Genomic DNA, 56,573 nt, shown 5'->3' with positions numbered 1-56,573 from the left:
TCAGTCTATGTTAATCAATGCGGAGTAAGTAGATAAGATTGACACTAAAAAGTATGGTGATGGTTCCAATAATGTGTTTGTTATCTGGACTTTATCATTAAAATCCTCTACAAAACATGAGTGTTTTAAATTTCTAGGCTTCGTACATCTACAATCTGTACTTCTTGAAATTTCTTCATCTCCAGAGAAGTACTACAAGTTACGTAGCCATCAAGAACGTGTTATGGAAGGTATGATGCCTGAAGAACCAAAATCCATAGTTATAGACGATACTGAGTGGGGATGTATTCACTCGCAGTATCACTACCAAGATAAAGATCCTGCGATAATAACATGTATCGTAAACGTAAATAATACTGACTTGATAGCTACAGAGCTTGTGAACTCAGTGTTGAATACATCTTGGATTTCTTCTCTCGATGCTGGTACACAGCGATCATATAAAGTTACTGCGAAAGAAACGACTGATGCATTGGTTGAAATATTCAATAAAGTTCTTGATGGTGATCCCTTAGGAGCTGAATTTGGTGAAGTTATGGTTTCCATTGGATCCTCTCGAGCATTAAGTCAGATATTACACCACATTTCCCTACCTATTGCTGAGTTATGGAAACCTCAATTAAAACAAAACGAGGGTTTTGATTTTCATACAACATGTACTGGAAATCTTATAAACTTCGGAGAAGCCAAATTCTCAGCCTCCATTAACCCACACGGAAATGCGATCCGCCAAGCACATGACTTTATCACACAAGATAAACATTTCCGTGATCGCGTTCATTTAGTAAACCTTTGTCATAAAGACGCGATCAAAAATCTCGATGAAGAAAAATATGGTATCATCGCAGCTTTCTCTATCAACTCAGATCATCCTGAAATAATAATGGATAATGCGATTAAAACCGTTATTGAAATAGAATTATTAGATCGCGTTAGTTTTATATACTTGGTTGGTGTAAAATGTTAAGCATTCAAGAAATTATCAATGACGAAGATCCAAATAAATCCATTGGACAGATATTAGATGATTTGCATAGCAAAGGACCAGTTGATAACAAGTTGGTCGAGAAGTTAACATATTATAAAGAGTTTCATGCTGAGGAATTTGCAGTTCATGAGGAAAACATAATATCTACCCTGGGATTGTTCTATAAAAATAAATCCCCTTCAAATCTCTACTCTTTCATTTTAGGGACAATAGGAAACCAGTACAAAAAGCAGTACGGTGAATATCTTACTCCTGTACAGGCAAGCATTCGTGATGCTGTTGAAGAAAAACAATTCATTTCTATATCAGCGCCTACAAGTGCAGGGAAATCATTTTCAATAAAGGAATACATCAGCACACAAGATGGCGATGCTGTTATTATCGTACCATCTAGGGCATTAATAGCAGAGTACGTTGAAAACTTAAAAGGATACTTTGAACATGACAAAGATGTGATGATTAGTACTTTTGTGGATTATGTCTATACTAACAGGAATTTAAGAAGAATATTTGTTCTCACGCCAGAACGGACAAAAGATCTAACAACTTTTAGTAAAAAGCTAAATATTAATTTATTCTTTTTTGATGAAGCTCAAGTTTCTGAAGAACAAGAGCGAGGTGTAATATTCGATGTCACCGTTAGGCGCGTACAGAAACTTTTTCCAACAGCAAAACTAATCTTTGCACATCCTTTCGTAGATAATCCCGAAGCTCAGTTCAAAAAACACAATATCGACACTCCCGAAAAATACTCTCGGAGTTATGCTCATAACACTGTAGGAAAAATTTTCATTTATGCGCATAAGAATGGCAATGACTATTATTTTTCACCATATATGAATAAGGGACATTTGTTAAAGAAAGCTGCACCTTTTTCGGGTAGCTTTGAACAATTTGCATTTTCAGGTAATAAGTCAGTCCTTATTTATGTATCAAAAGCATCTGTCTATGATGGGAAATTTATCAACAAATTCAAGAAACATACCGCTAAATTCAAAAAAATAGTAGATAAAGAAGCACTGAAAATAATTAATAGCGTCGGAGATATATTAGGCGCTAATAACCACGGCCATAGATCTGTATTGGTAGAACTATTGAATATCGGTGTAGTAATTCACCATGGTTCTGTACCTTTAGAAGTTAGATACTTAGTCGAGAAATTTATTAAAGCCGGATTTGCTAGGATTTGCTTTGCTACCAGTACGTTAGCCCAAGGCATCAACATGCCATTTGATATAGTCTGGCTTGCAAATATGAAGATGTATGGCGAGTCTGAACAGAAAAGATGTCTGGCATTTAAAAACTTAATAGGTCGTAGTGGACGTTTATCAAAGAATAAAGAATTTGATTATGGATATGTATATACACATAATGCAGAGTTGTTATCACGCCGAGTCAAAACACCATTCAAATTAGAAGAGGAGTCAGTATTAGAGAATCCAGTTGACTCAGATAATGATAACCATGAACTCATAAAATCCATTGTTAATGGAACTTTCAATGAGGATATAAATCTTCCCGAATCCAAGATTGAAAGGTTACAGAATGATAACATATATAAAAAGATTACATTTATTTTAGATACCGTTTTCAACGAACAGTTTGGTAGTAAACTAATTGGCCCTGAGAATAGAGAAGGAAGGGATAAAGTCAAGTCTTGTTTCTTATCGTTGTATGAAACATCTTTAGGCCGAGAGTTATATGACGGTGAAAGAAATGTATTCAAATCAGCAATTGACATTATGTTTCATGTAATGGCCGGTCGAAGTTTTAAAGAAATTGTTGGAATAAGATACAGCTACATATCAGATAGAGATGGTAATAATAATGGTATTTCAAGATTTTCCCAACCAGCTAATAAATTACCTGATAGCAATCTGATTAGGTCCTACTCTCTATTTAACTCTGTAAACTCAAGGAATGTAAGCTATGATACCGTTGTGTTTGATACTTACGACTACCTTGATACTGTAATCTCATTCTCTCTTACTGATGTTTTCGTGGGGGCATTCAAATTATATTTAGATGATACCGGCGATCAAAGAGCTGCTGTTTTCATTGATTTTCTAAGATACGGTACCATCAATAAGGCTCACATAATGTTGATGCGATATGGAATTCAGCCTGAAGATGTTCCTTTAGTTGCTCCATACTTAAAATTCATCTCCGAAGAAAGGATCGAAATTGATCCAACGTTAGAATTTGGTGATAACGAGCTTTGGAAAAAAATCAGCTGGTATCTTCCATAACAGTCCTGGAGAGTATGATAATTTATTTCATACTCTTCAAACTGCAACATAATCCCCCTCCAGAAGCGAATTTTTTACTCTCTCCGCTACTATCATGGTATTATATCTTATAATGAACTGCCTTTCGCTATTTCTCGCGAATTTAATTTTCTCATTAGCGATATCATTCTGTAAGCATCCCACTTAACTAAACCATTCGCTTTCAGAGAATATCCAGAAAAAGGTATCCTGTAAGGCCAATGTCCGCCCCTCGCTCACAGCAGACATTCAGTTGCATTCGTTCGTTCGCTCCGTGCCAGGAGCGGACATTTAAAAAAAACGCGACCAGGTGCTTAGTTCGCAGTTTCAAAGGTCTTTTTTATTGAGCCATACGTACATGAGTTGGGCCAATTCATACGGTTTCTCCAGAGGAATAAGATGCCCACAGCCGTCAATATAAACAGCACAGGTGCCGGTTAGCTTGGCCAGTTCTTCTGCCTCCTCTTTTGAACGCAGCCGGTCATGTTCAGCTGCAATGACATAGGTCGGGCATGAAACTGGTTTTAACGTTATTCGCTCACGGTTTAGCCCTGACTGGACACGGAATGCATGTGCTCCCAGCCTTTTTCCCATGTCACGGATTTTATCAATAAGGGGCGTATTATCGGCAAGATCAGCGTGAAGCGACTTTCTAATTGCCATGGTGCTCAGTCCACTGAATGCTCTGGAGGAATGAGTAACCGCAGTCGCTATGCGTGTTTTTTTCTGCTCTGGTGAATCTTCTCTGAGAGAGGTAGCAATGAGAATCATAGCCGCTGTCCGTTCCGGAAAAGCTTCATAAATAGCTCTGGCTACGTAGCCACCCAACGAAAAACCTGCCAGAACAAAACGCTCAGGTAGTTTCTGGGCTATGTTGGCGGCAATATCCTGGATTGTTGTTCCCCCATTCAGGCTCACAGGAATAAAGCGTCTACTATCGGGAAATGCAGCGATAAAATCGTCCCATAATGTTTCATCAAGCATAAATCCTGGAATGAGTACAACAGGGAGGCTCTCTAGGTTATCCGGCAAGCTCATTTCTTGACTGCGGCTCCATTGCTATGGTTTCAGAATTGATAAACATAGCCTATTGCGGAGCATGAATACATTGCCACCTCGTTGAAGTCCGCTTCTCGCATAAGGGACCCATACTCAAATCTCTCTCATTGCAGGAGATTTGAGTATGAACACGTCACCGTGGAACAAAGACCGTATCATCGGTCAAAAAAGACCACTCCAGATATCTCATATCTGGGGGATCCGAATCCGACTTGAACTGGAAGGTAAAACGCGTGATTTAGCTCTGTTCAATATGGCCCTGGACAGTAAGCTACGAGGCTGCGATCTGGTCAAACTCAAAGTATCTGATGTTGCATATGGTAACTCTGTTTCAAGCAGAGCAACGGTGTTGTAACAGAAAACTGGTAGTCCCGTGCAATTTGAGATAACCAAAGGGACAAGAGAAGCTGTTGCTGCACTGATAAAGCTTAGCAATTTGCATAGTAAAGACTTCTTGTTTCGGTCTCGGGTCGGAACTAACCAGCACATATCAACCCGGCAGTACAACCGAATTTTTCATGGGTGGGTAGAAAAGCTTGGTCTCGAAGATTCGCTTTACAGCACACACTCCTTGAGAAGAACGAAACCTTACCTAATCTACAAGAAAACCAAGAATCTCCGGGTGATCCAACTTCTGTTGGGCCATAAGAAACTGGAAAGCACAGTCCGTTATCTGGGCATTGAAGTGGATGATGCGTTAGAGATCTCTGAATCGATTGAAGTCTAAGGTTGTCAGGGCTGCAACAGCAGCCCTGTGCCAGAAGCGGACATCATCACTTTAGCATTCAGACCGCTTTCTCATGAACTGTCATGATGAAAATCAATGGGTCTTCCTCTGTATTTTCATAAAAATGTGGGACGTCCGTTCTGGCTGTTGCCGAACAACCGGTCTTCACCTGAAACAGATGATCCTGTACACCAAGCGTAAGCGTTCCCTTTTGAACATAAAACAATTCAAGCGTCCCTTCAGTGTGACCAGGTGAAGCAAATTTTTCTCCCGGCTGCATTTCCCACATCCAGAGTTCCGTCATATCTGGGCCACCAGATCCAGCGAGCAGCCTTGCACGCCCGCCTTTATCGCCCTCCCACAATTCAGGTATTTCATCTTCAGCAATAAGATGTACTGTCGGTTTTGAACTGACATCCACAAAATCTGCTACTGAAACGCCCATTGCAACAGCCAGGCGGCATAACAGGGCAATGCTAGGGTTCGCCCGGCACCCTTCAATCTCAACCAGTGCCCCTTTGCTGACGCCCGCCCGACGAGACAGTTCATCAAGTGAAATTTTCTTTTGCTTACGATACTGCTTAATCCGCTGAGATACGGCTTCATTCACGGTGCTGACAATCACATTAGCATCGGTCATTAAATTGACTTTTTTGGTCATTGGTCATTATCATGAAATAAATTGGTCATTACAGGATTGTCTCGTGTTAACAGTATCTCCGTCAATTGCCCCTGAAATTTTTCGCATTGCTCCCGGCTTCCGGGCACTTAGTATTTACGTAGAAGCAGCACCAGTGCTTCATCCAGATATTGGACACAAGGCGCTGCAGGAAGCATGTGAAGTAATTCTTGCTGGTGAGCCTGAATGGGCAGAATCTCATCTGGCCGCATGGGACGAAGTTTTCCAAAAATTTGGAGCCAAACCAAAACGCACTCCTTGTTCAGCTGCTGCGTTACGTAAGCGCGTACTACGTGACGGAATGATGCCTACACTCGACCCCATTGTTGATCTATACAATGCTGTTAGTCTCCGCTACGCCATCCCTGTTGGAGGCGAGAATATCTCTGCGTATCAGGGTGCGCCGTGTCTATCTGTGGCAAAAGGAACCGAGACCTTTGATACCATCAAAGAAGGTGAGACTGTCGTTGAATACCCTTCCCAGGGTGAAGTTATTTGGTGTGATGATATCGGCGTTACTTGTCGCCGCTGGAACTGGCGGCAGGGGATCAGAACCCGATTAAGTGTAGAGGCTCAGCAAATGTGGTTCATTCTCGAGAGTCTGCCACAGATGCCACTGGAGAAGCTCCATGAAGCAGGAAGGATGCTGACTAACGGTCTGGAAAAAATGATGCCAGGTTTGTGGCTTGAAGTTGCTCTCATAGAAGAGCAACACCAGTAATATCATTCAGGAGAAACACTATGTTTACCGGTTTGTCTGCATTCCCGTTAACCCCGATCACTGCCGGTAGCATCGACGAGCAGGGGTTCATTAAGATTCTGGCTCGCCTTACGGCTGCACGTGTTGATTCTATGGGCATTCTGGGATCAACCGGAAGCTACGCCTATCTGACCCGTGAGCAGCGTAAGCATGTAGCTACTCTGGCTAAACAACATGCCGGGGATATCCCAATGATGGTATGTGTGGGGGCGGTCAGTACCGATGCCATTTTGCATCTGGCAGATGATGCACAGGCAGTTGGTGCGGATGCCCTGCTACTCCCGGCAGTCAGCTACCAATCACTTCGTGACGAAGAAGTCTTCACGCTATTTGAGACCGTGACTCAGAATGTCTCTGTACCGGTGTGCATCTATGACAATCCAGGTACTACACATTTTACCTTTACGGATGAACTGCACGGGCGTCTCTCATCACTTGAAGGTGTTCGCTCGGTTAAGATCCCTGGAGTTCCGAATACCCAGGCTGCAGCGACTGAGCGGGTGCATGCGTTACGTCAACATCTGCGCCCTGGCGTGACAATAGGTATAAGTGGCGACGCATATGCCGGGCTGGGATTAAACGCTGGCTGTGAAGTCTGGTATTCCGTGTGCGGCGGTCTGTTCCCTCAGATGGCGAAACAAATCACTGAAGCAGCTGCGGCAAACGATCATGAACGTGTTACTGCTCTGACAACACGCCTTGAGCCGTTGTGGTCGCTGTTCCATAAACATGGTGGGAGTATTCGAGTCATTGCCGCAGCCGCTGGTTTGCTTGGGCTTACCGATATGGATTGCCTACCTCGTCCTCTGCAACCATTGTCAGCAGGTAATATCGCGGATATTGCCCATGTAATAAGTACGTTAGAGCTGAAGTAATCTACCCCAGGACTGGCAGTCTGCCGATGCTTTTGAAATCAAGCTGAATATCAACCATCATCGCATGTTTGAAGTAACATCTGTAGGTCCGCTTTTCGCTCACAGGGGACACCCTAATCACCTCACCTGATCCTATGGAGAGAGAAAATGTCAGTATCCCCTGGTGCATTTACTTATTTAAAAATGACTCAACCGCTTTGGAGAACTCTTCTGGCTGATCGAGCATGACGAAGTGAAAACTGTTGTCGATCCGCGTGAAATGAATATCAGGTGCAGAGGCATAGGCCTGACGGTACATTGTATCCACACTGGCTGCAGGTATCCCGAACAGGGGGTCATACGCGTAAACGATCTCAATCGGCGCTTTAATACGGCCAAGCTCGGGACGCAAATCGGTAATCATCAACTCATACACCGCATCCGCAACAGTTTTGCTATCGGAATGAATAGCCGCATCCACCAGAGCAGGCCTCACCGCCTCGGTCTTCGCTAAACGGGCTATAGAGTTATTCTGGGACTCTGCGATTTGCTCAGGCGACTGGCTTAGTAGCCAGTCCCGCATGGAAGTGGCATGCCGGGCCGCTGTTTCGCTGGTCGCCGCCGGGTCAAACATTAACGAATAGAATGGCAAAGCATCGACGATTAACAGGCGACCGACCTGATGGGGATAACGGGCTCCCAGCATCAGTGCCATCTCACCTCCGAGGGAATGGCCAATGATCACCGGTGTTTTGAGGTGCCGGGACTGGATGTATTCAGCGATAGCGTCAACTGCCGGTGCGATGATCGCTCCCTCCCGGTTAGCAATAGCAGGGGTACTCGCAAAGCCTGCAAGTTCTACAAGATGAACGCGGTGCCGCATACGTAAACCTGACACTAAATCAGCCCAGACTTCGCGAGACGACGCCAGCCCCGGAATCAATATAACATCCGTTCCCGAACCGTGCGTCTGCACAGAGATACGCTGCGAGTCTGAAAGTTCTGAAGCGATGGACGGGGGCTGGTCTGCGGACGCGGGGACGAAGACGGACATAAGTAAAAGTATTCCTCCATATAGGGCGCGGATATTTGCGATATGCATTAGTTATCCCTGTTTAAGCTAAGCGGTATGAGATTAACAGGCTCCGCGCCCGGCCGCGAGTCACCAGTGCATTTGCTCAACAGGCACTTACTGATATTAAAGCCCGTTTTTCAGTCACAGCGGACCTTCAGCCAGCAAACTCGCCCGCTCTGTGCCAGGAGCGGACGTTGGATGCTGAGTTGTGGGAGCATTGATGCTTGAATCAAACTGATGATCACGACGTTTCTGAGAAATTTTGTGACCTTTTTAAACCTGTCTGCTAAGGATTTCTGTAAATTCTCTGCGCTTCCTTGTTGCCCATTCAGGTTTGATGGAGAGCATTAAACTATATTGTTTACGAAAATAAACATACCTGAATTCCATTTCAGGTGAGCTATTCATGGCTGCATACTCTGTAGCCAGACCAGCCACACCACACTCAACAAACCAATAAAGAATCTCATCATCACTAAGGGTCACTTTACGAGCTATTTCGGCACCTCTTTCATTGACAATGAAATGATATTCTTTGCCATGAATTTCCAGGTATGGAGTCGCCATACCGTCAGGTATATCAGGGATGGTGAAGTAATAATTGGGTCTTATTCCACCTCCAATTCCTTCACCGATTTTGACAAGTTCTGCACGTAACTCTTCGATATTTTTCATGATTTATGATTTATGATTTATGATTTATGAGGGTTAACCATTCGTTCCAGACCGCATTTCGCTCAAAGCAGCCCTATCATCTTCCTAACAGCTCGCCCCCAATTAGCAACAGACTTCGCAAACATATGCTACCTTATAGCCGAACCGTTCTCCCCAATCTTCAGCCCAAAGAATAATCACCCCCACAACCCTCACGGAGAGACCGCATATAAACGTCATCATCACCCCCGCACATACTGAGCACTTTGCCACTCTTCGCGCCATGGAACTGGCCGCCTTTGAAACGCTACGCTACGCAGGTGCAATGACCGGTCCCGCCATTGCCAGCAGCATCGAAGAACTCAGCGATTTCAGTCGTAACGGGCTACTGCTTGCGGCCTGTACGTCAGACTCCGTTCCCGTAGGATTCATCGCCGGTAAAATCGCAAGTGAATGGCTACACATCGCAGAAATGGATGTGCATCCGAATTGGCAGCGCCGTGGGATTGGCAGACAGCTTATGCAGGCGATGCTTCGTAATGGACAGCAACGCGGCCTGACGGGCGCCACGCTAACCACCGACAAAATGGCGGCATTTAATGCCAGGTTTTACGCCACGTTAGGTTTTGAGATTGTGGAAGGGAAGGCGCGCCCGCCGCATTTGGCGGCGATAATAGAGGATGAGATCGCGAAAGGGTTCGATTCAGCGCGCCGGGTAGCGATGAGGATTATCTTTTAGGTTGCTGATTTATAGAGATATCTATATACAGAAGAGAACAAAAAAGCCCGCAAGACTTACGCCTTGCGGGCTTTCGACTTCTGCGGTCGACTCTGGAATCGCCGCTAAAGATTTTGGTGGAGCTGGCGGGAGTTGAACCCGCGTCCGAAATTCCTACATCCTCGGCACTACATGCTTAGTCAGTCTTTACATTCGCTTGCCAGCTGCGGACAGACACGCCACTAACAAACTAGCCTGATTAGTTTTAACGCTTCAACCCCAGGCAGGGCTTCCACGCGATCTCTTTTGGGTTTGACCTCTCTTTGATCCCCGTCTTAAGAGCGGAAGCTAGGGAGAGAGGGCTCAGAGCAGGTTATTAAGCTGCTAAAGCGTAGTTTTCGTCGTTTGCGACTATTTTTTTGCGGCTTTTTACGAGGCAAACCGCCCCTCGGCATGCACCTTGGGTTTCGCAAATCCCGTCGAATCCAGAATCAGCCCCAATAGTGTTGCAGCAAGTATAACAGAGTTGCTATGCGCTCTGCCACCCCCCAGCATAAATACTCTGTGCCTGCATTCTGGGCAAAAATCCAGTGCCAACAGGCAGATAGTCGTTCATTTATCGCTCACGCAGCGCCTCTTTCGCCCGGTTAAACGGTTTGATCAGATAGTCGACGATGGTTTTTTCGCCGGTTTTGATGTCCACGGTGGCGATCATCCCCGGCACGATGGAGAAATGGTGCCCGGCTTTGTTCACCAGATAATCCTGGTGGGTGCGGATGAATACGCGGTAGTAGAAAACTTCCGGCTTGGCTTTGTCCTGGATGGTGTCCGGGGAGATGGTTTCTACTTCGCCCTCCAGCCCGCCGTAGATGGCGTAATCATAGGCGGTGATTTTCACCAGCGCGCGCTGGCCGGGGTGGATAAAGGCGATGTCGCGCGGGGAGAGTCGCGCTTCTATCAACAAGCGATCGTCAACCGGGACAATCTCCATCAGGTCGCCGTTGGGCGGGATGACGCCGTTCAGGGTAGTGACCTGGATGTTTTTCACGATGCCGCGCACCGGTGAGCGGATGGTCAGACGGGTGACGGAGTCTTCGCGTCCTTTGATGATAGCCAGCAGCATATCGACTTCGGCGTTCGCCTTGGAGAGCGCTTCCCGCGCCTGCACGTAATATTGCGAGCGTAAATCCGTGAGTTTCAGGCTGAGGTCACTGCGCTGGCGTTGCAGGCGCAGCACTTCCACGTGGCTTGCCGCACCGCTTTTTTCCAGCCGCTGGGTGATCGCCAGCTCTTTGTTAACCGAGACCATCGCGTCTTTAATCTCTGCTTCGGAATCCGCCAGCTGCGCGCGGCGTGAGCGGTAGAGGCGGGTTTCGCTGGCGAGGAGATCGGGCCAGGCTTTCAGTGAGTCAGGGAAAACGAGGGGCTGGTCGTTCACCTCCGCATAAAGCCGGACGCTGGAGGCCAGCGATGCGCGATAGCGCGCGGCGCTTTCGCCCACGTTGGACTCTGAACGCGTCGGGTCCATGCGGGCGACGATTTGCCCGGCCTGCACTTTGTCGCCTTCACGTACCATCAGTTCTGCCAGAATGCCGCCGTCGAGCGATTGTAAAACCTGCTCGCGCGAGCTGGGCACGACTTTCCCTGTGCCGGTCGAAACTTCATCGAGCGTGCCAAACCATGCCCAGATGCCGAGCAGTACGAATAACACGGTGCTGATAATAATAATGCGGCTGGCCCCGGAGAACTCACGTTCGCGGCTGATGTCCGGGTCATCCATCACCACATCATGCTGATTGGTTTTCATTTTTCCACTCCCGTCCGGTTGCCGGTGTGCTTATACGGTTACCGCCCAGCGCCTGCGTTTTGGGGGCATCCATCACAACTTGCCCATCTTTCAGCACCACCACGCGTTCCACCAGTTCGAGCACCGGTACGCGGTGAGTGGCAACAATCAGCGTGCGGTTGCCGAGCCACTGATTCAGCCTTTGAATGAACTCGCGTTCGGTGTGGTCGTCGAGAGATGCGGTGGGTTCGTCGAGCAGGACGATGTTGGGCGAGCGCAGCAGCATGCGCGCCAGCAGAATCGACTGCCGCTGGCCGCCGGACAGGCCTGCGCCGCCTTCCATAATCGGATGATCGAGACCTTTCGCCAACTGGCGCACAAAGCCTGCCGCGCCGCACACTTCAAGGGTGGCAAAGATGTCGTCATCGCTGGCGCGCGGTGCGCCCAGCATCAGGTTTTCGCGCAGGGTGCCGAAGAACAGGCGCGCGTTCTGGCTGAGCATGCCGACGTTACGGCGTAAATCGGCCATATCAATTTGGGCGATGCTCAGGGAGTCGAGCCGCGCTTCACCGCTTACCAGTTCAACGCCGCCCGCCATTGCCTGAAGCAGGGTTGATTTGCCTGCACCGTTACGCCCAAGCAGAGCGATCCGTTCGCCCTGTTGAATCTCAAGGCGGCTAATTTTGAGGGGCACGTTCTGATCGTCGTTGTGATAGCGAAACTGCGCGTTTTCAAAAAGATAGTGGCCGTGGAAAATATCGCGATGTACCACGCTGTCGTCGCGTTGGGTTTCCGTAGGGAGCTGCATAATGCTGTCGAGGCCCGATTTAGCGGCTTTCACCTGCTGCCAGCGCGCCAGCACGCCACAGAGATTCGCCATTGGGGCGATCATACGCGATGCCAGCATCGACGCGGCAACGACCGCACCGGTCGTCATTTCGCCTTCGATCACCTTCGGTGCGCCAAACAGGATCACCGCGCTATAGACCAGGCTTTGCACGGTGATCCCCCAACTGATCAACCCCTGGGAGATTTGGCGAGTGCGCAGGCCGGATTCGGCGGTAATGCGAATATAGCTGTTCCACTGTTGCAGGAAGCGGTTCTCCGCCTGCATCAGTTTGATATCTTCCAGCCCCTGAACGCTCTCCACCAGCACCGCGTTGCGCAGCGTTGATTCGTGCGCGGCCTGGTTGGCGAGCACCGCCAGCTTTTTCTGCAACAGAATACCCGGCAGCACCATCATCACGGCGGCGACGGGCGCGATCCACGCCAGTTGCGGCGAGATGATCGCCAGTACGATTACGAACAGGAAAAAGAAGGGCAGATCGACGATCGTCGAGATCGTCGAGGAGGTGATCATCTCACGGATCTGCTCCAGCTCGCGCAACTGCGAAATAAAGCTGCCGGTCGATCGCGGGATGGCGCTGTTGCGCAGGCGCAGCGCGTGGCTGAACACGCGGTCAGAGACGCGCATGTCGGCGCGTTTGCCGAGCACATCCATGATATGTCCGCGCGCCACGCGCAGCAGAAAGCCGAAAATTACCGACAGCAGTACGCCGAATGCCAGCACATAAAGTGTCGGGTAAGACTGCGCGGGGATCACCCGGTCATAGACCTGCATTGAGAACACAATGCCGCCGAGCGACAGCACGTTCACCAGAAAGGCGGCGAACATCACCGGGCCATAGGGGCGGATGTCCTGCAATACCAGCGATTTCAGCCAGTCGGGGCGGAAGCGGGAAATATAGTTGTCGACCCGGCTATCGCGCATTGCGGAAAGCGGACGCAGGGCGGCGAGATAGTCGATTTTTCCAAGCAGTTCCTCCATCGACAGGCGGTTGATGTGTGAGGTGTCATCGACAAAACGCACCTCGACGGTGCTGTCGCCATCAAAGCGTTCGACGATCACCAGCTCGCCGTCATTCAGCGCGGCGACAACCGGAAGACGCCAGCTGTTAAGGGTTTGCGTGTTGGCTTCCAGCAGGCGAAACGACAATCCCCCCTGACGAGAGAGCTGGGTCAGCGCGGGCAGCAAGCTTTTATCGTGAAACCACGGGGCATTAGCCTGAATGGTGCCCGGCGAGCAGGCGATGCGGTAGTGGTTGGCGATATGGCTTATCGCCAGCGCCCAGCGTTGCAGCGTCTGTTCGGTTAAAAAGGTGTCGGCGGTATCGGCGTTGTTCATGGCTGGATCTCCACTGACTGAATGCTGCGATTTTCCAGGCGGAACGCGTTGCGCAGGCGTCCGGTGTTGTAGAGGCAATTCAGCTCAAGCTGATGCAGCTGGTTCAGGGTTTGCAGCTCGGAAAAGCGCGCCTGATACACTTCCTGCTCGGCGTTCAGAACGTCCAGCAGCGGGCGCGAGCCCAGCTCAAGATACTGCTGTTGATAGAGTTCGCGGGTGCGCGCACTGTACTCCTGCTGACGGCGCTGTACTTGTAAAGAGCTCATCAGGCTCATTACCTGACTTTGTGACTCCAGCAGTTTTTGCCGCACTTCAAGACGCACGCGCTGGATGGTCGCTTGCGCCGCACTTAACGCATAGTTGGCGGCATTGCGTCGGGCGGTCATTGCGCCGCCCTGGTAGATGGGCATCTCCACTTTCACCCACGCCGAATACTGCGTGCGATCCAGCACTTCATGGCTGGGATATTTGTCGTTGAGATAGTGTTGAACCTGCGGTTCCAGGGAGATAGTCGGCGTCATTTGCGCGTTGGCGTAATCGACATTGGCCTGCGCAACGTTCGTCTGCGCCCACGCCGCCAGCACCGATGGCACCAGGCGGTCGTCCGGTTGCGCGATATTGCAGCTTTGCGCCAGTTTGTCGGGGAAGTCGTTGCTGATGCCGTTGAGAGTATTCCAGCCGAGCCAGCTCATCAGCGTCGCCTCGGCGCTATCGCGCGTTGCCTGATACTGAATCAGTTGCGAGCGTGCGGACTCAATACGCGCGTCCGTTTGCACCGCATCAGACTGCGATGCAGCGCCTTCGTCGCTGCGCTGGCGAATCAGCCCGCCGATGTGGTTCAGCGCGGTGAGTTGCTCCTCGGCGACGTCCACCATTTGTTGCCAGGTTTGCACCTGCACCATGGCGACGGCGGTGCTGTAGCCCACGTTATCAATACTCACCAGCACGTTTGCTTGCTCCTGCGCAACGCCCGCGCTTTCGGCGCGCACCTGGCTTGCCACTTTGCCGAAGTCATAAAGCATCTGCGACAGCGACACTACCAGCGACGGGCTGAAACCGTGGTCGACATAGTTATTGGCGTAGCCGTTGTTCATGCCCGCGCTAATCTGCGGATAGTATTTTGATTTAGCGACGTCGACCTGCTCATTCTGCGCGAGCAGTTTGCCAACGGCTTCCTGAATAGAGGGATGCCAGCTCACCGCGCGATCGACGGCGTTGTTCAACGTTAAGGTACCCGGCGCGGCAGGGTCGAGCGGCAGATCCACTTTGCCGGATAACGACGGTAGCTCCTGCTGTTCGTGTAATGTCTGCGAAGAGATAAAACGTGGCGTCTCTTCGGCGTGAAGGGCGGCTGAACAAAGACAGATCGCCAGCCCCCATGCGATAGGTGTTAACTTTCCCATTGTCGATCCCTTTCAAAATAGCGCAGGTGTATTTGTTATTACCCCGGGCGTCTTCGCGCCCGGGGTTTTGTTAACTATCAGGTCACAATGTGGTTCTGTTCGATCAGCTCATTCAGTGTGGTTTGTACGTTCTCCAGAGTGATTAACGTGGCTGAACTATGGGCGGTGCCGGTGCCATCACGGTCGATGGAAATCACCGTGTTGCCGCCGCTGGTGGTCACGCTCAGGTAATTGCCGAGCGACGACTCCTGACCGTTCCAGCCGACCAGTAGGTCGCCAATATCAATTTTGTCGCCCTGAGCGAGCGAGAAGTTATCCCAGCGATCGGCCCCGTTGCCTCCTCTGTTATCGGCATTATTCAGCAGGTCATAAATTAAAGTGTCACCGTAGGCCGAGCCGTGGATCACATCTGACTGCGACGTGCTGGTGAACTGCGGGTTCATGTTGATGGTTAAGGTCGCGCTATCCGTATGGCCTTTTTGATCGTTAAGGGTGTAGGTGAAGGTCTCCTTCGTGGTGATGTCGCCGGGGTGCAGACCCGCTTTCAGGGTATAGGTGTACGAACCGTCGATGGCGATGCGCAGCGAGCCGTAGGTGCCCTGAACCGTTGCCGCACCGTTGCTGTCAACCGTCGGGTTGAGGGTCTGCGTGCTGTTGTTCCCGCTGACCGTCAGCACGGTTTGCGCGGAAGCAATCTGATCGACGGCGCCTGCGGAGTCGCTACCGTTGTAGATGTTGCCGGTCACCGTATGCGCGTTGCTGTTGATAAGGAAATTATCCAGATCGTATGAGGTCGCATTCACTACTGGTGTAACGCTGACGTTGCCCAGTTGAGTACTGGTCAAATTGGTCGTGATGGCAAGGGTATACGTGCCGGCATCCAGTTCAAATCCACTGAGCGTCACCGTTCTGGAACCATTCAGTAAGCCGAACGTTCCGGAAGGCAGCGTTGTACCGGTATAGACGGTTTGACCGTTTTCCAGAATCGACCACGCCACACTCAACCCACCCACCCCGGCTAATCCGGACGCGGAGGTATTAAAGGTTACGGAGATGGCCTTCAACGCCGTCCCATCAGCCACATCAAAGGTGCCACTCCCCGTTGCACTCCGGCTACCTTGCGCAATGGTGGCAGAACCAACGCTCGTGTCCGTATAGCTGCTTGTAACCTGGTTGGTTGCCAGCGCCATCGTGCTGCTGGTGTCATTCACGGCATCGACCGGTTTCGCGGTCGGCTGCACGTTTAGCGACGCTGTGCTGGTATCGCCATTCGCCGCGGTTACCGTATATACGAAGGTGTCCGGTGTTTTGATGCTGTCGGCGCCAAGGCCGGATTTCAGGGTGTAGGTGTAATGCCCCTGCGCATCAATGGTCAGCGTGCCGTACAGGCCATTAATCGTGGTGGTGCCATTTGCCGCCACCGCCACGCCGTTCACCTCGGTGACATGACCGTTTGCCGCACCGGCATCATTATCCAGCACGTCGCCAGTTGTGCTGGCTCCCGCGCTCTTCACGCTGTAGGTGTGGTCGGCGTTGACGCTCAGCGTAAAACCGGTTGCCACGGTCAGGCCGGAAACCGTATTCAGTGCAAACAGATACTTACCATCCGGCAGGGTTATAACCAGATCCTCAGCCGTCGAGCCACCCAACAGCGCCGCCTGGAGCCAGCTCGGAACATGGCGGTATTGCTCATAATTACCGGTTGCCGGGTTGTAGCGATAAACATACAGGTCAAAGACCGCGCCAACCGCTACGCCGCCGACGCTTGCGCCCAGTGAGAGCGTACGCGTGGTACCCGCATCCACGTTGTAGATAATCGGGTTCTGCATGTTATTCAGCAGGCCGACGTCAATCACGTTCCCCAGATTCAACCCGACGAGGGTAAAGCCGGTGGTGGAGCTTGGGCCGTTGTTTATCGCCGCGACCGAGGTGTCAAATTGCAGGCTGGCAGTGTCATCCGCGGCGGTAACTGAACTTGGCGGTACAGTAGAGCCCAGCGTGATAACCAGGTTGGCCGAGGAGCTATTCGCCCCCTGGGTAATGGTATAGACGAAGCTTTCTGAACGCCCGACGACGGACACGCTGTTGTTGGTCAGCGTGTAGGTATAGCTACCGTCCTGGTTGATATGCAGGGTGCCGTATTTACCTGCAATATCTGCGCCGCCCGCACCCACCACCGTCGTCACGTTATTGGCGTTAGTGATGGAGGTGACCTGTGTGCCCGCCGGGGCGACATCGCCGCCGTTGTTTGGGTCGACATCGGTGATGACGTTGCCATTTTCAGTGGCTCCGGCAGTTACCGTACCCGCACTGGTTTTCACCAGCGACACATCCAGGCTGGTGTAAGACCCCACCGCCAGCAGGCTGGTGTTATAGCTGATAACGCGATATTGGCCGCCATCAAGATTGTCCAGCGCCAGACGTACACCAGAGGCACCCAGCGTCAGCAGATTGGCGAACTGCGGCAAAGAGGTATCAATGATGGTAACCCAGGCCTGCAGGTCGGTATCATATTTCTGAACGGCGATTTCAAGCGAGTTCAGCAGCGACAGTACAGCCCCGGTCGCCGCCGCTTCAATCACGGCGCTACCGCTTCCGCCAGCGTCGATATTGAATGTCACCTGCGCGGTATCATCACCCAGAACTGACGCCACGTTACCCAGCGCCCCCACCAGCAGGAGGCCGTAATCGCTGTGTTCTTCGCTGGTTACCGTCGCGGTGGTGTTCAGTTCCAGATTCACCACGTTATCGCTGGCGGCCACAGGCAGCGTTGGCGCCGTCGCCAGACCCTGCGTTGAGCTGTTGCCTGCGGCATCGGTGGCAATAGCCGTCACCTGCTCGCCATTGATTAAGCGCGTTGGCAGGCCAAGCGTCCAGTTACCGTTCGCATCCGTTGTGACGGTTAGCGGCGTCGCCTGGCCCGGTACGGTGACGCTCACGGTGCTGTTGGCTTCCGCCGTGCCGCTGACCGTAAAGCCATCAGCGCTGATGGTCGCCGTTGGTGCGGTCGGCGCGACAGTATCCACCGTAATATTGATGGCGGTTGACGGGCTGCTGGTGCCATTCGGGTTGGTTGCCGTGGCGGTGATGGCGTGCAGCCCCTCCGTCAGCGGCGTGGTTGGCGTGTAACTCCATACGCCGGCGTCATTAGCGACCACGGTCGCCAGCAGTACGCCGTTGTTGTAGATGTTAACGGTCGAACGCGCCTGCGCGGTGCCGCTGATATCCGGACGGCTATCGTTCGTACTCTGGTTGTTCCCTACGTTCCCCTGAATCGTGCCGACGTCATCAAAAATGGTGGTGATGACTGGTGTGGCGGGCAGGCCGGTGAACGGTGCGGTGACGTTTGCCGGCAGACCCTGGTTACCCGCGACGTCGGTTGCATAAGCCTGCAACGTCTGACCGTTGGTCTGGCTTGGGGTAAGGGTGGCGGTAAAGTTGCCAAGCCCGTCGGCAACGCCAGTGCCCAGCACGGTGCCGGTGGAGCTCAGTATCGTCACGGTGCTGCCCGCTTCCGCATGGCCGGATACTTGCGTACCGGTACCGTTAACAACCAGATCGGTAGGCGCCGCAGGCGGCGTGAGGTCGACATTCACGGTCGTGACCGTCGAGGCGGCGCTGGTATTGCCTACCGCATCGGTCGCTCTGGCGGTGAAGGTATGCGTGCCCTCCGTTAATGTCGGTGTGGTAAAGCTCCAGTTGCCCGCACCATCGGCCTGAGCGGTGCCAATCACTACGCCATTATCGAAGATGCTAATGGTCGAGTTAGCTTCTGCGGTGCCGCTGAGCGTCGGCGTGGTGTCATCGGTGGCTTGCCCAATTCCAACGCTTCCTGTGACAGCGCCCTGATTATCCGTGACGGTTGAGATAACAGGCGCGTTCGGCGCGGTGGTATCGATCTTCACATTCCACGCGCCAGAGGCGGCTCCGGTATTTCCTGCCGGATCGGTTGCAGTGGCCGTGAGATCGTGTGAACCGGTGGTTAAATCGCGTGGCGGCGTGAACGTCCAGGTGCCACCGCTTCCGACGGTTGTCGTGCCGAGCAGCGTGCCGTTGTCATAGACGGTGATTGTCGCACCCGCTTCACCGGTTCCGCTTAATGTCGGACGCGCGTCGTCGGTGACCTGGCCGTTGGTTAATGGCCCGGTTACCGTGCCGACATCATCCGCCGCAGCGGTAATGGCTGGTGCAGCAGGGGGCGTAAGGTCGACGTTCAGCACAAAGTTGCCCGACGCCGGGCCGGTGTTGCCTGCGGCGTCTGTCGCCGTAGCGGTAAAGATATGGTTGCCTTCCGTCAACGCCGGATCCGGCGTGAAGGTCCAGCTGTTGTTGCTGCCCACCACGGCGGTGCCTATAACGTTACCGTTGTCACGAATGGTGATAGTCGCGCCAGCTTCCCCGGTACCACTCAGGGTCGGGGTCGTGTCGTCGGTCGACTGATTGGATAACAGCGGCGACTGAACGGTGCCGGCGTTATCCGCCGCCTGAACGATAACGGGAGCGGCTGGCGGGGCGGTATCGACAATCAGCGTAAAGGCTGGCGATGTCGCTCCGACGTTGCCCGCCAGATCGGTGGCGACGGTGGTGAAGGCGTGGCTGCCGTTACCTAATGGCGTTTGCGGCGTGAAGGACCAGTTGCCGTTTTCGTCGGCGACAGCAGTGCCAATTTGTATACCGTTATCCAGTACCGCGACCGTGGCGAAGGCGTCCGTCGTTCCGTTCAGCGTCGGGGTGTTGTCATCGGTGGTATTGCCGCTGACCAGTGGGGCGGTAATGCTGCCGACGTTATCCGTCGCATCAACAATAATCGGTGCGGCAGGCCCCGCGGTATCGACGACAAAGTTAAGTGCGGGCGACGGAGCGCTCACGTTTCCGGCGCTGTCGGTGGCGGTGACGGTCAACTGATGGTTGCCATCCGCAAGATCGCTGGTGGGGGTAAAGCTCCAGTTACCCGAGGCGTTGGCTTTCACGCTACCGATGACGTTGCCGTTATCCAGAATCTGTACCGTGGTATTGGGCTCCACGGTGCCGCTCAGGGTAGGGCGGTTTTCATTGGTTTGCTGGCCTTCGGTGATTGGCCCGGTGGTCGGATCAACGCTGTCCTGAGCGGTGATGGCGGATGGCGCAGCCGGTGCCGCCGTATCGACCACGACGGTAAACGGCGCGGTGGGAGTGCTGCTGTTCCCGGCGACATCGGTGGTGGTCAATGTAATGGCGTGTGGGCCTTCCGACAGTGGATCCGTCGGTGTCCAGCTCCAGTTTCCGGATGACGGAACCAGAACGGTGTCCACCTCGACACCATTGTCAAAGATCGTCACCGTAGAGCCCGCTTCCGCGGTGCCGCTAAAGGTTGGCTGAGTATCGTTGGTGGCCTGATTGTTCAGCAGAGGCCCCGTCACCGGCCCCTCATCATCGGTCACCCCCGTCAGCACCGGACGGTTTGGCGCGACGGTATCCACGACCAGCACAAACGGATTGCTCGGCGCGCTGGTGTTGCCCGCCCCATTGGTGGCGGTCAGCGTCAGGCTGTGGCTGCCTTCAGCCAGCGGCGTCGTTGGCGTGAAACTCCATGCACCATTTACTGCGGTTGTACGGCCAATTTCGACGTTATTATCATAAATGATAATGACCGATCCTGTTGCCGCCGTGCCACTCAGGGCAGGCTGTGTGTCGTCGGTGCGGTCGTTGCTGCTGAGTTCACCGGTAACCGTGCCAACGTTATCCAGCACGGTGTTCAGCGTTGGCGCTGTTGGCGTGGTGGTATCAATGGTGACGGTCCAGGTGTTGGACTCCGCGGCGGTGTTACCTGCTGCATCGACGGCGACGGCGGTGAAGTTGTACGTGCCATTACCCAACGCGGTGCCAGGCGTGAATACCCAGTTACCCTGGGCGTTGACGGTGGCTGAGCCAATCAAATCATCGCCATTGTAGATATCGACACGGGCGCTACCCGCTGCCGTACCGCGCAGGGTTGGCTGGGTATCATCCGTTGCGCCGCCGCTCAGTACCGGCCCGGTGACGGTGCCGACATCGTCGGTGACGCTGGTGATAGTGGCGACCGCAGGCGGAGTGACATCAACGGTGAGGGTGATCACCGAGGATTCCGCACTAAGCTGACCGCCGATTTCCGCATGGGCGGAAATGGTGTGCGTGCCTTCGGTCATTGCTGGGTTGGGGGTAAAAGTCCATGCACCTGTTCCATCTGTCTCAATAGGGCCAGATTGCACACCATCTATCGTGACAAATACAATAGAACCTACCGCGGCGGTACCGGTGATCACCGGAGCCGGGTCATCGGTGCTGTCGCCACTGTTGAGTGAGCCTTGTTGTGGGCCAACGTTATCTTCAATGTTAATGATGATAGGTACAGCCGGCTCGGTCGGCGGCACGACGCTAATTTGCGCGGGGGGACTGATATTCCCCGCTTCATCCTGTGCGGTGACGCTGATCTGGCTTCCTTCCGCAGGAACAGGGTTGAGGGTCGTCTGGAAGTAACCCAGCCCGGTGGTGGTTGTGCGGCCAATTTCGGTGCCAGCAGCGTTAAGAATAATAACCGTACTGTTCGGCTCGGCCTGCCCCGTAATGGTTCCGCCATCGTTGCCAAGCTGAATGTTGGTGGGCGCATCCGGCGCATCGGTATCTACGCGCAGGGTAATGCCATCGGATTCCGGGCCGACATTGCCCAGGTCGTCGACGGCCTGGAAGGTGATAACGTTATCGCCATCGGGGAGGGGGTTTTCATCCGCCGGGGTAAAGGTCCATTGCCCCGTGCCGCTGACTTCCGCGCGGCCAATTTCTACGCCGTTGGCGTAAATGATTACCAGACCATTCGCTTCGGCGGTGCCGGTGAAGGTCGGCTTATTGTCATCCGTCAGGCTGCCGTCATCTAATGGATCGGTAATGCCGCCTACGTTATCGGTAATGCTGTTAATAACCGGCAGATCCGGGCCGGTCGTATCAACCGTTAATGTGAAGTTACCGGCTGGCTGGGTGGTGTTACCCGCAGAGTCCGTCGCGGTAAGGGTGATGGTGTGTGGTCCATCGGTGAGCGCCGTCGGCGGTGTAAAGGTCCAGTCGCCGTTGGCATCGGACGTGGTGGTACCCACCGCCACGCCATCCACCAGAATGGTAATCAGCGTATTCCCCTCAGCGGTGCCGGTCAGCAGCGGTGTGGAATCCACGGTGCGATCGCCGCTATCTATCGGAACGGGAGTGGTGTTGGTGTTATCTTCCACGCTGACCAGCACAGGATCTGCAGGTGCGGAGAGATCGACCCGGATTTCAAACGCCTCCGACGGATCGCTGACGTTACCTGCCGGATCGGTCGCCGTCACGTGCAGTTGGTAGGTTCCCTCCGTCAACGGGTTATCCGGCGTCAGGCTCCAGCGGCCATCTTCGCCCACAACCGTCGTACCCAGCACCGTGTTGCCATTGTAGAGAGTGATGGTGTCGCCTTCGTTGCCGGTGCCGCTCACCGTGGGCAGAGGATCGTTGGTCTCATCGCCAGAGGCCAGCGGGCCAGTGTTTTCATCAACGCTATCGGTAACTTCGCCAATCGCTGGTTTTGTGGGGGCGTCCACATCAATGTTGATGGTGAACGGCGGAGAGGCCGGGCTGACGTTACCCGCGGCGTTGGTGGAGGTTACGGTGAAGATATGCTCCCCGCCTTCCAGTGCCGTATCAGGGGTAAAGTTCCAGACACCTCCTTCTACCGTAGCGGTGCCAATCTCCTGACCGTTGTCGTAGATGGTGATAGTCGCCCCTTCCTCACCCGTGCCGTTCAGCGTCGGCAGAGTGTCATCGGTCACCTGATTATTAGCCAGATTGCCCTTATACAGACCGAAATCATCGGCAATGGAAGTAATGGCCGGGGCGACGGCGGCGCTGGTATCGACCGTTAAGGTAAACGGTGTTTCAACCCCAACGTTGCCTGCGCCATCCACGGTCACAAAGCGCAGATCATGTTCACCTTCTGTCAGCGGGAGGGTTGGCGTCAGAGACCATTCACCGTTGCTGCCCACCGTTGCCGTGCCGAGCAGCGTCTGGCCATCATAGATTTTGACCTGCGTATTGGGCTCCGCCGTACCGGAGAAGGTGGGACGACGGTCATCGGTGGTGTCACCACTTTTCAGTTCGCCCTGATAGGTTCCAACATCGTCGGTGACCAGAATAATGCTCGGCGCATCCGGTGCTTCGGTATCGACGGTAAAAGTGAATGGCGTGTCGTTTGCAATCGTATTCCCGGCGGCATTTGTTGCGCTCAGGGTCAGGTTATGCGGGCCTTCGCCCAGCGGCTCGGTCAGCTGTAAAGTCCAGGTGCCATTGGTATCGACAACGGCGGTGCCCAGCAGATTCTCGCCTTCGAAAACAGAGATCGTCGAGCCGACCGCGCCCGTCCCGTTAATCTGCGGTAAATCATCGTTGGTGGATTGCCCGTTGTTCACAAAGCCCGTGTTCGGAGTTTGATCGTCCGTCAGGTGCGTGATCATTGGCAGGGTAGGCGCGGCAGTATCAACGATGATGTTGAAGGAGCCCGATTTGTCGCTGGTATTGCCGCTTTCATCGGTGGACGTCAGGGTGAAGGTATGGCTACCCGGGCTCAGATCGCTCTCTGGCGTGAAAGTCCATACGCCCTGATCGTTAGCCACAGCTTCGCCAATTTTGACGCCATTGTCGTAGATGCTGATCGTCGCGTTCGCTTCCGTTTCGCCGTTAAAGGTTGGACGCGGATCGTTCGTGGTTTGCCCGCTGGTGAGCACGCCTTCACCTTCTGGCACATCATCGATGACATCGCCGAAGACCGGAATTGATGGTGCAGTGATATCCGGCGCATCGACCGTCGCGCTATCGCTGTCGTTCCCGGCGTTATCGGTGGCGATTGCCGTCAACTGCTCGCCATTTTTTTGCGGCGTGGTCAGAACCACTTCGAATTTACCATCGGTGCCGGCGGTGGCGTTGCCCAGCGAGTTGCCGTTAGCGTCGGTAATGGCGACGGTGCTGCCGGGTTCTGCCGTACCGGTCACTTTTGTGCCATCCCCGGATACCAGCAGGTTATCGGGCGCATCCGGGGCAATCAGGTCGGGTGCCTGAATACCGCTCGGCTGGCTGATATTACCGGCGCTGTCGGTGGCGGTGACGGAAAGGATCTGGTTATTATTCTGCACGGGTGTCAGCGTGATGCTGAAATTGCCCTCGCCATCCGCGGTATCTGATCCAAGAATATTGCCGTTCGCATCTTTGATGGTGACCGTGCTGTTGGCTTCTGCGCTACCTGTGACCGTGCTGCCATCTTCGGAAATAATTAATCCGGTTGGCGCATTCGGGGCGCTTAAATCGATGGTGAAGGTTTGTTGCCCGGCTTCAACGCTGACGTTGCCCGCGCTGTCCGTTGCGGTGGCGGTCAGGGTGTAGACGCCTTCGGTCAGCGGTGTGCTGACTGTCAATGTCCAGTTGCCCTGGGCGTCGGCTTTCACGGTGCCGAGTTCAATGCGATCGCCGTTAAGCGTCGCCCACAGCGTCACCGTGCTTCCGGCTTCTGCTCGCCCGCTAATGGTTGGCGTTGAATCGTTGGTGACCCCGCCGTTTGCGACGTTGACGTCATTACCCGTCACTGAGGAGTATGTCGGGGCGTCAGGCGGTGTGGTATCGACTTTGATGATGAAATCCGGTGATTTGCCGCTGATATTGCCTGCGGCATCTTTTGCCGTGGTATTAATCACCCAGTTGCCATCCGTTAACGGGGTGTCAGGCGTAAAGCTCCAGTTGCCCGAGCCATCCGCTTTGACGGTTCCGAGAACGCTGTTATTACCATAAATGGTGATGGTGCTGTTGGGTTCCGCTCTGCCCTGGAAAGTCGGCGAGGTGTCATCCGTTGATTGACCACTGCTGATTGCACCGATGATGGAACCCTGATTATCAAAAACTTCGGCAATGGTTGGCTCATTGGGTGCAGTTTTATCGGGCGAAAGGGCGGTTGCCGGATCGCTAACGTTACCTGCTTTGTCTGCTGCCGTTGCGCTAAGCTGCTCGCCGGTGATTTGCGCCGGGTTGAGTGCGATCATAAAGCTGCCGTTGCTGCCTGCGGTGCCCCTCCCGATAATCGTTCCATCGGCGTCTTTAATGACCACTGTACTTCCCGCTTCCGCTTTCCCGCTAATGGATGCGCCATCGGCGGCGGTGACCAGATCGGTCGGTGCGGCAGGCTTAATGGTATCGACGGTAAACCCAAAACCGGTAACGGAACTGTCCGGCGCAGACGCCCCGGTCGCCACAATGGAGTGGTTGCCATCCTTCAGCGGCGTTGTTGGGGTGTAGCTCCAGTTGCCGTCGCTGCCAACCTGTACGGAGCCGATTTTTACGCCGTTATCGAAAATATTGATGGTTGTGCCGGCCGTGCCGCGTCCACTGAAGGTCGGACGGGAATCATCGGTGCTCTGCCCGGATGTGAGTGCCCCGGTGATGGAACCCACGTCATCGACCACGCTGCGTAGCAAGTTAATGGCTTCTTCAACCACAGTGGGGGCGGTAATATTCGAAGGCGAACTTTGGTTTCCTGCGGCATCGGTTGCCGTTACCGAGAGACGCTCGCCATCGGTTTGCGGCGAGGTCAGAGTTATCGTGAAGTTGCCGTTCCCGTCGGCTTTTCCGGTGCCCAGCACATTGCCTTCGCTGTCGGTGATTTTTACCGTACTGCCGGCTTCCGCTTTCCCGGTAAGCGTTGTGCCTTCAGCGTTAATATTCAGGTCGCTCGGCGCGCCCGGCGCGGTAGTATCATGCGCGGTGACGCTGGTGGTGGGGCTGGTATTTCCGGCGGGATCTTTCGCTTCCGCTGTCAGTTGCTCGCCGTTGGTCTGCGGTTTGTTCAGGTCGACGGTAAATTTCCCATCGCTGCCAGCGGTGCCGGTACCAATAACATTACCATTGGGGTCGCGGATGGTGACGGTGCTGCCGGGCTCGGCATTCCCGGTGACGGTTTTACCATCGTTTGATACGGCAACGTCGGTTGGCGCATCAGGCGGCGTAGTATCTGGCGCGGTGATTGGCGTGGACGGCCCGGTGTTATTCGACGGATCTTTTGCCTCAACGGTCAGGTGTTCACCGTTAGACTGCGGCTTATCGAGGCCGACGGTGAATTTGCCGTCATCGCCGGTTTTCCCGGTACCGATAATGTTGCCGTCAGGATCGCGAATGATAATGGTGCTGCCAGGTTCCGCGCTGCCGGTGACTGTTTTACCATCCGGTGAAATGGCAAGATTGGTTGGCGCGTCGGGCGGAGTGGTATCTACGGGCGGTTGCGGATTTCCCGGATCGGTTCCGCCATTGCCGCCATCATCATGATGATGGCTACCACTGCCGTTACTGTTGGATGCGGCGATACCAATTCCGGCCGCCGCCGCGGCTCCGCCCAGAATCCACGCCCAGGCGGCACCGCCGCTTTCGTTGCTGGCTTCTCCGGCAACCAGCAGTTCATCAATGCTGCTGATTTGCTGGAAGTGGAATGCACCGTCCGTGTCCTGCACCCACCAGAGCGCGCCGTTCGCATCTTCCAGTACTAGTTGGCTCTGCCCTAAAGCTGAAGTGGCGTAAAAGTTTTTTACCGTTACGGTTTCCCCATCTTTCAGGGTGATAACCAAATCCTGATTGGTACGCTGCATCGAGGCGATATCGGCGCGATCGACCTTAATTTTGACAATTGATGGGGCATTCAACGTCACGCTGTCGGTTTCAGCCGTGGTGGCGACGGTAGTCATTTTCGAAATAATCGATACAGAACGCATGGTGTCACTCCATTCGAGGTGAACAGGTTGATCGCAATGGCGATATTCGGTTATTCAGCAGCTCAGGACTTTTACGCCGGCATATTTGTTGTGATATTCAACTCGCCAGAAATTCAGGCAAAGCGGTAGCGCCCACTATCGAAATAGTGATTAGGAATATTCTTAAAATATTGACTGGCGAATAGTTAAATAATTTCTCTCTGAAATTTAATTCCTTGCTCTAAATGATCATTTAAACGTTGAAGTACTGTTGTTGATATAGCCAGATATAAGATAAATCGCAAACAGGCGAGGAATCGCAAGCATGCTAATTATCAGTTAAACCAGCAATTTATGCAGGGTTAATAGCGCTATTGTTGGTGGGGATATTAACGTAGAAAGCAGAGGCACCATTTTTTAACACCATGAATTTGTATGTTTTTATATTTCCCCAGACGAGGGGGGACGGTTAATGATTTTAGGTAAGTCACGGGAATATGGTGTAAAAAAAGGGAGGAAAGGGGCGTTTTAGGAAATGTCTGAATTCATATTTCAGGCATTTTTCATTATTTATTAACTGAAAATCATGATGAAAATATATGATATATTCGTGATCGCGCGCGTAATTGATGCCTGCGCGTAATTATTTTTAATTTGTGGGGTGTGTCTAAGGGCATAAAACATATTATGAAATTAAGTCATGAATTATTCATTACTGAGAAATATGGAAAAGAATATATCCTTTAACATGAGGATTTCAGGGTTCTTATGAGGGAATAACAAAGGCGGGACGAGTCTTTGAAGAACACCCGTACCTCTTCAGGATACGGGTGCATAACCTTTTAGCGCCCGGCGTTTTTCATGATGCGCGCTTTATCCAGCTTCCACTCACGATCTTTCACATCGTTACGCTTATCGTGTTGCTGCTTACCTTTTGCCACACCGATTTTGACTTTGCACCAGGCGTTCTTCCAGTACAGTGAGAGGGCAACAACCGTATAACCGTCACGGTTGATCTGGCCAATAAGGGTATCCAGCTCACGCTGATTCAGTAACAGTTTGCGGGTACGGGTTGGGTCGCAAACGTAGTGGGATGACGCGACCGTCAGCGGCGTGAAGTTTGCGCCGAAGAGGTAGGCTTCGCCATCTTTCAGGATCACGTAGCTATCGCCAATGTTGGCTTTACCGGCACGCAGGGATTTTACTTCCCAGCCCTGCAGCGCGAGGCCCGCTTCGTACTCTTCTTCGATAAAGTAATCGTGGCGGGCGCGTTTGTTCAGCGCAATGGTGGCCGATCCAGGTTTGTGTGCTTTTTTCTTAGTCATAATATCCTGAAGTCATCGCAGTTCGTACACATCTGCCTCAAGCTCCCGCGAGGCGCAATGCGCTATCTTAGCACGAGTTGCCGCGGAACGTTTTTTTTAACCGTAGATAAATGATACTATTTAGCCCGTGTTCGAACATGGAAATTGCTATGCCTCAGATTAGCCGTACTGCGCTGGTACCCTATAGCGCGGAGCAAATGTATACCCTTGTCAACGACGTTAATGCTTATCCTGATTTCCTGCCTGGCTGCACCGGAAGTCGCGTGCTGGAGTCGGGCCCGACGCAAATGACGGCGGCGGTGGACGTGTCGAAGGCCGGTATCAGCAAGACGTTCACGACGCGGAATATCCTTACCAGCAACCAGAGCATTTTGATGCAGCTGGTGGATGGGCCATTTAAGAAACTGATTGGCGGCTGGAAGTTCATCCCGCTCAGTCAGGATGCCTGTAAAATCGAGTTCCATCTTGATTTCGAATTTACCAATAAATTGATTGAGATGGCCTTTGGACGCATCTTCAAAGAGCTGGCGCTGAACATGGTTCAGGCATTCACGATGCGCGCCAGAGAGGTTTACAGTGCCGGGTAAGGTTGTGGTTGAAGTGGCCTACGCGCTGCCGCAAAAACAGTATTTGCAACGTGTGACGCTGGAAGAGGGCGCGACCGTCGAGCAAGCCATTCTGGCAAGCGGTATTCTGGCGTTGCGTGACGATATCGATCTTGCGAAGAATAAAGTTGGTATCTACAGCCGCCCGGTGAAGTTACAGGACGTGGTGCAGGATGGCGACCGGGTCGAGATTTATCGTCCGCTGATTGCCGACCCGAAAGAGCTGCGTCGCCAGCGTGCGGAGAAGTCAGCCGGGAAAGCCTGATGTCACTCTTCAGCCGCCAGAAACAAAAAAAGCGCTCTTTGAGCGCTTTTTTTATTGCCTGGACTTACTCGCCGGTCAGTGCAGGTTTATTGTCGATGTTGGTCAGCACACCGCTGCTGTTGAAGGTGAGCGTCAGCGTTTGCTGCGTCACTTTTTCATGACCCGGCTGCTGGCGGAACACGTAGAACCAGGTATTCGTGCCGAACGGATCGGACATCATCGGGGTACCTAATGCATAAGCGACCTGTTGTTGGGTCATGCCGATGCGGATTTTTGAAATATCGTTAGGTGCCAGATAGTTTCCCTGATTGATGTCAGGACGGTAAACCACTCGCTCCAGAGTGGAACAGCCTGCGGTCAACATCAGAAGAACCGCTGCGGCAGCAGTCAGCGTTTTACAGCGCATAGTGATTTCATTCCTTTTCGGGCCAGAGCAGTACGCGGCTCATATGTAATATGCCGATGATAATAGACATGACGTCAGTTTAAAACCTTTTGCTGTCAGGTCACACGGCGTTTTTATTGTGAACTCAGACTCCGGGGATGCGAAAAAGTTTACGCTGCCAGCAACTCTTTCGCGTTTGCCAGCGTGTTTCGCGTAACTTCGCTGCCGCCAAGCAGACGCGCCAGCTCCTGCAAGCGCGCGCGTTTATCCAGCACCTGCATGTGCGTTTCGGTCATTTCACCGTCGGTTTCTTTGCTGACAAAGAAGTGATGATGACCACAACCGGCCACCTGCGGCAGGTGAGTGACACACATCACCTGCGTTGATTCGCCAAGCTGACGGAGCAAGCGCCCGACAACAGCGGCGGTCGGGCCGCTGATCCCCACATCCACTTCATCGAAGATAAGCGCCGGGGTTTCCATTTTACGCGCGGTGATCACCTGGATTGCCAGCGCAATACGCGACAGTTCGCCACCAGAGGCCACTTTCGCAATGGGCTGGAGCGGTTGGCCTGGGTTGGTGGTGACGCGAAATTCAATGCGGTCTGCGCCGTCTGCTGTGAGGTGCTGTTCTTCAAAGCTGACGTCAATGGTGAAGACGCCGTGCGGCATAGAGAGCGCATGCATGCTGTCAGTGATAAGCCCCGCAAGCTCCTGTGCGCTGTTGAGGCGCAAAGTATGAAGCTGACGCGCGGTTTCCAGCGCCAACTGGTGATGACGTTCCACCGCGTGCTTCAGGGTTTCCAGTGAGTCGCTTTGATCGTCAAGCTGTTGTTGTTCATCAAGCAGCGACTGGTAGAAGTCGGGCAACGCTTCGGGCGAAATATGGTGTTTACGCGCCAGCGCGATTTGCCGCGACAGGCGTTGTTCCAGTTCATACAGGCGATTCGGGTCGAGATCGAGACGGTCGCAGTAGTGACGCAGTTCATCGCTGGCTTCGCTGAGCTGGATAGACGCTTCCTCCAGCATATCGAGCACGCTGGCGAGTTTGTTGTCCATACCGACCAACTCAGTAGTGAGCTGCTTAGCAGTATAGAGTTGGCTTAGCAGGTTGGCGTCTTCTCCGTCGGCGAGCAGCGCCAGTGCATGCTGACTGGTGGAGAGCAATTGCCCACTGTTAGCCAGACGCTTGTACTCTTCGTCTATTTGCTCATATTCGCCGGGCTGCGGGTTGAACTCGATAAGCTCTTTAAGCTGATATTGCAGCAGTTCGGCGCGCGCGGCGCGTTCCTGGCTTTGCTGCTGATGCTGTGCTAAATCCCGACAGCTTTGATGCCACAGACGGTAATGCTCAGCCATCTGTCGGATAAGGGTAGATTCGCCCGTATAGCCGTCGAGCAGGGTTTTCTGATGTTCGGGTTTAACCAGAAGCTGGTGCGCGTGCTGACCATGGATTTGAATCAGCAACTGACCCAATTCACGGAGCTGTGAGAGTGGCACGGCGGTGCCGTTGATAAAACCACGAGAGCGCCCGTCACTGCTGATAACGCGGCGCAGCAGGCATTCGCGGCCATCTTCAAGCTGGTTTTCTTCAAGCCAGCGCAGCGCGGCTGGCGTGTCTTTCAGGGCGAAGCGAGCGCAGAGGTCGGCACGGCTGGCACCCGCACGCACCATATCGCCTTCCGCGCGGCCACCGAGGCACAGACCGAGGGCATCGATAGCAATAGATTTACCGGCCCCGGTTTCACCGGTGATGGCCGTCATGCCGCCGTTAAAGTCGATTTCAAGTTCACGAACGATTGCAAAGTTGCTGATGGTCAGTTGTGCCAACATAGCTGCTTTCCTGTATGAAAAACCATAACTGTGTTTTCATACAGTATAAACTGGTTTTTTATACAGTAAAGTGCTGTTGGCAAATTTAGAACAATTTTTTTGACCAGCCCAGTTTAGTGCTTAATGTGTTGAAATAGCTGTAATCTTTTGGGTGAATAAGATTGAGGTGATAATCGCTTCGGCGAATTAACACATCTTCACCTTCCTGAATCGGCAGGGCAATCTGGCTGTCGCAGCTGATCTCCAGGTCGTTGCGACGATGCGAGAAACGCAGACGAATGGTGCTGCTGCTGTTAATTACCAACGGACGCGCTGAGAGCGTGTGCGGGAACATGGGCACCAGGGTGATGGCATCCAGTGAAGGCGTCAGAATCGGGCCGCCTGCCGAAAGGGAGTAGGCGGTAGAACCGGTCGGCGTCGAGATAATCAGGCCATCGGATCGCTGCGAGAAGGCGAAGGTTTCATCAATATACACTTCGAACTCAATCATATGCGCCACTTTACCGGGATGCAGAACCACCTCATTAATGGCGGTGCTGATGCGCTTCTGGCAATCCTGCTGGCAAACCTGCGCTTCCAGCAGAAAACGCTTCTCGGTGATGTAATTGCCTTCCAGCACGTCGGCTAATTGCTGGTGCGCGTTGTCCGGGTCGAGGTCGGTAAGGAAACCGAGATTGCCACGGTTTATACCGATCACTTTTATATCGTAACGGGCCAGGGTGCGCGCCGCCCCCAGCATATTGCCATCGCCGCCGACCACCACGGCAAGGCAGGCTTTTTGACCAATTTCGGCCAGCGTGCCGGTTTGCACGTTATCCAGTTTCAGCTCTTTTGCAATCTGGCGTTCAACAATCACTTCATAGCCTTTGGCGCTCAGCCAGCGATAGAGCATTTCATGTGTGGTCAGCGCGGTCGGATGGCGAGGGTGCCCTACGATACCGATACACTTGAAATGATTGTTCATTTTCTGAAGGTCCTTGTGCCGAAGATTGATGACAATGTGAGAGCTTCCCTTGAAACGCGGAATCTTATCCCCATAATAAGCCAAGTTAGCGAGATGATTGCGAAAAAAAACGCGGAGAAATTCATGAGCAGTAAAGAACAGAAAACGCCTGAGGGGCAAGCCCCGGAAGAAATTATCACGGAACAGCATGATGACGTTGAAGCTGTAGAGTCTGACGCGTCTGCTGAGCAGGTGGATCCGCGCGATGAAAAAATTGCGAATCTGGAAGCTCAGTTAGCGGAATCCCAGACGCGTGAGCGTGATGGTGTGTTGCGTATCAAAGCGGAAATGGAAAACCTCCGTCGCCGTACTGAACTCGACGTCGAAAAGGCGCATAAATTTGCGCTGGAAAAATTCGTCAACGAACTGCTGCCGGTGCTGGATAGCCTCGACCGTGCGCTGGAAGTGGCGGACAAAGATAACACCGATATGGCGGCGATGATCGAAGGTATCGAACTGACCCGTAAATCCATGCTCGACGTGGTGGGTAAATTCGGCGTTCAGGTTGTTGACGCGATCGACGTGCCGATGGATCCGAACGTACACCAGGCGATTGCGATGGTGGAGTCTGAAGACATCGCACCGGGTAACGTACTGATGGTGATGCAGAAAGGCTACACGCTGAATGGCCGCACTATTCGCGCCGCGATGGTTTCCGTTGCGAAAGCGAAAGCGTAACCGAAAAGTCGCCCTGTTCCAGAAGCCCTCCTCGTGAGGGCTTTTTGCTTTAGATGGCTTAGGCCTGATATTTGTCCACCGTTGCTGGCGTTTTATACTGCCTCTTCACAGGCTCACATGAAGAGGGACATTTATGCTGGAGTCGGCTGTAAAGACCCGGGCGCTTCCCCCCGAAGAAATGGGGGTATTAGTACGTCAGGATAAAACTCGTGACGATGTTCTTCGTCATTTCTTGCAACTCACCACATCACTTTTCCATATGCCAGCGGGTTACATTTCTGTGCTGGATGACAAGACACGCAATGTGATCGTATCGCATCAGATTTCGATGGCACCGAAGCCACGACAGTTCACGTTTTGCCAATATGTGGTCGATACCCAAAAACCGGTCATTGTGCCTGATACGCTGCTGGATGCCCGTTTTTGTGACCACCCGATGGTGGTGGGCGACCCTGGGTTGCGCTTTTACGCGGGCATGCCGCTGACCTTCAAAAACGGCTGCACAATGGGAACCTATTGCGTGGTCGATACGATTCCCCGCGATCTCACCTGCGACGAGCTGGCCTCGCTGAACTTCATTGCCGAACTGGTTTCCAGCTTTATTGAGTCGTGGCTGGATGTGGCGCTGACCGATCTCAATAGCGGCCTGCCAAACATGCATCAACTGATTAATGATTTGCAGGATGAGACGTTCGCGGAAGAGTGCCCCGGCAACTCGCTGATGGTGATCGAGTGTATTGGCGTGACGCAATCTGATGACATTGCCCGCGTGATGGGCACCAGCCGGTTGAATACGCTGGTGAGAGATATTAGCCAGGCGCTGCTGCGGGTGTTGCAACTCTCGCAGTGTGAAAAGCTGTATATGCTGAGCGCCGGGCGCTTTGCGCTCTATTCAAAACCCCTGACGCCTGCTGACCGTCAGCGGCGTGAGCAGCAGCTCATGGCCCTGCAGGCGCATCTTTCTGATGCCGTTACCATTGATTTGAAGATTTACGTCGGCGAAACGGCGATTACGTTGCCTATCTGTTCCGGACATGAAATTCTGCGTCAGGCTGAGAGTGCGCTATACGAAGCCCGGCATAACCGGCTGCGATGGGGGATTTACAATCAGGACGATGATTGCCGTCGTAACGAAGATTTTTATCTGCTTAACGACCTGACTGAAGCCATTCGTAAAGATCGCGGGCTCTATCTGGTCTGGCAACCGAAGGTGTCTCTGCCTGCCGGGCAGCCGGTGGCGCTGGAAGCACTGATCCGCTGGAATCATCCGGATCGCGGGATCATCCCACCCGGAAGCTTTTTACCGCTGATTGAGAATACCAGTTTGATGGTTGAACTGACTGACTGGGTGATTGATCACGCGATTGCCCAGTTGGCTGAATGGGAGAAAAAAGGTATCGCGTTACCCGCCTCGATCAATATCAGCGTGCTGGACCTGACGCGTGATCGCTTTACCCAACGATTGCACGATAAAATGGCGCAGGCCGGGCTGGATAATGGCATGCTGGGGGTTGAGTGTCTGGAAACAGAAAAGCTGCTGGCCAGCTCTCAGGTGCTGGAAGAGCTACGCTTACTGCGCCATAAAGGTTTTTCTGTCTCGCTGGACGATTTTGGCGCGGGTTACAGCAACCTCAATTACCTGCTGCGTATTCCGCTCGATACGATCAAGCTGGATAAATCATTGATTGACGATCTGCTCAAAGAGCCTTCACGGCGTGTCATTGTGCGTAACGTGATTCGTATGCTGAAGGAGTTGGGTTATCGGGTGCTCGCGGAAGGGGTGGAAGATGAAACCACCGCGCAGATTATCAGTGACTATGCGTGCGATGAAGCGCAGGGCTATTTCTTTGCGCGTCCTAAAACGGCAATAGAGCTGGAAGCGTGGCTGCAGAAGTGGATATAACACGCGCAAAGTCGCCTGATGCGCTACGCTTATCCGGCCTACAAGGTTTCTGCAATGTTTTGTAGGTCGGATAAGGCGTTTACGCCCATCCGGCAAGAACAACGCGCACTTTGTCAGCCATCTATACGGCCCCGAGAGGCCTTTTTGGTATTTTCAGGACTGCACGCTTTCACGTAAGGGTTTCACCGGCATCACTTTCACCTGCTTAATCATGTTGTCCTGTACGTCGAGAATATCAATATCGTACTGGCCAATGCGCACGCGGGTACCTGCTGCCGGGATCTCTTCCAGCGCTTCGAGGATCATGCCGTTAATCGTACGCGCTTCGTCTTCCGGCATATGCCAGTTAAAGGCTTTGTTCAGTTCACGAACGTTGGCGCTGCCATCAATAATTACCGAGCCGTCATTCTGCGGCGTCACTTCTTCCGCCAGAGTTGGTGACATCGAGGTCGTGAAGTCGCCGACAATCTCTTCGAGAATGTCTTCAACCGTTACCAGTCCCTGAATATCGCCGTATTCATCGACTACCAGACCAACCTTCTTTTTATTACGCTGGAATTTTACCAACTGAATGCTGAGCGGCGTGCCTTCCGGCACATAGTAAATTTCATCGGCGGCGCGCAGCATCACTTCTTTGGTGAACTCTTTTTTCTCCTGCATTAAGCGCCAGGCTTCGCGGACGCGCAGCATGCTGATGGCATCGTCCAGCGAGTCGCGGTAGAGGACGATACGGCCATGCGGGGAGTGGGTGAGCTGACGAACAATCGACTTCCAGTCATCGTTGATGTCGATACCGACGATTTCATTGCGCGGCACCATAATGTCATCGACGCTCACTTTTTCGAGATCCAGCACCGATAGCAGCATGTCCTGATTGCGACGCGAAATTTGCGAGCGCGATTCATTTACCAGCGTGCGCAGTTCATCTTTGCTCAACGAGCTGCTCATCACGGTGTCAGTTTTTATCCCCATCATGCGCATCAGCAGGCGGGTGATCATATTGAGCAGCCACACCAGCGGCATCATCAGAATTTGTAGCGGGGCGAGCAGGACACTGCTGGGATAGGCCACTTTTTCCGGGTAAAGCGCGGCGATGGTTTTCGGCAAGACTTCAGCAAACACCAGCACCACGAACGTTAAAACACCGGTCGCAATGGCTACGCCCGCATCGCCATAAAGACGCATCCCGACGATGGTGCCCAGCGCGGAAGCCAGAATGTTGACCAGGTTATTGCCAATCAGGACCAGGCTAATTAAGCGATCGGGCTTACGCAGCAGTTTTTCTACGCGCTTCGCCTGGCGATTGCCCTGTTTGGCAAGATGACGCAGACGATAGCGGTTGAGTGTCATCATGCCAGTCTCCGAACCGGAGAAATAGGCGGAGATGACCACCATAATGATCAGTGTGACGATCAGTGTGGTGGTGGAGATATGTTCCAAAAGGTGTTCCTTAGTTGTGTCTAGCCGACAAGCTGTTGAATGACCCGGCTACCAAAATACGCCATGGTCAGAATGCCTGCGCCAGCGACGTTAAACCACACGACGCGGCGTCCACGCCATCCTTCATGATAGTGGCCCCATAGCAGCACAATGTAGACAAACCAGGCCACGATTGAGAGCACCGCTTTGTCGATGTTTTCCATGCTAAAGAGGTTATGCATGTAAAACAGGCCGGTGCACAGGGTAAGCGTAAGCAGTACCACCCCCACCTGCGTGATATGAAACATTTTACGTTCAATGCTCATTAGCGGTGGCATTTCGTGGCTGAAAGCCAGCTTCTTGTTTTTCAGCTGATAGTCAATCCATGCTAGTTGAAGTGCGTAGAGGGCCGCGATAATCAGCGTCGCATAAGCGAACAGCGACAGGCCAATATGCACCATCATGCCCGGCGTGGCTTCCAGATGCGTGATGTATTCATTCGGAACAAACGTCGCAAAAGCCAGATTAATTAATGCAAAAGCGTAAACAATCGGCAACAGCAGCCAGCCGCGATTGCGTGAGGCGACAATCGTCATCACCGTACAAATCATCAAGCTGACCAGCGAACCGACGTTGAGCAGGCTCAGGTTTTGGCCATTCTCGCCGCCAGGCAGGATACGGGCTTCAAGCGCGAAAGCGTGGCAGACGAGCGCGATAACGGCAGAAAGAATAGCCATACGCCGCCAGCCGCTGTTTTTTTGCAGCAAACCGGGGATGATCAGCGCCAGGCTGATGGAGTAGGCGACAAGCGCGAGCAGGGCAAAAACGGGCATAGAGTGTGTCGGCAATCGTCAATAAAAGTGTAAGAAGGGCAGTATATACGCAAAATCATTCAAGTTGTATCAAGGTGCGGGGCGTTGTGCAAAACATCGGGCGCTTTGAGGCAAACCGCGGCATCACAACTCGGGCGCTGTCGTGTTATACTCCGGCAAATTTCTATTTTTGTGTCGCACCGCGACCAACCGTTTCCACCTTAGGCGAGAGACAATGTTTGATAATTTAACCGATCGTTTGTCACGGACGCTGCGTAACATCAGCGGGCGTGGCCGCCTCACCGAAGACAACGTCAAAGAGACGCTGCGCGAAGTGCGCATGGCGCTGCTTGAAGCCGACGTCGCGTTGCCGGTGGTGCGTGAGTTTATCAACCGCGTAAAAGAGAAAGCGGTTGGTCATGAAGTTAACAAAAGCCTGACCCCGGGTCAGGAATTCGTCAAAATCGTCCGCAACGAACTGGTTTCGGCGATGGGCGAAGAGAACCAGATGCTGAATCTGGCCGCACAGCCGCCAGCCGTGGTGCTGATGGCGGGCTTGCAGGGGGCGGGTAAAACAACCAGCGTCGGTAAGCTTGGTAAATTCCTGCGCGAGAAACACAAGAAGAAAGTGCTGGTTGTCTCTGCCGACGTGTATCGCCCGGCGGCGATCAAACAGCTGGAAACGCTGGCTGAACAGGTTGGTGTGGACTTCTTCCCGTCCGATGTCGGCCAAAAACCTATCGACATCGTCAATGCGGCACTAAAAGAAGCGAAGCTGAAATTCTACGACGTACTGCTGGTGGATACCGCCGGTCGTCTGCACGTAGACGAAGCAATGATGGACGAAATCAAACAGGTGCATGCCGCGATTAATCCGGTAGAAACCCTGTTTGTCGTTGATGCCATGACCGGTCAGGATGCGGCGAATACCGCGAAAGCCTTCAACGAAGCGCTGCCGCTGACTGGCGTGGTGCTGACCAAAGTCGACGGCGATGCCCGTGGCGGTGCGGCGCTCTCGATTCGTCACATCACCGGTAAACCGATTAAATTCCTCGGCGTCGGCGAAAAAACCGAAGCGCTGGAGCCGTTCCACCCGGATCGTATCGCTTCGCGTATCCTCGGCATGGGCGATGTGTTGTCGCTTATCGAAGATATCGAAAGCAAAGTTGACCGCGCGCAGGCTGAGAAACTGGCCTCCAAGCTGAAAAAAGGCGACGGCTTTGACCTGACTGACTTCCTGGAGCAGTTGCGCCAGATGAAAAACATGGGTGGCATGGCCAGCCTGATGGGCAAGCTGCCAGGTATGGGCCAGATCCCGGACAACGTAAAAGCACAGATGGATGACAAAGTGCTGGTGCGTATGGAAGCCATCATCAACTCCATGACCCTGAAAGAGCGCGCGAAGCCGGAAATCATTAAAGGTTCCCGTAAACGCCGTATTGCTGCTGGTTGCGGTATGCAGGTTCAGGACGTCAACCGCCTTCTGAAACAGTTCGACGACATGCAGCGCATGATGAAGAAAATGAAGAAGGGCGGCATGGCGAAGATGATGCGCGGGATGAAAGGTATGATGCCCCCAGGCTTCCCAGGCCGCTAATACGCGTCATAATTCGAGCCGCAGATGCGTTGGCTGCGTTCGTTCACCCCGGTCACGTACTTATGTACGCTCCCGGGGATTAATGAGGGACATCCTTGTCCCTCACCGGAGGCCAGCCTTTGGCTGGTCAAATTCGTTCCAGACGAATTTGTCGCTCAGTCGCTCACTTGCCGCCTTCCTGCAACTCGAATTATCTAGCGTATTGTAGTTTTGAATTGATTTTTGCCCAAAAATGAGTAAAATTTTCGGGCTTTTAATATGACACCGGGCCCCTTCCCTCGATGGGGCCCGGTTGTTCTATTCACACAAGAGGATGTTATGGTAACTATTCGTTTAGCTCGTCACGGCGCTAAAAAGCGTCCGTTCTACCAGGTTGTTGTGACTGACAGCCGTAATGCACGTAACGGTCGCTTCATCGAGCGCGTTGGTTTCTTCAACCCGATCGCGAGCGAAAAAGAAGAAGGCACTCGCCTGGATCTGGATCGCATCGAGCACTGGGTTGGCCAGGGCGCAACTATCTCTGATCGCGTATCTGCGCTGATCAAAGAAGCTAAAAAAGCAGCTTAATCTGTCACGGTGGTCATGATGAGCAAGCAACTCACCGCACAGGCACCTGTTGATCCCATCGTATTGGGCAAAATGGGTTCTTCCTACGGTATCCGTGGTTGGCTCAGAGTGTTTTCCTCCACCGAAGACGCCGAAAGCATTTTTGACTATCAGCCCTGGTTAATCCAGAAGGCGGGTCAGTGGCAGGTCGTTGAGCTGGAAAGCTGGCGCCACCACAATCAGGACATCATCATTAAGCTGAAAGGCGTTGATGATCGCGATGCTGCGAATCTACTGACTAATTGCGAAATTATCGTTGATTCATCGCAGTTGCCAACACTGGAAGAGGGTGATTACTACTGGAAAGACCTGATGGGCTGCCAGGTAGTCACAACGGAAGGTTACGATCTCGGTAAAGTCATCGATATGATGGAAACCGGTTCGAATGACGTACTCGTCATCAAGGCAAACCTGAAAGATGCGTTTGGTATCAAGGAGCGGTTGGTTCCGTTCCTCGATGGGCAGGTTATCAAGAAAGTCGATCTCGCTACTCGTTCAATCGAAGTAGATTGGGATCCTGGTTTTTAAACCACCGGATAAACGGTAAAAGACGGCGCTATGTGGATTGGCATAATTAGCCTGTTTCCTGAAATGTTCCGCGCAATTACCGATTACGGGGTAACTGGCCGGGCAGTAAAAAATGGCCTGCTGAGCATCCAGAGCTGGAGTCCTCGTGATTTCACGCATGACCGGCACCGTACCGTGGACGATCGTCCTTACGGCGGCGGGCCGGGGATGTTAATGATGGTGCAACCTTTACGGGATGCCATCAATGCAGCAAAAGCCGCGGCAGGTGAAGGCGCAAAGGTGATTTATCTTTCACCTCAGGGACGCAAGCTTGATCAAGCAGGCGTCAGCGAACTGGCAACGAATCAGAAACTGATTCTGGTGTGTGGTCGCTACGAAGGTATTGATGAGCGCGTGATTCAGACCGAAATTGACGAAGAATGGTCAATCGGCGATTACGTTCTCAGCGGTGGTGAGTTACCGGCAATGACGCTGATTGACTCCGTTTCCCGGTTCATCCCGGGTGTACTGGGTCACGAAGCATCGGCAACGGAAGATTCCTTTGCTGACGGGTTGCTGGATTGCCCCCACTATACGCGTCCTGAAGTGTTAGAAGGGATGGAAGTACCGCCAGTGTTACTGTCGGGGAACCATGCCGAGATACGTCGCTGGCGTTTGAAACAGTCGCTGGGCCGCTCCTGGCTTAGAAGACCTGAACTTCTGGAAAACCTGGCTCTGACTGAAGAGCAAGCAAGGTTGCTGGCGGAGTTCCAAAAGGAGCACGCACAACAGCAACATAAACATGATGGGCAAGCGTAATACGCGCCCGATATATCAGTTTACCCAGGATAAGAGATTAAATTATGAGCAACATTATTAAGCAACTTGAACAAGAACAGATGAAGCAGGACGTACCTTCCTTCCGTCCGGGTGATACCGTGGAAGTGAAAGTATGGGTTGTTGAAGGTTCCAAAAAACGTCTGCAGGCATTCGAGGGCGTGGTTATCGCTATTCGTAACCGCGGTCTGCACTCTGCATTCACTGTTCGTAAAATTTCCAACGGCGAAGGCGTTGAGCGTGTCTTCCAGACTCACTCTCCGGTTGTTGACAGCATTGCTGTTAAACGTCGTGGTGCTGTGCGTAAAGCTAAACTGTACTACCTGCGTGAACGTACTGGTAAGTCTGCTCGTATCAAAGAGCGTCTTAACTAAGATTCGCGTAAGCGACATCCTGTTAGAAAGGGCTGGCCGAAAGGCTGGCCCTTTTTTTATCGCCTGGGGCACTCCATGTTAACTGTTTTGAGATAATTCATTTACAATATCCGCTCCTTATCGGAGGGTATCGTGAGCAGCAATCGGTTTCATGGTTCAGCGCTAAAACGACACGCGGCCTGGCTCGCGCTGTTCGCTATTGCGCTGATTATCGTGGCGCCCCTGATCTCCGTTTCGCTGCAAAAAGACCCGATGAGCGCGATGCCCGGTATGCACCATGCGATGAGTATGGATGCAGAGCATCACTCCTCTTCTCAGAGTATGCCGGTCGACCACGCCGAGGCCTGCGGCTACTGCGTTTTAATGGCGCACGTACCGGGGCTGATTCTGGCGCTGGTTATCCTGTTATGTGGCCTGCTGTTACGCTGCCGTGTCCGGCTGATGCGGCCTGCTGTAAAGCACTGGCACTATTTTCCCTGGCTCTTTCCTGATACCCGCGCGCCGCCGCGCCTGTCTGCTTTTTCCTGTTAAAACATTATAAATGGCGTAATACGCCACGACTCTTTTCGCATCTAAAAAGGAAAAGTATGACAACCTGCACCTCACGGGCGGCATGGGTACACTTGCTTCGTCGCCTGCATTTTTTTATTGGTCTGTTTGTCGGGCCGTTTATCTTTGTGGCGGCGTTAACCGGCACACTGTATGTCGCTACGCCCCAACTGGAAAATATGCTTTACCAGCGCGCGCTGCACGGCACCATGAGCGGAGAACGTCATGCACTGGCCGACCAAATTGCGGTCGCGCAGCAGGTCTCCGGCGGTGAGCTTCGCCTGCATGCCGTACGCCCGGCGCTATCTGCGGGCGAAACCACCCGCGTGATGTTTGCCGATCCTGCTCTTGGCGAGTCTGAAAATCGGGCGATTTTTATCGACCCGGTCACGCTTGCGGTGACGGGGGATATGGCCGTTTACGGTACCAGTGGCATATTGCCGCTGCGTCAATGGATAGATTACGCCCACCGCTCATTACTGTTAGGCAATGTTGGGCGTCTCTACAGCGAACTGGCGGCATCATGGATGTGGGTTGCCGCGCTGGGGGGTATTGCGCTGTGGGCCGTGACCCGACCCAAACGCCGTGTTAACAATCGCTTCCAGAACACACGTCGTGTGCACGTTACGCTTGGTTGGGTGTTGCTGGCGGGGATGCTGCTCTTCTCCGCAACCGGGCTGACCTGGTCACAGTGGGCGGGCGGCAACGTCGATAAAATGCGTGCGGCATTGGGCTGGATGACGCCGCAGGTGAATACGCAACTGCACGGCAAAATGGAAATGGCAGATCCGCATGCGGAACATAAGGGCCATATGGCGGCAATGCCTGGCATGACGCCGCCGGTTATCGCTGGAGAAAAGTTTGATTCCGTACTGGCTGCAGCACAGCGAGCGGGGATTGATGCGACGTTGGTGGAGATTCGCCCGCCACGCAGTGAAGATCGTGCCTGGACGGTGACGGAAATCGATCGGCGCTGGCCGACCCAGGTGGATGCCGTTGCGGTAGATGGCGCATCCCTTGCGATCCTCGATCGCACGCGTTTTGCTGATTTCCCGCTGATGGCGAAGCTTACCCGCTGGGGCGTTGATTTTCATATGGGGATTCTGTTCGGTCTGCCGAACCAGTTGCTGCTGATCGCTTTCGGACTGGCGTTGTGCGTGGCGATCGTGATGGGATATCGACTGTGGTGGATTAAGCGTCCGGCGCAGGCGGCTGCGAGTCCGCTTCAGACTTTGTCTCAGAGCTGGCTGGCGTTATCACTGGCAGGACGTCTGACGACGCTTGTGATGACTATTCTGTTGGGGCTGGCGCTGCCGGTGATGGGCGTTAGTTTGTTGTTATTTGTGGTCATTGACTGGCTGCGCTGGCGGAGTCATCAGGAAGCGACTCAAACGCAGCCAGTGCAATAAGCCTTAAGGGGCGCTGATCACCACCGCGACGCGGCGGTTTTCGGCGCGCCCTTGCGAGGTTTTGTTACTGGCAACCGGGTATTTTTGCCCCAGCCCCTGCGTTGTCAGGTTGCTGCGCGGAATGCGCGCGCCTTCTGCCCAGCTTTCGGCGACGGCGTTGGCGCGTTTCAGAGAAAGGGCTTCGTTATAGCTCGCTTCCCCGTAGTTATCCGTGTGTCCATCCATACGCAAATGCGTGATCCCGGTTGATGCCAGGCGAGCAGCCATGGTGTGGATTTGCTGCTGGCTATCCGGGCGCAAACGGAAATCATTTTTGTCGAACAGAATGGTATCAGAAAGGCCAAGCGACCAGTCCCCGTTGGTTTCGCTAAATCCGTACGATTTCATTGCGGCGATCTGCTCCGGGGTAAATTTCCCCTGAGGGGCCTGGCAACCTGCCAGCAGAGTGGTTGATAGCAACGCGGCGGCGATATAACGCTTTAACATACTCTTTCCTTGCATCTCATAATGAGTTTTTGGAACGCTGATTTTTCATGTCATACATATTCTTATCGGCAAGTTCTTGTAAATCTTCGACGGAATTATGTTCCCACGTTAAGGCATAGCCGACGCTCAGCGACAGCGGCACATAATGCCCATTGCGTAAATCAAAGGGGCGAATGAATTGTTGCGACAGCGCGGCACAGATCCGCTGCACCTCATGTTCGCTGTTCACCCCCGATAAAATGACCGCAAACTCATCACCACCCAGACGATACGCCGCATGGCGATTCCCGCTGAACTCCATCAATCGTTTTGCCGCATCAATCAACACGCAATCGCCTGCGGCGTGGCCCCACGTATCGTTAATGCGTTTAAAGTTATCGCCGTCGAGGAACAGTAGCGCCGAGCTGGCTTTCATCTGCGGATTGCTCATCAGCGACGCAATGCGGGTACGAAACGCCGCGCGGTTGGGCAGGCCCGTCAGCGCATCGTGCAGCGCGGTGCGCAGGAGTTGGGCGTTTTTGGCTTGCAGCTTAAGTTGCCACTCCTCCATTTCATCCAGCAGGCTGTTGAAATCGAGAGCGAAACGGTGAAATTCATCAATACGTTCAGCGCTGACACGGCGAGAAAAGTTACGATTCGTGCGCACATCATGTACCACGTCGGTAATACTTTGCAGGGCGGTGACGACCCCTTCATGCAGATGGCGCGTAATCAGCAGGGCGACCGCTGATGCAAAGACGATACAGGCGGTCAGAACGCCAAGTGATAACCAGATGAAATGGCTGATCAAACTGTCGCGGGCCGTTAAGCGTAACTCACCAATGGTCTGACCGTTGTAAGTGATGGGCTGCGTGACCGGAAAAGGAAACAGCCATTGGCTGACTAACCTGTTGAGCGTGTCCCGCTCGCCAGAAGCATTATAGTGCCAGTAGGCAAAGCGTTTGTTGCCGGTGCTAAGCACTTCTGCGGTAGCGAAATGGCCCTGTTTGCCCAGCATCGCCAGTGTTTCAGTGGCGGCCGTATTGTCATTAAAGACCAGCGCAGCTTCCAGACTATGGCTCATGGTCGAACCGGTCAGCTCGAGATTTTTCTGCGCGTATTGTTTCAGCGTCACAATGGATGCGCCGCACAATAGTAGCCAAATTAGCGTCATGGTAATAAATACGCTGGTGACGCTAATACGCCGTAGGGTGCGCTTAAACGTCGGGCGCGGCGGGGTTGAATAGTCCTTATTCATGATTTTTATTCCGTGCGAGCATCAAAACATCCGGATTGACCCTGACGCCACTACGAGAAAGGGAATCGAGGTTTACGGCGAATGTCACTTTATCGGTATTGAATAGCAGACAGAAGGAACTGCCAATACGACATTCGGCGTTTTGTTCTGAAATTAATAATGTTGGCCTCGCGTTAAGCATATTTTGTAATTCTGTCTGTTGTTCAGGTGATTCCGAGCCAAAATAGATGGCAGCACAACCAGCGTTAAGAGCCTCCCGGTGGGAATGCACCATTATCGGGTGATAGGTGACGGGAGACCCCTCGGCTGTGATCAATGCATCGCGATACCGCGCGGAGCTAAAAATGCAGAGTGTTGGCGGCTGTTCAGGCTGTGGCCAGCGAGTGTAGCTGATAATACCGGAAACCATTGAACGTACCGATTTATCCATATCAGTTAACGCAGCGGCAAAAAGTGGTCTGCTAAGAGAAAAAAATATCAATACCAGCAAAAGCGAGTATGAAATTTTTAAGAACGGGTTGCTCATCGGAATCCGCCGTAAAGCTTTGATTTTTGCGTCCATAAATTCTCTGTGCAGACTATCATTTTTCGCCTGACCCGTCATTAGATCATGAAATGGATTACGTATTAGTTAAGTTAAATTTCGATTGAATGATTTGGTGGAGATCACATGCTTAGAAATAAATATATTAAATGTAAGGTTATCTCTTATTTAGTTGATTTTGCAGGGACTCTTTTTGTAATTGCAGAGGTGTTAAAGAGGCCAGATTAGGGGGGATCAGTTATTTTCATGAGCGCTGTTATCAGGAGAATGACAGGCAGGATTATGAGTGTAACGATATGTTTGCAGTTTTTGGCGGTAAAATTTGCCTGAAACAGGTTGGTGTAAAGTTATATTTACGTAATTTGGATTGAAATCTTTACTTTTTATGATATTGTTACTTCACCTCACCGAGGAAACCACTATCGCAAACGAGCCAGACAGGTAAGCCACCATGCAAAAAGACGCGCTGAATAACGTACATATTACCGATGAACAAATTCTGATCACCCCAGAACAACTGAAAGCGGAATTCCCGCTGAGTGTTGAACAGGAAGCGCAAATCGCGCAGTCACGCAAAACCATCTCTGACATCATCGCCGGGCGCGATCCTCGTCTGCTGGTAGTGTGTGGCCCGTGCTCGATTCACTGCCCTGAAACGGCCATCGAATATGCTCGTCGATTTAAACGCCTTGCCGAGGAGGTCAGCGATAGCCTCTACCTGGTGATGCGCGTCTATTTTGAAAAACCACGTACGACCGTCGGCTGGAAAGGGCTGATCAACGATCCGCATATGGACGGTTCGTTTGACGTGGAAGGCGGCCTGAAAATTGCGCGTCGTCTGTTGGTGGAACTGGTCAACATGGGTCTGCCGCTGGCGACGGAAGCGCTGGACCCGAACAGCCCGCAATACCTGGGCGATCTGTTTAGCTGGTCTGCAATTGGTGCGCGTACCACCGAATCCCAAACCCACCGTGAAATGGCCTCTGGTCTCTCAATGCCGGTGGGCTTTAAAAACGGTACCGATGGCTCACTGGCGACCGCCATCAACGCCATGCGCGCGGCTGCCATGCCGCACCGTTTTGTGGGCATCAACCAGGCCGGCCAGGTTTGCTTACTGCAAACCCAGGGTAACCCGGATGGCCACGTGATCCTGCGCGGCGGTAAATCACCGAACTACGGGCCAGAAGATGTTGCTCAGTGCGAAAAAGAGATGGAACAGGCGGGACTGAAACCGTCGCTGATGGTAGATTGCAGCCATGGGAATTCCAATAAAGACTACCGCCGTCAGCCTGCGGTGGCGGAATCCGTTGTCGCTCAGATCAAAGACGGTAATCGTTCGATTATCGGCCTGATGATTGAAAGTAACATTCACGAAGGTAATCAGTCTTCTGAACAGCCGCGCTGCGACATGAAATACGGCGTTTCGGTGACCGATGCCTGCATCAGTTGGGAAACCACCGATGCGCTGCTGCGTGAGTTAGACAAGGATTTACGCGGCCACCTGGCAACACGACTGGCGTAAGAGGATTGTATGGTTGCTGAACTGACCGCGCTGCGCGATCAAATTGATGAAGTGGATAAGGCGTTGCTGGGGTTGCTGGCGCGCCGTCTTGAACTGGTGGCTGAAGTGGGCGAGGTCAAAAGCAAATATGGCCTGCCGATTTACGTTCCCGAACGTGAAGCGACCATGCTTGCCTCACGCCGGGAGGAGGCCGCCTCGATTGGCGTTCCGCCCGATTTGATAGAAGATGTCCTGCGCCGCGTGATGCGTGAGTCGTACTCCAGCGAAAACGATAAAGGCTTCAAAACGCTGCATCCAACGTTACGCCCTGTCGTTATTGTCGGCGGCGGCGGGCAGATGGGGCGGCTGTTTGAAAAAATGCTGAATTTGTCCGGCTACCAGGTGCGTATCCTCGAACGTGACGACTGGTCGCGGGCGCAGGAGATTGTCGCCGATGCGGGCATGGTGATCGTCAGCGTGCCGATTCATGTCACCGAGCAGATCATCGCGAAGTTACCGCCGCTGCCTGCCGACTGCATTCTGGTTGACCTGGCGTCGGTAAAAGCCGGGCCGTTACAGGCGATGCTGGAAGCGCATCCGGGCCCGGTTGTTGGCTTGCACCCGATGTTCGGGCCGGACAGTGGTAGCCTGGCTAAACAGGTGGTGGTGTACTGCGACGGGCGTCAGCCGGAAGCGTATCAGTGGTTCCTTGAGCAAATTCAGGTGTGGGGCGCGCGTCTGCATCGCATCAGCGCTGTCGAGCATGATCAGAACATGGCCTTTATTCAGGCTTTGCGACACTTCGCGACCTTTGCTTATGGCCTGCATCTGGCGGAAGAGAATGTTCAGCTTGAACAACTGCTGGCACTCTCTTCGCCTATCTATCGCCTGGAACTGGCGATGGTTGGCCGACTGTTTGCTCAGGATCCGCAACTTTATGCCGATATCATTATGTCCTCTGGCAATAACCTGGCGCTGATTAAGCGTTACTACCAGCGTTTTGGCGAGGCGATCAGTTTGCTGGAGCAGGGGGATAAGCAGGCGTTTATCGACAGCTTCCGTAAAGTGGAGCACTGGTTTGGCGATTACGCCCAGCGCTTCCAGAGTGAAAGCCGCACATTGTTGCGCCAGGCTAACGATAGCCGCGCCTAAGAGCACGGTCACACATAGCGTTAACAAATTCTGTATATACTTAAAAGCCAGTGGGGTAGCCCGCTGGCTTTTTTTATAGGGATGAAACGTATGACTGAGCCACAACCGTTGTTTGATTACGCCGGACATCTGCCGGAATGCCCCACCTGGAGCGAATCGGAGCAGGCACTGTACTGGGCGGATATTCTGGAATACGAAATTCATCGATATCATCCGCAAAGCGGTGAGCATCAGGTTTTGCAGTTTCCTGAAGAGGTGGGCTGTTTCGCATTACGCGAAAAGGGCGGGTTTATCGTGGCGCTGCGCAGCGCCATCTGGCTGGCGGATAAACATGGTCTGCTGGTGCGAAAAATTTGCGATAACCCCAGCAATCCGGCGTTGGCGCGCTTCAACGATGGGGGAACGGACAGAGACGGGCGTTTCTATGCAGGAACCTTCTGGGGGCCCGGCGATTACAACGGTGCGTTGTTGGTACGCATCGATAATGAACTGAAGCCGAAGGTGGTGCAGTGCGATATCCACGGCGCTAATGGCCTGGCGTTCAGCGCGGATAAACGCTGGATGTACACATCAGACACCCCGAACGGCGTGATTTATCGAACCCCACTTGATGACGACGGTGAGCCCGGCAGCCGCGGAATCTTCCATCAATTTGCCCCTGGAGAGGGTATTCCGGACGGCGCGGCGGTGGATGGAGAAGGCTGTTACTGGAGTGCGCTGTTTGATGGCTGGCGTATTGCGCGTTTTTCCCCGGAAGGCGAACAACTGGAAGAGTATCGGATGCCGGTGCGTTGCCCGACAATGGTCTGTTTTGGCGGAGCGGATATGCGCACGCTTTTTATTACCGCCACGCGGGAAAACATGTCAGCGGCAGAAGTGCAGCAGTATCCCCTTTCCGGTGCCATCTTCACCCTGCCAGTGAACGTGGCAGGAATGAAGAAGTTACCGTTTATTGAGCGTTAAGCCGGGTCAACCGGAACGACGTTCTCGCTCGGATAACAACCCAGTACTTTCATGGAGCGGGTAATTTTGCCCAGCTCCTTAAGCGCTTTTTGCATTGATTCCGATTCCAGGTTGGCCTGGATATCAAGATAAAACATCTCCTCCCACGGATTGCCGTGAATCGGGCGGGATTCCAGTTTGGTCATGATCAGGTGATGATTGCGTAGTACCAGCAGCGCTTCTACCAGTGCGCCCGCCTGTTGCCCGGTCGCCATTAACAGTGTGGTTTTCGCCGGAACCTGGTCTGAAACATCAATCGCTTTACGCGCCAGCACAATGAAGCGCGTAATGTTTTGCGTCTGATTGGCTTCAATACGTTCCAGAACCTGTAAGCCGTGCAGCGCACCGCCCGCCTCGCTGCCCAGCGCTGCAACGCATGGCGAATTGGCCTGCGCCACTTTCTCCATCGCTGCAGAGGTGCTTTCGGTGTACTCAATTTTCCAGTGCGGATAGCGGGCAAGGAATTTGCTGCACTGCTGGAACGGCTGCGGATGGCTGTAAACCGTGTCGATAGTGTCGAGATCCGTTGATCCGGATACCAGTACGCAGTGATCGATAACGATCGTCATTTCACCGACGATCGAGAGACTGGTGTGTTGCAGCAGGTCATAGACATCGTTGATCGCACCGGAGCTGGTGTTTTCAATTGGCACAACGGCGTAGTCAGCCTGGCCCGTTTCCACATGATTGAAGATATCGGCAAATTTCGCGCAGCCACTTTCAATAAACTGCTCGAAATGGCGTGCGGCATACTGGCGCGCCGCAAGGTGTGAATAAGAGCCTTTTGGCCCGAGGAAAGCGATACGTGCAGAGTGCGGATTGATTTTATTCAGATGTTGTTGCAGCAGCGCCTGCTGAGTGAGAACGGAATCTTCGATGATGAGCTGGAACAGGCGGGTAATGTAGTGCGCATCGAGATGGTGCGTTTTACCCAGCGCAATCAGCCGTTCCAGCAGATCGCGTTCCCGGTCGATATCACGTACCGGGCGATGGGAGGCCAGCTTCGCTTTGCCCACTTCCACCGCCAGACCGCGACGCTCGGCCAGAAGCGTCAGTAATTTTTCATCCAGCGCGCTTATTTTATCGCGCAGAGCCAGTAACGGGTTTTCCGCTGTCATAGTTGTGCCTTTATTGTTATCAATCTTGCCAATAAAAAAGGCCCCCCGGAGTGGGAGGCCTTATTGTTCGTCTTCGCATTCTTTATCTTACGACGAAACGCCTCCCGTTCAGGGGAAGGTAAAAAAGAATGCGAAGAAAAACAGAACAGATTTCACGGATGATGATTCCTTACAGTGTGTCTGGTAACAGTACCTGCTCCGTTTTCCTTCTGTCAATAAAAAACGCGCCCGAAGGCGCGTTGGCGATACACTCAAAGTTCAGTTTTACTCTTCTTCAACTTCTTCGAAGCTTGCGTCTTTCACCGATGTTGTGGCGCGACGGGCTTCCCCTTTGTGTTGCACCTTATTGAGCTGCCGTTCCAGCTTGTTGATCAATTCGTTGATTGCAGCATACATATCTTCATGCTTGGCGCTGGCAACCAGAAGCCCGTTCGGCGTGTTCATGGTGGCGTCAGCGATAAAACCCTGCGGCTCCTTGGACAGGATAATGTGCGGGTTAATAATATGAGTTTGCCATTTTTCTAATTTGGCTAGACGGTCTGCGACATGTTGGCGGATGGCCGGAGTAATTTCCATTTGTTTGCTGGTAATGTTCATTGTCATAAATTTTACCTCTTGTCTTTCCGTCTTGGTGATTCCAGCATACCTTTCCTAATGTCAAAATGTGTGATTTAAATCACGTTTTTTTGTCACTTTTTGTCAAGGAAACTGTTTTGTGAGGCAGGGCAGGAACAGGCGATCTTTTCCTTGTCGAAAGGGAAAAAGGCGGTCATATTTGATGAGATGACTTGCCGCTAAAGCGCTTCAGCGGGCGGGTTAAGCGGATAAAAAAACGGCAGCCACAGGGCTGCCGTTTTGCTTGCATTCGAAATCAGGATTGCGTGCTGCTGCTGTTTGCCGCAATGATTTTCGCGACTTTGTCTGCCTGCGCCGTCATTTGCATCTGACGGTACGCATTTTCCATCTTCGGCAGCGCATCACGGGTGGCTTGTGTATCCGGGAAATCGCGCAGCATGTTTTCAACGCGATTTACCACGGCAACCCATGCGCCACGGTCAGTGTAGTAATCAACGACCGACAGCTCGTACTTGGCCAGGCGATCTTTCAGGAACACCAGACGTTTGTTCGCATCCGTGACGTACTGGCTGTTCGGGTAGCCGCGAACCAGCTTAGAGAAGTCATTGAAGGCGTCACGCGCGTGCTGGGGATCGCGGTCAGAACGGTCAACCCCGAAGAAGCCCTGAAGCGCGCTGTCATCCAGCGCCATATTGGTCAGGCCACGCATATACATGACATAATCAATGTTCGGGTGCGTCGGGTTAAGACGGATAAAACGATCAATGGCAGCCTGAGCCAACGGCAGATCGGCATTTTTGTAGTACGCGTAGATCAGATCCAGCTGCACCTGCTGAGAGTACGGGCCAAACGGATAACGGTTATCCAACGCTTCCAGTTGCGTTATCGCTTGTTTCCAGTTACCGTCCTGCAGCTTTTGCTGAGCAGTTGCGTAGATTTCGTTAGGCGGATTATCAGGCACCTCTTCCTTTGAACCAGAGCACCCCGCCAAAGCCAGGCTCAACGTGGCCGCTGCCACCAGATATTTCATGCGCGTCATGACGTTTTGACTTTCCTCAAAATGTTTGTACGGGATATTCGCAGTTCCTGTTCCCGATTAAGACCAGCTACAATAGCACACTATATTAAACGGCGAAGCCGTAAAAACCCAACGTTAACGAAGAAGCTGTATATGGCACAACGAGTAGAACTCACCGCAACGGTCTCCGAAAACCAACTTGGTCAACGCTTAGATCAAGCTTTGGCCGAATTGTTCCCTGATTATTCGCGATCTCGCATAAAAGAGTGGATTCTTGACCAGCGCGTGCAGGTTAATGGTCAAATTTGCGACAAACCGAAAGAAAAAGTGTTGGGCGGCGAGGCTGTCGCGATCAACGCTGAGATTGATGAAGATATCCGCTTTGAACCTCAGGATATCCCGCTGAACATCGTCTACGAAGATGATGACATCCTTGTTATCAACAAACCGCGCGATCTGGTGGTTCACCCTGGCGCGGGTAACCCGGATGGCACGGTGCTGAACGCACTGCTGCATTATTATCCGCCAATTGCCGATGTGCCGCGTGCGGGCATTGTCCATCGTCTGGATAAAGATACCACGGGCCTGATGGTCGTGGCGAAAACCGTTCCGGCGCAAACGCGTCTGGTGGAGTCGCTGCAACTGCGCGAAATCACGCGTGAATATGAAGCGGTGGCAATTGGTCATATGACGGCGGGCGGTACGGTTGAAGAACCGATTAGCCGTCACCCAACCAAACGTACGCATATGGCGGTGCACCCAATGGGTAAACCGGCGGTAACGCACTATCGCATCATGGAACACTTCCGTGTGCACACGCGTCTGCGGCTGCGTCTTGAAACAGGACGTACGCACCAGATCCGCGTGCACATGGCCCATATTACGCACCCGCTGGTGGGCGATCAGGTTTATGGCGGGCGTCCGCGTCCACCGAAAGGCGCGTCGGATGAGTTCATCACTGCGCTGCGTAAATTTGACCGTCAGGCACTGCATGCCACCATGCTGCGTCTTTATCATCCGATCACCGGTATTGAAATGGAATGGCATGCGCCGATTCCGCAGGATATGGTCGATCTTATTGATGCGATGCGCGCCGATTTTGAAGAACATAAGGACGATGTGGACTGGTTATGACGTCATTGATTATCCCGCAGTGGCCGCAGCCGAAGGGCGTGGCATCCTGTAGTTCCACCCGTAAAGGCGGTGTGAGTCAAGCGCCTTACGATTCTCTGAATCTGGGCGCGCATTGCGGTGATAATCCAGATGACGTAGACGAGAATCGCCGCCGTTTATTTGCGGCGGGCGGCTTACCTGCAAAACCGGTCTGGCTTGAACAGGTTCATGGTAAAGATGTGCTGCGCTTAAGCGGCGGGCCGTATGATTCGAAACGCGCTGACGCGTCTTACAGTAATACGCCTGGCACCGTTTGTGCGGTGATGACTGCCGATTGTTTGCCGGTTCTGTTCTGTAATCTCGACGGAACAGAAGTGGCAGCGGCGCATGCGGGCTGGCGCGGGCTGTGTGAAGGCGTGCTGGAAGAGACTGTTGCTTGCTTTAACGATCGCCCTGAAAATATCATGGCGTGGCTTGGCCCGGCGATTGGCCCGACGGCGTTTGAAGTGGGGCCGGAAGTGCGCGATGCCTTTATGGCGAAAGACCTTCAGGCGAAGAACGCGTTTCGCGCGGCGGGCGAAAAGTACTATGCTGATATTTATCTACTGGCGCGTCAGCGTCTGGGAAATGTCGGTGTGCAGCGCATCTACGGCGGTGACCGCTGTACCTTCAGCCAAAACGATGATTTTTTCTCATATCGTCGCGACCGTACTACAGGTCGTATGGCAAGTTTCATTTGGCTGATATAACCTAAAGAATCAAGACGATCCAGAAGGCTGACTTATTTTTCACATTGAACAGGTCATTAACCTTGAATAATTGAGGGATGACCTCATTTAATCTCCAGTAGCAAAATTGACCTGTTATGGGAGGAATTATGCGTCTGGATCGTCTTACTAACAAATTCCAGCTTGCTCTCGCCGATGCTCAGTCTCTCGCACTGGGGCACGACAACCAATTCATCGAACCACTTCATTTAATGAGCGCCTTACTGAATCAGGAAGGGGGTTCGATTCGTCCTTTGTTAACCACGGCTGGCATTAATGCGGGCCAGCTTCGCACGGCTATCGATCAGGCTTTAAGCCGTTTACCGCAGGTGGAAGGCACCGGCGGCGACGTGCAGCCTTCACAGGATCTGGTACGGGTGCTGAATCTTTGCGACAAGCTGGCGCAAAAACAAGGTGACAACTTTATTTCGTCAGAACTGTTTGTTCTGGCCGCGCTTGAGTCTCGCGGTTCACTGGCCGACCTGCTGAAATCCGCAGGGGCGACGACTGCCAACATTACTCAGGCGATTCAACAGATGCGCGGGGGGGAGAGCGTGAACGATCAAAATGCCGAAGACCAACGTCAGGCATTGAAAAAATATACCGTCGATCTGACCGAGCGAGCCGAGCAGGGCAAGCTTGATCCGGTCATCGGTCGTGATGAAGAAATTCGCCGCACCATTCAGGTGCTGCAACGCCGTACTAAAAACAACCCGGTGCTGATTGGTGAGCCGGGTGTCGGTAAAACGGCGATCGTCGAAGGGCTGGCGCAGCGTATCGTGAACGGCGAAGTGCCGGAAGGGCTGAAGGGCCGCCGTGTACTGGCGCTGGATATGGGCGCGCTGGTGGCCGGGGCGAAGTATCGCGGTGAGTTTGAAGAGCGTCTGAAAGGTGTGCTGAACGATTTGTCGAAACAGGAAGGCAACGTCATTCTGTTTATCGACGAGCTACACACCATGGTGGGCGCAGGGAAAGCCGATGGCGCAATGGACGCCGGGAACATGCTGAAACCGGCGCTGGCCCGTGGTGAACTGCACTGCGTGGGCGCGACCACCCTTGATGAATATCGCCAGTACATTGAAAAAGATGCGGCGCTGGAACGTCGTTTCCAGAAAGTGTTTGTAGCAGAACCGTCCGTTGAAGATACCATCGCGATCCTGCGTGGTCTGAAAGAACGTTATGAGCTACACCACCACGTGCAAATCACCGACCCGGCAATCGTGGCGGCGGCTACGCTTTCGCATCGTTATATTGCCGACCGTCAGTTGCCGGATAAAGCGATTGACCTGATTGATGAAGCCGCGTCCAGCATCCGTATGCAGATTGACTCGAAGCCGGAAGAACTCGACCGACTCGACCGCCGCATCATTCAGTTGAAACTGGAACAGCAGGCGCTGAAGAAAGAGTCTGACGAAGCCAGCCTGAAACGTCTCGATATGCTGAATGATGAGCTGGAAGATAAAGAACGCCAGTATTCGGTATTAGAAGAAGAGTGGAAAGCGGAGAAAGCCTCACTTTCTGGTACGCAAACAATTAAAGCAGAGCTTGAGCAGGCGAAAATCGCCATCGAGCAGGCACGCCGTGTGGGTGATCTGGGCCGGATGTCCGAACTGCAGTACGGTAAAATTCCGGAACTTGAAAAACAGCTGGCGGCCGCGACTCAGTCTGAAGGCAAAACCATGCGACTGCTGCGTAACCGTGTAACAGATGCGGAAATCGCGGAAGTGCTGGCGCGCTGGACCGGGATCCCGGTTGCGCGCATGCTGGAAGGCGAACGTGAAAAACTGCTGCGAATGGAGCAAGACCTGCATAGTCGGGTGATTGGTCAGAACGAAGCGGTGGAAGCGGTATCGAACGCGATTCGTCGTAGCCGCGCAGGGCTTTCCGATCCTAACCGTCCAATCGGTTCGTTCCTGTTCCTGGGGCCGACCGGTGTCGGTAAAACGGAACTGTGTAAGGCGCTGGCGAACTTCATGTTCGATAGCGATGACGCGATGGTGCGTATTGATATGTCCGAGTTTATGGAGAAACACTCCGTGTCTCGTCTGGTTGGCGCGCCTCCGGGATATGTCGGTTATGAAGAAGGTGGCTATCTAACCGAAGCCGTACGCCGCCGCCCTTACTCAGTTATTCTGCTGGATGAAGTTGAGAAAGCGCACCCGGATGTGTTCAACATTCTGCTGCAGGTGCTCGATGATGGTCGTCTGACAGACGGGCAGGGGAGAACGGTCGACTTCCGTAATACGGTAGTGATTATGACCTCTAACCTGGGTTCCGATCTGATTCAGGAACGCTTTGGCGAGCTGGATTACGGTCACATGAAAGATGTGGTGCTCGGCGTGGTTAGTCAGAGCTTCCGTCCGGAATTCATCAACCGTATTGATGAAGTGGTTGTGTTCCATCCGCTGGGTGAAGCGCATATTGCCTCAATTGCGCAGATTCAGCTGCAACGTCTGTACAAACGTCTGGAAGAGCGTGGCTATGAAACGCAAATTTCCGATGAAGCGCTGCGTTTGTTGAGTAAAAACGGTTATGACCCGGTATATGGGGCACGGCCTTTGAAACGCGCTATTCAGCAGCAAATTGAAAACCCGCTTGCGCAGCAAATCCTTTCTGGTGAGCTGGTTCCTGGGAAAACGATACGTCTGGACGTTAAAGACGATCATATTGTGGCAGTGCAGTAAGTCACAAAAATGCAAAAACGGGCCCTCAGGGGCTCGTTTTTGTTTATAAACCAGGCAAAAATAAGTGAATTGAATGAAAAGTGAGCGAGTGAAAAGTTTTTTGTATTTTATGCTTGCGAGATCTCAATTACGCCCTATAATGCGCCTCCACTGATACGGAACAACGGCACGCAAGCCGCCGGGTCAGCGAGGTTCTTAAGAGAACTTCAGCAGAGAAAAGTGAAATAAAACTTGACTCTGTAGCGGGATGGATTAATATGCACACCCCGCGCCGCTGAGAAAAAGCGAAGCGGCACTGCTCTTTAACAATTTATCAGACAATCTGTGTGGGCACTCAATGATACGGATTCTTAACGTC

At 52.9% G+C, this 56,573-nt stretch carries 43 protein-coding genes, 1 other RNA gene, 1 pseudogene and 1 other annotated feature; of the genes and pseudogenes, 23 read left to right on the top strand and 22 right to left on the bottom strand.

What is annotated here, in order from left to right; all coding sequences use genetic code 11:
• Positions 1–223 precede the first annotated feature (223 nt).
• Both DBY68_RS21045 and DBY68_RS21040 read left to right on the top strand, forming a co-directional pair.
• Entirely contained in the window at positions 224–967 is a 744-nt protein-coding gene (locus DBY68_RS21045; protein ID WP_223306998.1) for a hypothetical protein, read from the top strand.
• On the top strand, positions 961–3,237 hold the full coding sequence (locus DBY68_RS21040) for a DEAD/DEAH box helicase (RefSeq protein WP_108477016.1): 2,277 nt from the start codon (positions 961–963) through the stop codon (positions 3,235–3,237). The genes DBY68_RS21045 and DBY68_RS21040 overlap by 7 nt, the downstream gene beginning before the upstream one ends.
• A gap of 345 nt (positions 3,238–3,582) precedes the next feature.
• Here DBY68_RS21040 and DBY68_RS21035 read toward each other — a convergent pair whose 3' ends face one another.
• Entirely contained in the window at positions 3,583–4,239 is a 657-nt protein-coding gene (locus tag DBY68_RS21035) for an alpha/beta hydrolase (RefSeq protein WP_233503917.1), read from the bottom strand.
• A gap of 199 nt (positions 4,240–4,438) precedes the next feature.
• Here DBY68_RS21035 and DBY68_RS21030 point away from each other — a divergent pair.
• Positions 4,439–5,041: pseudogene (locus DBY68_RS21030) on the top strand (site-specific integrase).
• Positions 5,042–5,099: 58 nt separating this feature from the next.
• On the opposite strand, the gene DBY68_RS21025 reads toward DBY68_RS21030, so the two are convergent.
• Positions 5,100–5,702 (bottom strand): helix-turn-helix transcriptional regulator, encoded by a 603-nt coding sequence (locus tag DBY68_RS21025; RefSeq protein ID WP_108477017.1) that lies wholly within the window; start codon positions 5,700–5,702, stop codon positions 5,100–5,102.
• A gap of 43 nt (positions 5,703–5,745) precedes the next feature.
• Here DBY68_RS21025 and DBY68_RS21020 point away from each other — a divergent pair, with 43 nt between their 5' ends.
• Complete coding sequence (locus tag DBY68_RS21020; protein ID WP_108477018.1) at positions 5,746–6,441, top strand: B3/4 domain-containing protein; 696 nt, start codon at positions 5,746–5,748, stop codon at positions 6,439–6,441.
• Positions 6,442–6,461: 20 nt separating this feature from the next.
• Positions 6,462–7,355: a dihydrodipicolinate synthase family protein gene (locus DBY68_RS21015; RefSeq protein WP_108477019.1), complete on the top strand. Its 894-nt coding sequence runs from the start codon at positions 6,462–6,464 to the stop codon at positions 7,353–7,355.
• A gap of 169 nt (positions 7,356–7,524) precedes the next feature.
• On the opposite strand, the gene DBY68_RS21010 is transcribed toward DBY68_RS21015, so the two are convergent.
• Positions 7,525–8,436 carry an alpha/beta hydrolase gene (locus tag DBY68_RS21010; protein WP_108477020.1) on the bottom strand — a complete coding sequence of 304 codons (912 nt, stop codon included), beginning with the start codon at positions 8,434–8,436 and terminating at the stop codon, positions 7,525–7,527.
• A 246-nt stretch (positions 8,437–8,682) separates the two neighbouring features.
• On the bottom strand, positions 8,683–9,084 hold the full coding sequence (locus tag DBY68_RS21005; protein WP_108477021.1) for an Imm63 family immunity protein: 402 nt from the start codon (positions 9,082–9,084) through the stop codon (positions 8,683–8,685).
• 304 nt (positions 9,085–9,388) lie between these two features.
• Here DBY68_RS21005 and DBY68_RS21000 point away from each other — a divergent pair, with 304 nt between their 5' ends.
• Positions 9,389–9,802 carry a GNAT family N-acetyltransferase gene (locus DBY68_RS21000; protein ID WP_167405873.1) on the top strand — a complete coding sequence of 138 codons (414 nt, stop codon included), beginning with the start codon at positions 9,389–9,391 and terminating at the stop codon, positions 9,800–9,802.
• A gap of 114 nt (positions 9,803–9,916) precedes the next feature.
• Here DBY68_RS21000 and ssrA read toward each other — a convergent pair.
• From ssrA to smpB, 6 genes are all read right to left on the bottom strand, one after another.
• Positions 9,917–10,280: a transfer-messenger RNA gene (ssrA, locus tag DBY68_RS20995) on the bottom strand.
• A 117-nt stretch (positions 10,281–10,397) separates the two neighbouring features.
• Entirely contained in the window at positions 10,398–11,561 is a 1,164-nt protein-coding gene (locus DBY68_RS20990) for an HlyD family efflux transporter periplasmic adaptor subunit (RefSeq protein ID WP_108477044.1), read from the bottom strand.
• A gap of 7 nt (positions 11,562–11,568) precedes the next feature.
• Positions 11,569–13,752: a type I secretion system permease/ATPase gene (locus DBY68_RS20985; RefSeq protein ID WP_108477023.1), complete on the bottom strand. Its 2,184-nt coding sequence runs from the start codon at positions 13,750–13,752 to the stop codon at positions 11,569–11,571.
• Positions 13,749–15,155, bottom strand: a complete 1,407-nt coding sequence (locus tag DBY68_RS20980; RefSeq protein WP_108477024.1) for a TolC family outer membrane protein — start codon at positions 15,153–15,155, stop codon at positions 13,749–13,751. Before DBY68_RS20980 ends, DBY68_RS20985 begins: the two co-directional genes overlap by 4 nt.
• A 77-nt stretch (positions 15,156–15,232) precedes the next feature.
• Positions 15,233–26,932, bottom strand: a complete 11,700-nt coding sequence (locus tag DBY68_RS20975) for a BapA/Bap/LapF family large adhesin (protein WP_108477025.1) — start codon at positions 26,930–26,932, stop codon at positions 15,233–15,235.
• Positions 26,933–27,753: 821 nt separating this feature from the next.
• Positions 27,754–28,236, bottom strand: a complete 483-nt coding sequence (smpB, locus tag DBY68_RS20970; protein ID WP_015963347.1) for an SsrA-binding protein SmpB — start codon at positions 28,234–28,236, stop codon at positions 27,754–27,756.
• A gap of 149 nt (positions 28,237–28,385) precedes the next feature.
• On the opposite strand from smpB, the gene DBY68_RS20965 reads away from it, so the two are divergent.
• A complete protein-coding gene (locus tag DBY68_RS20965) occupies positions 28,386–28,823 on the top strand; it encodes a type II toxin-antitoxin system RatA family toxin (RefSeq protein WP_015963348.1) in 438 nt (145 codons plus the stop codon).
• Positions 28,813–29,106 carry an RnfH family protein gene (locus DBY68_RS20960; RefSeq protein WP_108477026.1) on the top strand — a complete coding sequence of 98 codons (294 nt, stop codon included), beginning with the start codon at positions 28,813–28,815 and terminating at the stop codon, positions 29,104–29,106. The genes DBY68_RS20965 and DBY68_RS20960 overlap by 11 nt, the downstream gene beginning before the upstream one ends.
• Before the next feature lie 64 nt (positions 29,107–29,170).
• Here the strand turns inward: DBY68_RS20960 and bamE are convergent, their stop codons facing one another.
• From bamE to nadK, 3 genes are all read right to left on the bottom strand, one after another.
• Positions 29,171–29,512 (bottom strand): outer membrane protein assembly factor BamE, encoded by a 342-nt coding sequence (gene bamE / locus DBY68_RS20955; protein WP_015963350.1) that lies wholly within the window; start codon positions 29,510–29,512, stop codon positions 29,171–29,173.
• A gap of 149 nt (positions 29,513–29,661) precedes the next feature.
• Positions 29,662–31,323 carry a DNA repair protein RecN gene (gene recN, locus DBY68_RS20950; protein WP_108477027.1) on the bottom strand — a complete coding sequence of 554 codons (1,662 nt, stop codon included), beginning with the start codon at positions 31,321–31,323 and terminating at the stop codon, positions 29,662–29,664.
• A gap of 85 nt (positions 31,324–31,408) precedes the next feature.
• Positions 31,409–32,287, bottom strand: a complete 879-nt coding sequence (nadK, locus tag DBY68_RS20945) for an NAD(+) kinase (protein WP_108477028.1) — start codon at positions 32,285–32,287, stop codon at positions 31,409–31,411.
• 123 nt (positions 32,288–32,410) lie between these two features.
• On the opposite strand from nadK, the gene grpE reads away from it, so the two are divergent.
• Both grpE and DBY68_RS20935 read left to right on the top strand, forming a co-directional pair.
• A complete protein-coding gene (gene grpE, locus DBY68_RS20940) occupies positions 32,411–33,004 on the top strand; it encodes a nucleotide exchange factor GrpE (RefSeq protein WP_146745493.1) in 594 nt (197 codons plus the stop codon).
• A 133-nt stretch (positions 33,005–33,137) separates the two neighbouring features.
• Positions 33,138–34,907, top strand: a complete 1,770-nt coding sequence (locus DBY68_RS20935) for an EAL domain-containing protein (RefSeq protein WP_108477030.1) — start codon at positions 33,138–33,140, stop codon at positions 34,905–34,907.
• A 153-nt stretch (positions 34,908–35,060) separates the two neighbouring features.
• On the opposite strand, the gene DBY68_RS20930 is transcribed toward DBY68_RS20935, so the two are convergent.
• Both DBY68_RS20930 and DBY68_RS20925 read right to left on the bottom strand, forming a co-directional pair.
• Entirely contained in the window at positions 35,061–36,347 is a 1,287-nt protein-coding gene (locus DBY68_RS20930; RefSeq protein ID WP_108477031.1) for an HlyC/CorC family transporter, read from the bottom strand.
• A gap of 20 nt (positions 36,348–36,367) precedes the next feature.
• A complete protein-coding gene (locus tag DBY68_RS20925) occupies positions 36,368–37,159 on the bottom strand; it encodes an inner membrane protein YpjD (RefSeq protein WP_015963356.1) in 792 nt (263 codons plus the stop codon).
• Positions 37,160–37,373: 214 nt separating this feature from the next.
• On the opposite strand from DBY68_RS20925, the gene ffh reads away from it, so the two are divergent.
• From ffh to DBY68_RS20890, 7 genes are all read left to right on the top strand, one after another.
• On the top strand, positions 37,374–38,735 hold the full coding sequence (gene ffh / locus DBY68_RS20920) for a signal recognition particle protein (RefSeq protein ID WP_108477032.1): 1,362 nt from the start codon (positions 37,374–37,376) through the stop codon (positions 38,733–38,735).
• A 318-nt stretch (positions 38,736–39,053) separates the two neighbouring features.
• Complete coding sequence (gene rpsP / locus DBY68_RS20915; protein ID WP_041686193.1) at positions 39,054–39,302, top strand: 30S ribosomal protein S16; 249 nt, start codon at positions 39,054–39,056, stop codon at positions 39,300–39,302.
• Positions 39,303–39,320: 18 nt separating this feature from the next.
• On the top strand, positions 39,321–39,869 hold the full coding sequence (rimM, locus tag DBY68_RS20910) for a ribosome maturation factor RimM (protein WP_108477033.1): 549 nt from the start codon (positions 39,321–39,323) through the stop codon (positions 39,867–39,869).
• Between the two features lie 30 nt (positions 39,870–39,899).
• Positions 39,900–40,667, top strand: a complete 768-nt coding sequence (gene trmD, locus DBY68_RS20905) for a tRNA (guanosine(37)-N1)-methyltransferase TrmD (protein WP_015963360.1) — start codon at positions 39,900–39,902, stop codon at positions 40,665–40,667.
• Between the two features lie 44 nt (positions 40,668–40,711).
• Complete coding sequence (gene rplS / locus DBY68_RS20900; protein ID WP_002914145.1) at positions 40,712–41,059, top strand: 50S ribosomal protein L19; 348 nt, start codon at positions 40,712–40,714, stop codon at positions 41,057–41,059.
• A 132-nt stretch (positions 41,060–41,191) separates the two neighbouring features.
• Positions 41,192–41,590, top strand: a complete 399-nt coding sequence (locus DBY68_RS20895; RefSeq protein WP_108477034.1) for a DUF2946 domain-containing protein — start codon at positions 41,192–41,194, stop codon at positions 41,588–41,590.
• 56 nt (positions 41,591–41,646) lie between these two features.
• Positions 41,647–43,017, top strand: a complete 1,371-nt coding sequence (locus tag DBY68_RS20890; RefSeq protein ID WP_108477035.1) for a PepSY-associated TM helix domain-containing protein — start codon at positions 41,647–41,649, stop codon at positions 43,015–43,017.
• Between the two features lie 3 nt (positions 43,018–43,020).
• Here DBY68_RS20890 and DBY68_RS20885 read toward each other — a convergent pair whose 3' ends face one another.
• From DBY68_RS20885 to DBY68_RS20875, 3 genes are read right to left on the bottom strand one after another with little or no spacing between them, the layout of a single operon-like run.
• Positions 43,021–43,503 carry an OmpA family protein gene (locus tag DBY68_RS20885; RefSeq protein WP_108477036.1) on the bottom strand — a complete coding sequence of 161 codons (483 nt, stop codon included), beginning with the start codon at positions 43,501–43,503 and terminating at the stop codon, positions 43,021–43,023.
• A 16-nt stretch (positions 43,504–43,519) separates the two neighbouring features.
• Positions 43,520–44,740: a diguanylate cyclase DgcN gene (gene dgcN, locus DBY68_RS20880; protein ID WP_108477037.1), complete on the bottom strand. Its 1,221-nt coding sequence runs from the start codon at positions 44,738–44,740 to the stop codon at positions 43,520–43,522.
• The gene (locus DBY68_RS20875; RefSeq protein WP_229837708.1) at positions 44,733–45,344 is read right to left on the bottom strand and encodes a YfiR family protein; all 612 of its coding nucleotides are present in this window, start codon (positions 45,342–45,344) and stop codon (positions 44,733–44,735) included. Before DBY68_RS20875 ends, dgcN begins: the two co-directional genes overlap by 8 nt.
• A 391-nt stretch (positions 45,345–45,735) precedes the next feature.
• Here DBY68_RS20875 and aroF point away from each other — a divergent pair, with 391 nt between their 5' ends.
• The 3 genes from aroF (at position 45,736) to DBY68_RS20860 (ending at position 48,900) form a co-directional block, all read left to right on the top strand.
• Positions 45,736–46,806 carry a 3-deoxy-7-phosphoheptulonate synthase AroF gene (gene aroF / locus DBY68_RS20870; protein WP_108477038.1) on the top strand — a complete coding sequence of 357 codons (1,071 nt, stop codon included), beginning with the start codon at positions 45,736–45,738 and terminating at the stop codon, positions 46,804–46,806.
• Between the two features lie 9 nt (positions 46,807–46,815).
• Complete coding sequence (tyrA, locus tag DBY68_RS20865) at positions 46,816–47,937, top strand: bifunctional chorismate mutase/prephenate dehydrogenase (RefSeq protein ID WP_108477039.1); 1,122 nt, start codon at positions 46,816–46,818, stop codon at positions 47,935–47,937.
• A 90-nt stretch (positions 47,938–48,027) separates the two neighbouring features.
• Positions 48,028–48,900, top strand: coding sequence for an SMP-30/gluconolactonase/LRE family protein (locus DBY68_RS20860; protein WP_108477046.1), 873 nt, complete (start codon positions 48,028–48,030; stop codon positions 48,898–48,900).
• Here DBY68_RS20860 and pheA read toward each other — a convergent pair.
• The 4 genes from pheA to bamD form a co-directional block, all read right to left on the bottom strand.
• On the bottom strand, positions 48,897–50,057 hold the full coding sequence (gene pheA / locus DBY68_RS20855; RefSeq protein WP_108477040.1) for a bifunctional chorismate mutase/prephenate dehydratase: 1,161 nt from the start codon (positions 50,055–50,057) through the stop codon (positions 48,897–48,899). The genes DBY68_RS20860 and pheA overlap by 4 nt on opposite strands.
• Before the next feature lie 31 nt (positions 50,058–50,088).
• Positions 50,089–50,214, bottom strand: a sequence feature (Phe leader region).
• Positions 50,166–50,213, bottom strand: a complete 48-nt coding sequence (gene pheL, locus DBY68_RS23020; RefSeq protein WP_199538682.1) for a pheA operon leader peptide PheL — start codon at positions 50,211–50,213, stop codon at positions 50,166–50,168. Its footprint overlaps the feature before it by 48 nt.
• Positions 50,215–50,321: 107 nt before the next feature.
• Positions 50,322–50,660, bottom strand: coding sequence for a ribosome-associated translation inhibitor RaiA (raiA, locus tag DBY68_RS20850; protein ID WP_015963370.1), 339 nt, complete (start codon positions 50,658–50,660; stop codon positions 50,322–50,324).
• 268 nt (positions 50,661–50,928) lie between these two features.
• Entirely contained in the window at positions 50,929–51,672 is a 744-nt protein-coding gene (bamD, locus tag DBY68_RS20845) for an outer membrane protein assembly factor BamD (protein WP_015963371.1), read from the bottom strand.
• Between the two features lie 132 nt (positions 51,673–51,804).
• Here bamD and rluD point away from each other — a divergent pair, with 132 nt between their 5' ends.
• The 3 genes from rluD (at position 51,805) to clpB (ending at position 56,215) form a co-directional block, all read left to right on the top strand.
• A complete protein-coding gene (rluD, locus tag DBY68_RS20840; RefSeq protein WP_108477041.1) occupies positions 51,805–52,785 on the top strand; it encodes a 23S rRNA pseudouridine(1911/1915/1917) synthase RluD in 981 nt (326 codons plus the stop codon).
• The gene (gene yfiH / locus DBY68_RS20835; protein WP_108477042.1) at positions 52,782–53,513 is read left to right on the top strand and encodes a purine nucleoside phosphorylase YfiH; all 732 of its coding nucleotides are present in this window, start codon (positions 52,782–52,784) and stop codon (positions 53,511–53,513) included. The genes rluD and yfiH overlap by 4 nt, the downstream gene beginning before the upstream one ends.
• Positions 53,514–53,641: 128 nt before the next feature.
• Positions 53,642–56,215: an ATP-dependent chaperone ClpB gene (gene clpB / locus DBY68_RS20830; protein WP_108477043.1), complete on the top strand. Its 2,574-nt coding sequence runs from the start codon at positions 53,642–53,644 to the stop codon at positions 56,213–56,215.
• The last annotated feature ends 358 nt before the right edge of the window (positions 56,216–56,573 follow it).

The sequence above is a fragment of the Pseudocitrobacter sp. RIT415 genome (assembly GCF_003057695.2).
GTDB classification, from domain to species: Bacteria; Pseudomonadota; Gammaproteobacteria; order Enterobacterales; family Enterobacteriaceae; genus Pseudocitrobacter; species Pseudocitrobacter faecalis.
Note: the sequence above shows the minus strand (reverse complement) of the source record. Positions and strands in the feature narration are given on the sequence as shown.

Bases quoted from the DNA above. Each gene is read 5' to 3' on its own strand.
- rluD (WP_108477041.1), top strand. From the start codon at position 51,805: ATGGCACAACGAGTAGAACTCACCGCAACGGTCTCCGAAAACCAACTT.
- DBY68_RS21000 (WP_167405873.1), top strand. From the start codon at position 9,389: ATGACCGGTCCCGCCATTGCCAGCAGCATCGAAGAACTCAGCGATTTC.
- bamD (WP_015963371.1), bottom strand. From the start codon at position 51,672: ATGACGCGCATGAAATATCTGGTGGCAGCGGCCACGTTGAGCCTGGCT.
- dgcN (WP_108477037.1), bottom strand. From the start codon at position 44,740: ATGAATAAGGACTATTCAACCCCGCCGCGCCCGACGTTTAAGCGCACC.
- DBY68_RS21035 (WP_233503917.1), bottom strand. From the start codon at position 4,239: ATGCTTGATGAAACATTATGGGACGATTTTATCGCTGCATTTCCCGAT.
- rimM (WP_108477033.1), top strand. From the start codon at position 39,321: ATGAGCAAGCAACTCACCGCACAGGCACCTGTTGATCCCATCGTATTG.
- DBY68_RS20925 (WP_015963356.1), bottom strand. From the start codon at position 37,159: ATGCCCGTTTTTGCCCTGCTCGCGCTTGTCGCCTACTCCATCAGCCTG.
- DBY68_RS21010 (WP_108477020.1), bottom strand. From the start codon at position 8,436: ATGCATATCGCAAATATCCGCGCCCTATATGGAGGAATACTTTTACTT.
- DBY68_RS20885 (WP_108477036.1), bottom strand. From the start codon at position 43,503: ATGTTAAAGCGTTATATCGCCGCCGCGTTGCTATCAACCACTCTGCTG.
- DBY68_RS20990 (WP_108477044.1), bottom strand. From the start codon at position 11,561: ATGGATGACCCGGACATCAGCCGCGAACGTGAGTTCTCCGGGGCCAGC.
- aroF (WP_108477038.1), top strand. From the start codon at position 45,736: ATGCAAAAAGACGCGCTGAATAACGTACATATTACCGATGAACAAATT.
- grpE (WP_146745493.1), top strand. From the start codon at position 32,411: ATGAGCAGTAAAGAACAGAAAACGCCTGAGGGGCAAGCCCCGGAAGAA.
- DBY68_RS20890 (WP_108477035.1), top strand. From the start codon at position 41,647: ATGACAACCTGCACCTCACGGGCGGCATGGGTACACTTGCTTCGTCGC.
- DBY68_RS21045 (WP_223306998.1), top strand. From the start codon at position 224: ATGGAAGGTATGATGCCTGAAGAACCAAAATCCATAGTTATAGACGAT.
- tyrA (WP_108477039.1), top strand. From the start codon at position 46,816: ATGGTTGCTGAACTGACCGCGCTGCGCGATCAAATTGATGAAGTGGAT.
- nadK (WP_108477028.1), bottom strand. From the start codon at position 32,287: ATGAACAATCATTTCAAGTGTATCGGTATCGTAGGGCACCCTCGCCAT.
- DBY68_RS21025 (WP_108477017.1), bottom strand. From the start codon at position 5,702: ATGACCAAAAAAGTCAATTTAATGACCGATGCTAATGTGATTGTCAGC.
- DBY68_RS20965 (WP_015963348.1), top strand. From the start codon at position 28,386: ATGCCTCAGATTAGCCGTACTGCGCTGGTACCCTATAGCGCGGAGCAA.
- recN (WP_108477027.1), bottom strand. From the start codon at position 31,323: ATGTTGGCACAACTGACCATCAGCAACTTTGCAATCGTTCGTGAACTT.
- ffh (WP_108477032.1), top strand. From the start codon at position 37,374: ATGTTTGATAATTTAACCGATCGTTTGTCACGGACGCTGCGTAACATC.
- clpB (WP_108477043.1), top strand. From the start codon at position 53,642: ATGCGTCTGGATCGTCTTACTAACAAATTCCAGCTTGCTCTCGCCGAT.
- trmD (WP_015963360.1), top strand. From the start codon at position 39,900: ATGTGGATTGGCATAATTAGCCTGTTTCCTGAAATGTTCCGCGCAATT.
- DBY68_RS20980 (WP_108477024.1), bottom strand. From the start codon at position 15,155: ATGGGAAAGTTAACACCTATCGCATGGGGGCTGGCGATCTGTCTTTGT.
- DBY68_RS21005 (WP_108477021.1), bottom strand. From the start codon at position 9,084: ATGAAAAATATCGAAGAGTTACGTGCAGAACTTGTCAAAATCGGTGAA.
- DBY68_RS20875 (WP_229837708.1), bottom strand. From the start codon at position 45,344: ATGACGGGTCAGGCGAAAAATGATAGTCTGCACAGAGAATTTATGGAC.
- DBY68_RS21015 (WP_108477019.1), top strand. From the start codon at position 6,462: ATGTTTACCGGTTTGTCTGCATTCCCGTTAACCCCGATCACTGCCGGT.
- pheA (WP_108477040.1), bottom strand. From the start codon at position 50,057: ATGACAGCGGAAAACCCGTTACTGGCTCTGCGCGATAAAATAAGCGCG.
- raiA (WP_015963370.1), bottom strand. From the start codon at position 50,660: ATGACAATGAACATTACCAGCAAACAAATGGAAATTACTCCGGCCATC.
- DBY68_RS21040 (WP_108477016.1), top strand. From the start codon at position 961: ATGTTAAGCATTCAAGAAATTATCAATGACGAAGATCCAAATAAATCC.
- DBY68_RS20975 (WP_108477025.1), bottom strand. From the start codon at position 26,932: ATGCGTTCTGTATCGATTATTTCGAAAATGACTACCGTCGCCACCACG.
- DBY68_RS20860 (WP_108477046.1), top strand. From the start codon at position 48,028: ATGACTGAGCCACAACCGTTGTTTGATTACGCCGGACATCTGCCGGAA.
- rpsP (WP_041686193.1), top strand. From the start codon at position 39,054: ATGGTAACTATTCGTTTAGCTCGTCACGGCGCTAAAAAGCGTCCGTTC.
- DBY68_RS20935 (WP_108477030.1), top strand. From the start codon at position 33,138: ATGCTGGAGTCGGCTGTAAAGACCCGGGCGCTTCCCCCCGAAGAAATG.
- rplS (WP_002914145.1), top strand. From the start codon at position 40,712: ATGAGCAACATTATTAAGCAACTTGAACAAGAACAGATGAAGCAGGAC.
- bamE (WP_015963350.1), bottom strand. From the start codon at position 29,512: ATGCGCTGTAAAACGCTGACTGCTGCCGCAGCGGTTCTTCTGATGTTG.
- smpB (WP_015963347.1), bottom strand. From the start codon at position 28,236: ATGACTAAGAAAAAAGCACACAAACCTGGATCGGCCACCATTGCGCTG.
- DBY68_RS20985 (WP_108477023.1), bottom strand. From the start codon at position 13,752: ATGAACAACGCCGATACCGCCGACACCTTTTTAACCGAACAGACGCTG.
- yfiH (WP_108477042.1), top strand. From the start codon at position 52,782: ATGACGTCATTGATTATCCCGCAGTGGCCGCAGCCGAAGGGCGTGGCA.